Annotated in this window: 57 protein-coding genes and 1 pseudogene (2 of these 58 running past the window's edge); 29 read left to right on the top strand and 29 right to left on the bottom strand. The window is 68.7% G+C overall.

What is annotated here, in order from left to right:
- Positions 1-602, bottom strand: the 5' portion of a protein-coding gene (locus SALPAC2_RS0104780; protein WP_026184433.1) for a Gfo/Idh/MocA family oxidoreductase. It extends 403 nt beyond the left edge of the window; only the first 602 of its 1005 coding nucleotides appear in the window; its start codon is at positions 600-602; its stop codon lies off the left edge, out of view.
- Between the two features lie 82 nt (positions 603-684).
- On the opposite strand from SALPAC2_RS0104780, the gene SALPAC2_RS0104775 reads away from it, so the two are divergent.
- Positions 685-1143, top strand: a complete 459-nt coding sequence (locus SALPAC2_RS0104775) for an Rv0361 family membrane protein (RefSeq protein ID WP_018215504.1) — start codon at positions 685-687, stop codon at positions 1141-1143.
- Positions 1144-1188: 45 nt separating this feature from the next.
- Here SALPAC2_RS0104775 and SALPAC2_RS0104770 read toward each other — a convergent pair whose 3' ends face one another.
- The 4 genes from SALPAC2_RS0104770 to SALPAC2_RS0104755 all read right to left on the bottom strand — a co-directional run bounded on the left by SALPAC2_RS0104770 (position 1189) and on the right by SALPAC2_RS0104755 (position 4960).
- Entirely contained in the window at positions 1189-1887 is a 699-nt protein-coding gene (locus SALPAC2_RS0104770) for a thymidine kinase (protein WP_018215503.1), read from the bottom strand.
- Positions 1888-1942: 55 nt separating this feature from the next.
- Entirely contained in the window at positions 1943-3337 is a 1395-nt protein-coding gene (locus SALPAC2_RS0104765; RefSeq protein WP_018215502.1) for an MFS transporter, read from the bottom strand.
- Positions 3338-3357: 20 nt separating this feature from the next.
- Positions 3358-4128: a glycerophosphodiester phosphodiesterase family protein gene (locus SALPAC2_RS0104760; RefSeq protein ID WP_018215501.1), complete on the bottom strand. Its 771-nt coding sequence runs from the start codon at positions 4126-4128 to the stop codon at positions 3358-3360.
- A gap of 64 nt (positions 4129-4192) precedes the next feature.
- Positions 4193-4960 (bottom strand): lysophospholipid acyltransferase family protein, encoded by a 768-nt coding sequence (locus tag SALPAC2_RS0104755; RefSeq protein WP_018215500.1) that lies wholly within the window; start codon positions 4958-4960, stop codon positions 4193-4195.
- Positions 4961-5125: 165 nt separating this feature from the next.
- Between SALPAC2_RS0104755 and SALPAC2_RS0104750 the strand changes: the two genes are divergently transcribed.
- The gene (locus SALPAC2_RS0104750) at positions 5126-6538 is read left to right on the top strand and encodes a cytochrome ubiquinol oxidase subunit I (RefSeq protein WP_018215499.1); all 1413 of its coding nucleotides are present in this window, start codon (positions 5126-5128) and stop codon (positions 6536-6538) included.
- Between the two features lie 16 nt (positions 6539-6554).
- A complete protein-coding gene (gene cydB, locus SALPAC2_RS0104745) occupies positions 6555-7553 on the top strand; it encodes a cytochrome d ubiquinol oxidase subunit II (protein ID WP_018215498.1) in 999 nt (332 codons plus the stop codon).
- 65 nt (positions 7554-7618) lie between these two features.
- Here the strand turns inward: cydB and SALPAC2_RS0104740 are convergent, their stop codons facing one another.
- Complete coding sequence (locus SALPAC2_RS0104740; RefSeq protein ID WP_026184431.1) at positions 7619-8326, bottom strand: hypothetical protein; 708 nt, start codon at positions 8324-8326, stop codon at positions 7619-7621.
- Positions 8327-8459: 133 nt separating this feature from the next.
- Here SALPAC2_RS0104740 and SALPAC2_RS0104735 point away from each other — a divergent pair, with 133 nt between their 5' ends.
- From SALPAC2_RS0104735 to SALPAC2_RS0104720, 4 genes are all read left to right on the top strand, one after another.
- Positions 8460-9188: an SDR family NAD(P)-dependent oxidoreductase gene (locus SALPAC2_RS0104735; protein WP_018215496.1), complete on the top strand. Its 729-nt coding sequence runs from the start codon at positions 8460-8462 to the stop codon at positions 9186-9188.
- 76 nt (positions 9189-9264) lie between these two features.
- Positions 9265-11658 carry an ATP-binding cassette domain-containing protein gene (locus tag SALPAC2_RS0104730; RefSeq protein WP_018215495.1) on the top strand — a complete coding sequence of 798 codons (2394 nt, stop codon included), beginning with the start codon at positions 9265-9267 and terminating at the stop codon, positions 11656-11658.
- 417 nt (positions 11659-12075) lie between these two features.
- Positions 12076-12711: a hypothetical protein gene (locus SALPAC2_RS0104725; RefSeq protein ID WP_033661777.1), complete on the top strand. Its 636-nt coding sequence runs from the start codon at positions 12076-12078 to the stop codon at positions 12709-12711.
- 119 nt (positions 12712-12830) lie between these two features.
- Complete coding sequence (locus SALPAC2_RS0104720; RefSeq protein ID WP_026184430.1) at positions 12831-13823, top strand: tyrosine-type recombinase/integrase; 993 nt, start codon at positions 12831-12833, stop codon at positions 13821-13823.
- A gap of 45 nt (positions 13824-13868) precedes the next feature.
- Here SALPAC2_RS0104720 and SALPAC2_RS0104715 read toward each other — a convergent pair whose 3' ends face one another.
- Both SALPAC2_RS0104715 and SALPAC2_RS0104710 read right to left on the bottom strand, forming a co-directional pair.
- The gene (locus tag SALPAC2_RS0104715; RefSeq protein ID WP_018215492.1) at positions 13869-14507 is read right to left on the bottom strand and encodes an MIP/aquaporin family protein; all 639 of its coding nucleotides are present in this window, start codon (positions 14505-14507) and stop codon (positions 13869-13871) included.
- Between the two features lie 144 nt (positions 14508-14651).
- Positions 14652-15197, bottom strand: coding sequence for an XRE family transcriptional regulator (locus SALPAC2_RS0104710; protein WP_188115872.1), 546 nt, complete (start codon positions 15195-15197; stop codon positions 14652-14654).
- A 66-nt stretch (positions 15198-15263) separates the two neighbouring features.
- Between SALPAC2_RS0104710 and SALPAC2_RS0104705 the strand changes: the two genes are divergently transcribed.
- From SALPAC2_RS0104705 to SALPAC2_RS0104695, 3 genes are all read left to right on the top strand, one after another.
- Positions 15264-16424, top strand: coding sequence for a pyridoxal phosphate-dependent aminotransferase (locus SALPAC2_RS0104705; protein WP_018215490.1), 1161 nt, complete (start codon positions 15264-15266; stop codon positions 16422-16424).
- A gap of 131 nt (positions 16425-16555) precedes the next feature.
- Positions 16556-17128 carry a UTRA domain-containing protein gene (locus SALPAC2_RS0104700; RefSeq protein WP_026184428.1) on the top strand — a complete coding sequence of 191 codons (573 nt, stop codon included), beginning with the start codon at positions 16556-16558 and terminating at the stop codon, positions 17126-17128.
- The gene (locus tag SALPAC2_RS0104695; protein WP_026184427.1) at positions 17125-17844 is read left to right on the top strand and encodes a PP2C family protein-serine/threonine phosphatase; all 720 of its coding nucleotides are present in this window, start codon (positions 17125-17127) and stop codon (positions 17842-17844) included. The genes SALPAC2_RS0104700 and SALPAC2_RS0104695 overlap by 4 nt, the downstream gene beginning before the upstream one ends.
- Before the next feature lie 43 nt (positions 17845-17887).
- Here SALPAC2_RS0104695 and SALPAC2_RS0104690 read toward each other — a convergent pair whose 3' ends face one another.
- Positions 17888-18742: an SDR family NAD(P)-dependent oxidoreductase gene (locus SALPAC2_RS0104690; RefSeq protein WP_018215487.1), complete on the bottom strand. Its 855-nt coding sequence runs from the start codon at positions 18740-18742 to the stop codon at positions 17888-17890.
- A 124-nt stretch (positions 18743-18866) separates the two neighbouring features.
- On the opposite strand from SALPAC2_RS0104690, the gene SALPAC2_RS0104685 reads away from it, so the two are divergent.
- Complete coding sequence (locus SALPAC2_RS0104685; RefSeq protein WP_018215486.1) at positions 18867-19460, top strand: TetR/AcrR family transcriptional regulator; 594 nt, start codon at positions 18867-18869, stop codon at positions 19458-19460.
- Positions 19461-19593: 133 nt separating this feature from the next.
- A complete protein-coding gene (locus SALPAC2_RS0104680; RefSeq protein WP_018215485.1) occupies positions 19594-20502 on the top strand; it encodes an alpha/beta fold hydrolase in 909 nt (302 codons plus the stop codon).
- Between the two features lie 82 nt (positions 20503-20584).
- On the opposite strand, the gene SALPAC2_RS0104675 is transcribed toward SALPAC2_RS0104680, so the two are convergent.
- Positions 20585-21355, bottom strand: a complete 771-nt coding sequence (locus tag SALPAC2_RS0104675; RefSeq protein WP_018215484.1) for an aminoglycoside phosphotransferase family protein — start codon at positions 21353-21355, stop codon at positions 20585-20587.
- Positions 21356-21522: 167 nt separating this feature from the next.
- Between SALPAC2_RS0104675 and SALPAC2_RS0104670 the strand changes: the two genes are divergently transcribed.
- Positions 21523-21867 carry a DoxX family protein gene (locus SALPAC2_RS0104670; RefSeq protein WP_033661775.1) on the top strand — a complete coding sequence of 115 codons (345 nt, stop codon included), beginning with the start codon at positions 21523-21525 and terminating at the stop codon, positions 21865-21867.
- Positions 21868-21946: 79 nt separating this feature from the next.
- Here SALPAC2_RS0104670 and SALPAC2_RS0104665 read toward each other — a convergent pair whose 3' ends face one another.
- Positions 21947-23854, bottom strand: a complete 1908-nt coding sequence (locus tag SALPAC2_RS0104665; RefSeq protein WP_018215482.1) for a S9 family peptidase — start codon at positions 23852-23854, stop codon at positions 21947-21949.
- 221 nt (positions 23855-24075) lie between these two features.
- Between SALPAC2_RS0104665 and SALPAC2_RS0104660 the strand changes: the two genes are divergently transcribed.
- From SALPAC2_RS0104660 to SALPAC2_RS0104650, 3 genes are all read left to right on the top strand, one after another.
- Positions 24076-24756 carry an alpha/beta fold hydrolase gene (locus SALPAC2_RS0104660; RefSeq protein WP_018215481.1) on the top strand — a complete coding sequence of 227 codons (681 nt, stop codon included), beginning with the start codon at positions 24076-24078 and terminating at the stop codon, positions 24754-24756.
- Positions 24757-24784: 28 nt separating this feature from the next.
- The gene (locus SALPAC2_RS0104655; protein ID WP_018215480.1) at positions 24785-25330 is read left to right on the top strand and encodes a DUF7010 family protein; all 546 of its coding nucleotides are present in this window, start codon (positions 24785-24787) and stop codon (positions 25328-25330) included.
- An 83-nt stretch (positions 25331-25413) separates the two neighbouring features.
- Positions 25414-27105, top strand: a complete 1692-nt coding sequence (locus tag SALPAC2_RS0104650; RefSeq protein WP_018215479.1) for a DUF885 domain-containing protein — start codon at positions 25414-25416, stop codon at positions 27103-27105.
- A gap of 356 nt (positions 27106-27461) precedes the next feature.
- On the opposite strand, the gene SALPAC2_RS0104640 is transcribed toward SALPAC2_RS0104650, so the two are convergent.
- The 6 genes and pseudogenes from SALPAC2_RS0104640 to SALPAC2_RS26810 form a co-directional block, all read right to left on the bottom strand.
- The gene (locus SALPAC2_RS0104640; RefSeq protein WP_018215477.1) at positions 27462-28103 is read right to left on the bottom strand and encodes a response regulator; all 642 of its coding nucleotides are present in this window, start codon (positions 28101-28103) and stop codon (positions 27462-27464) included.
- Positions 28096-29340, bottom strand: coding sequence for a sensor histidine kinase (locus SALPAC2_RS0104635; RefSeq protein ID WP_109745369.1), 1245 nt, complete (start codon positions 29338-29340; stop codon positions 28096-28098). The genes SALPAC2_RS0104640 and SALPAC2_RS0104635 overlap by 8 nt, the downstream gene beginning before the upstream one ends.
- Before the next feature lie 2 nt (positions 29341-29342).
- Positions 29343-30038, bottom strand: a complete 696-nt coding sequence (locus SALPAC2_RS0104630) for an ABC transporter permease (RefSeq protein ID WP_018215475.1) — start codon at positions 30036-30038, stop codon at positions 29343-29345.
- A 31-nt stretch (positions 30039-30069) separates the two neighbouring features.
- Complete coding sequence (locus SALPAC2_RS0104625; protein WP_018215474.1) at positions 30070-30972, bottom strand: ABC transporter ATP-binding protein; 903 nt, start codon at positions 30970-30972, stop codon at positions 30070-30072.
- A 189-nt stretch (positions 30973-31161) separates the two neighbouring features.
- On the bottom strand, positions 31162-31500 hold the full coding sequence (locus tag SALPAC2_RS0104620) for a nucleoside triphosphate pyrophosphohydrolase (RefSeq protein ID WP_018215473.1): 339 nt from the start codon (positions 31498-31500) through the stop codon (positions 31162-31164).
- A gap of 75 nt (positions 31501-31575) precedes the next feature.
- A pseudogene (locus SALPAC2_RS26810) lies at positions 31576-31673 on the bottom strand (MerR family DNA-binding transcriptional regulator); the annotation flags it as partial.
- 93 nt (positions 31674-31766) lie between these two features.
- On the opposite strand from SALPAC2_RS26810, the gene SALPAC2_RS0104615 reads away from it, so the two are divergent.
- Positions 31767-33359, top strand: a complete 1593-nt coding sequence (locus SALPAC2_RS0104615) for a DUF6194 family protein (RefSeq protein ID WP_018215472.1) — start codon at positions 31767-31769, stop codon at positions 33357-33359.
- Positions 33360-33459: 100 nt separating this feature from the next.
- Here the strand turns inward: SALPAC2_RS0104615 and SALPAC2_RS0104610 are convergent, their stop codons facing one another.
- The 6 genes from SALPAC2_RS0104610 to SALPAC2_RS28440 form a co-directional block, all read right to left on the bottom strand.
- Complete coding sequence (locus SALPAC2_RS0104610; RefSeq protein WP_018215471.1) at positions 33460-33645, bottom strand: recombinase family protein; 186 nt, start codon at positions 33643-33645, stop codon at positions 33460-33462.
- A gap of 284 nt (positions 33646-33929) precedes the next feature.
- Positions 33930-34127 carry a hypothetical protein gene (locus tag SALPAC2_RS0104600; RefSeq protein ID WP_188115875.1) on the bottom strand — a complete coding sequence of 66 codons (198 nt, stop codon included), beginning with the start codon at positions 34125-34127 and terminating at the stop codon, positions 33930-33932.
- Between the two features lie 115 nt (positions 34128-34242).
- Positions 34243-34806, bottom strand: a complete 564-nt coding sequence (locus SALPAC2_RS0104595; RefSeq protein WP_018215468.1) for a DinB family protein — start codon at positions 34804-34806, stop codon at positions 34243-34245.
- A gap of 541 nt (positions 34807-35347) precedes the next feature.
- Positions 35348-35725, bottom strand: coding sequence for a VOC family protein (locus SALPAC2_RS0104585; protein WP_018215466.1), 378 nt, complete (start codon positions 35723-35725; stop codon positions 35348-35350).
- Positions 35726-35807: 82 nt separating this feature from the next.
- The gene (locus SALPAC2_RS0104580; protein ID WP_223874069.1) at positions 35808-36632 is read right to left on the bottom strand and encodes an SDR family NAD(P)-dependent oxidoreductase; all 825 of its coding nucleotides are present in this window, start codon (positions 36630-36632) and stop codon (positions 35808-35810) included.
- Between the two features lie 130 nt (positions 36633-36762).
- Entirely contained in the window at positions 36763-37095 is a 333-nt protein-coding gene (locus SALPAC2_RS28440; RefSeq protein WP_397540870.1) for a GNAT family N-acetyltransferase, read from the bottom strand.
- Positions 37096-37142: 47 nt separating this feature from the next.
- Between SALPAC2_RS28440 and SALPAC2_RS27200 the strand changes: the two genes are divergently transcribed.
- Positions 37143-37319 carry a hypothetical protein gene (locus SALPAC2_RS27200; protein WP_018215463.1) on the top strand — a complete coding sequence of 59 codons (177 nt, stop codon included), beginning with the start codon at positions 37143-37145 and terminating at the stop codon, positions 37317-37319.
- 60 nt (positions 37320-37379) lie between these two features.
- On the opposite strand, the gene SALPAC2_RS0104565 is transcribed toward SALPAC2_RS27200, so the two are convergent.
- The 3 genes from SALPAC2_RS0104565 to SALPAC2_RS0104555 all read right to left on the bottom strand — a co-directional run bounded on the left by SALPAC2_RS0104565 (position 37380) and on the right by SALPAC2_RS0104555 (position 39929).
- Entirely contained in the window at positions 37380-38084 is a 705-nt protein-coding gene (locus SALPAC2_RS0104565; RefSeq protein WP_018215462.1) for a M23 family metallopeptidase, read from the bottom strand.
- A 9-nt stretch (positions 38085-38093) separates the two neighbouring features.
- Positions 38094-38555 (bottom strand): transposase family protein, encoded by a 462-nt coding sequence (locus tag SALPAC2_RS24375; protein WP_050563163.1) that lies wholly within the window; start codon positions 38553-38555, stop codon positions 38094-38096.
- A 150-nt stretch (positions 38556-38705) separates the two neighbouring features.
- Positions 38706-39929, bottom strand: coding sequence for a cytochrome P450 family protein (locus SALPAC2_RS0104555; protein WP_018215460.1), 1224 nt, complete (start codon positions 39927-39929; stop codon positions 38706-38708).
- 186 nt (positions 39930-40115) lie between these two features.
- Here SALPAC2_RS0104555 and SALPAC2_RS0104550 point away from each other — a divergent pair, with 186 nt between their 5' ends.
- Both SALPAC2_RS0104550 and SALPAC2_RS0104545 read left to right on the top strand, forming a co-directional pair.
- The gene (locus tag SALPAC2_RS0104550; RefSeq protein ID WP_018215459.1) at positions 40116-40727 is read left to right on the top strand and encodes a GNAT family N-acetyltransferase; all 612 of its coding nucleotides are present in this window, start codon (positions 40116-40118) and stop codon (positions 40725-40727) included.
- Between the two features lie 64 nt (positions 40728-40791).
- Positions 40792-42054, top strand: a complete 1263-nt coding sequence (locus SALPAC2_RS0104545) for a M48 family metallopeptidase (protein WP_018215458.1) — start codon at positions 40792-40794, stop codon at positions 42052-42054.
- On the opposite strand, the gene SALPAC2_RS0104540 is transcribed toward SALPAC2_RS0104545, so the two are convergent.
- Positions 42028-42780, bottom strand: a complete 753-nt coding sequence (locus tag SALPAC2_RS0104540; protein WP_018215457.1) for a MerR family transcriptional regulator — start codon at positions 42778-42780, stop codon at positions 42028-42030. The genes SALPAC2_RS0104545 and SALPAC2_RS0104540 overlap by 27 nt on opposite strands.
- A gap of 83 nt (positions 42781-42863) precedes the next feature.
- Between SALPAC2_RS0104540 and SALPAC2_RS0104535 the strand changes: the two genes are divergently transcribed.
- Positions 42864-44447 (top strand): DUF6194 family protein, encoded by a 1584-nt coding sequence (locus SALPAC2_RS0104535; protein WP_026184424.1) that lies wholly within the window; start codon positions 42864-42866, stop codon positions 44445-44447.
- Here SALPAC2_RS0104535 and murJ read toward each other — a convergent pair.
- A complete protein-coding gene (gene murJ, locus SALPAC2_RS0104530; RefSeq protein WP_018215455.1) occupies positions 44424-45986 on the bottom strand; it encodes a murein biosynthesis integral membrane protein MurJ in 1563 nt (520 codons plus the stop codon). The genes SALPAC2_RS0104535 and murJ overlap by 24 nt on opposite strands.
- 126 nt (positions 45987-46112) lie before the next feature.
- Here murJ and SALPAC2_RS0104525 point away from each other — a divergent pair, with 126 nt between their 5' ends.
- Positions 46113-46802: an ElyC/SanA/YdcF family protein gene (locus SALPAC2_RS0104525; RefSeq protein ID WP_018215454.1), complete on the top strand. Its 690-nt coding sequence runs from the start codon at positions 46113-46115 to the stop codon at positions 46800-46802.
- A gap of 42 nt (positions 46803-46844) precedes the next feature.
- Here the strand turns inward: SALPAC2_RS0104525 and SALPAC2_RS0104520 are convergent, their stop codons facing one another.
- Positions 46845-47279, bottom strand: coding sequence for a MauE/DoxX family redox-associated membrane protein (locus SALPAC2_RS0104520; RefSeq protein WP_026184423.1), 435 nt, complete (start codon positions 47277-47279; stop codon positions 46845-46847).
- A 165-nt stretch (positions 47280-47444) separates the two neighbouring features.
- Here SALPAC2_RS0104520 and SALPAC2_RS0104515 point away from each other — a divergent pair, with 165 nt between their 5' ends.
- The 7 genes from SALPAC2_RS0104515 to SALPAC2_RS0104485 form a co-directional block, all read left to right on the top strand.
- Positions 47445-49259, top strand: a complete 1815-nt coding sequence (locus tag SALPAC2_RS0104515) for an alpha/beta hydrolase family protein (RefSeq protein ID WP_033661774.1) — start codon at positions 47445-47447, stop codon at positions 49257-49259.
- 5 nt (positions 49260-49264) lie between these two features.
- A complete protein-coding gene (locus SALPAC2_RS27465) occupies positions 49265-49423 on the top strand; it encodes a hypothetical protein (protein ID WP_018215451.1) in 159 nt (52 codons plus the stop codon).
- Between the two features lie 83 nt (positions 49424-49506).
- On the top strand, positions 49507-51411 hold the full coding sequence (locus SALPAC2_RS0104505) for a RiPP maturation radical SAM C-methyltransferase (protein ID WP_018215450.1): 1905 nt from the start codon (positions 49507-49509) through the stop codon (positions 51409-51411).
- A complete protein-coding gene (locus tag SALPAC2_RS0104500) occupies positions 51392-52069 on the top strand; it encodes a DUF5825 family protein (protein WP_018215449.1) in 678 nt (225 codons plus the stop codon). The genes SALPAC2_RS0104505 and SALPAC2_RS0104500 overlap by 20 nt, the downstream gene beginning before the upstream one ends.
- Before the next feature lie 51 nt (positions 52070-52120).
- Entirely contained in the window at positions 52121-53323 is a 1203-nt protein-coding gene (locus SALPAC2_RS0104495; protein WP_018215448.1) for a cytochrome P450 family protein, read from the top strand.
- Positions 53316-54620 carry an MFS transporter gene (locus SALPAC2_RS0104490; RefSeq protein ID WP_018215447.1) on the top strand — a complete coding sequence of 435 codons (1305 nt, stop codon included), beginning with the start codon at positions 53316-53318 and terminating at the stop codon, positions 54618-54620. The genes SALPAC2_RS0104495 and SALPAC2_RS0104490 overlap by 8 nt, the downstream gene beginning before the upstream one ends.
- A gap of 146 nt (positions 54621-54766) precedes the next feature.
- Positions 54767-55022, top strand: partial view of a TetR/AcrR family transcriptional regulator gene (locus SALPAC2_RS0104485; protein WP_026184421.1) — the 5' portion only. The gene runs 362 nt beyond the window's last position; 256 of the gene's 618 nt are visible here — the first part of the coding sequence; the start codon lies at positions 54767-54769; its stop codon lies beyond the right edge, outside the window.

The raw sequence follows: 55022 nt of genomic DNA, 5'->3' as shown, positions 1-55022 counted from the left end.
GCGAAGATCTGCGGCCCGGCGTCCGAGCCACACGCGTACACCTCGGCGACCTCCCGGCCGGTGATCCACCGCAGCAGGTCGAAGTCGTGGATCAGCGCGTCCCAGAAGATGCCACCCGAGGCCGACAGGTAGGTGGCCGGTGGAGGATCGGGCTCCGCGCCAATAGACCGAATGGTGTGCAACCGACCGAGTCGTCCGGACCGTACCAACGCCCGGCCGGCTTGAAAGCCCGCGTCGAACCGGCGCATCAGGCCGATCTGCAACGTCACGCCCTCGGCCTGCACCTCGTGCACGGTCTGTATCGACTCGGACAGGTCCGCCGCGACGGGCTTCTCGCAAAAAATGGGCAGACCCGCCCGGGCCGCCTGCCGGATCAACTCGGCGTGCGCGGCGGTGTTGGCGGCGATGACGACCGCCTCCGTCGAGGAGGTGAAGACCTCGTCAACCGAGTCCGCCGCGCTGGCATCGAGGCGGCGCGCCAACTCCTGGGCACGCTGCCGGTCGGCGTCGGCGACCACCAACGAGGTGACGTCGGCGTGGCGGCGAAGATTGGCGGCGTGGATGGCACCCATCCGGCCCACCCCGACAACGGCAATACGCATACCGTAATTATGGAAATACTTCCGCTGTGCGTCGCGGTATTCCGCACCATCGCCCGGCGGCAGGTCGCTACCGTCGCAGGGTGTGAACGCCGAGCCGCCGTGGATTCGGCCGTCGCAGCCGCGACGGCCGCTCCGGACCGGCCTGGTCGTCGCGGGCACGATGGTCCTGCTCTGCTGTGTTGGTGTCGCCGGGCTGGCCGCCTGGAACCTGCAGGCGGTGACCCGCGCCGCCGGGCCGGTACGGCTCACCGCCGACGGCTTCCTGCGACAGCTCACCACCGGGGACACCGCCGCCGCCTACGAGAAGCTCTGCGCCGACTCCCGCAGCCGCTGGAGCAAGATCGGCTTCAGTAGCTGGGTACGAACCCCGCCGACCGTAGCGACCTACGAGATCGTCGACGTCGCGGTCACCAGCCGCCGCGGTCGACCACAGGGCACCGTCACCGTACGGCTGACCCGCGACAGCGGCACCACCGAACAGCGGGATCTCTCCATCATCACCGAGGACGGCGGCTGGCGGGTCTGCGGCGACCCGTACTGACCCACCGGCCCGGGGAGGACCCACCGGCCCCCGGGACGAATCCGGTCAGCCGGACGTGGCCGGCCCCAACTCGCCGGCACGGTGGTGGCGCCGGCAGAGCACCTGGTAACGCACCTGGGCGGTCTCGGCCGTGTCGCCGACAACCACCTGCGCGCCCTCCCGCGCCACCCGACCGTTGACCACGCGGGCGTTGAGCAGCCCCTCCCGCCCACACCAGCAGAGCACCTCCACCTGGATCCGGGCCACCGAGTCCGCCAACTCGAACAGCCGCCGCGCCGCCGGGAACATCCGGGACCGGAAGTCGGTCGCCAGGCCGAACGCGTAGACGTCAACATCGTCGGCGTCAACCAACTCGGCCAGCTGCTCCACCTGCTCGACCTGGTAGAAACTGGCCTCGTCGCAGATCAGGTAGTCGACCCCGGCCCCCTCGGCCCGCCGGCTGCGGACCAGCGCGCGCAGGTCCAGTTCGGCAGTGACCTCCACCGCCTCGTGCGCCAGCCCGACGCGGGTGGTCACCCGCGGGCCCAACGACCGGTCGATGCGGGTGGTGACCAGGCCCCGCCGCCCCTGCCGGGCGTGGTTGTAGTTCATCTGCAACGCCATGGTGGACTTGCCGCAGTCCATCGGACCCCAGTAGAACCGCAGCGCCGCGGCGTGCAACGGCCGCCCCTGCGTGCCGGCGGACCCGGACGGCCCGGACGCGGGGGAGCGGTGGGTGGAATCGGCGGGGATGCGGTCGGTCACGGTCCGGCAGCCTAGCCCATCAACCCCGCGGCGACGGCGGCCGCAACCGACCGGCTCACAGCACCCGCGGCGGTCGGTTCCCCGCGGCCACGATCGCCCGACGCATCGGTACCGCCAGCAGCAGCACAAACCCGACCACGAAGAAGATCAGCAGCGAGACCAGGCCCACCCGGTAGGAGTTGGTCAGCTGGAACACCAGCCCGAAGGCGAGCGGACCAAGCCAGCTGGTACCCCGATCGCTGATCTCGTAGAAGCCGTAGTACTCACCCTCCTTACCGGCCGGGATGAGCTGGCTGAACAACGACCGGCTCAACGCCTGGCTACCACCGAGCACCAGCCCGATGGCCGCGCCGAGCGCCATGAACGGCAGCGGCGCCTCGGCGGGCAGCCGGAACGCGGCGATCACCACCGCGATCCACAGCACCAGGCTCAACAGGACGGTCTTCCACGCACCGATCCGCCGGGCGAGCGCGCCGAGCAGCAGCGCGCCACCGAAGGCCAGGAACTGCACCAACAAAATGGTGATGATCAGGGTGCTCTGCGTCAGCCGTAGCTCTTCGGTGCCGTACTGGGAGGACAGCGTGATCACCGTCGCGATGCCGTCGTTGTAGACCAGGAACGCCAGCAGGAAGAACAGCGTCAACGGATACGCCCGCAGCTGCCGCAGCGTACGCCCGAGCTGCCGGAAACCGTCGGTGAGCACGTTGCCGCCGCTGGTCAGCGCCGCGGCGGTGGGATGCTCGCGAAGCCAGCGCAGCGGCACCAGGGTGAACGCCGCCCACCACACCCCGGCCGAAACGATCGACCAGCGGGCCAGGTCCAGGGTGCGCTGCGGGTTGCCCTCCTCGGTGAACGCGGTGACCACGGCCAGGTTGAGCGCCAGCAACAGCCCCCCGCCGAGGTACCCCAGCGCCCATCCCCGGCTCGAGATCCCATCCCGGTCGTCCGGCCCGCCCAGCTGCGGCAGGAAGGAGTTGTACACCACGATCGCGGCACCGAAGGCGATGTTGGCGACCAGGAACAGCGCCCCGCCGAGCAGGTACCGCTCCCCGGTGACGAAGGCCATCGCGACAGTCGCACCGGCACCGACGTAGGCCGCGGCGGCGAGTAGCCGTTTCTTGTGCCGCGTCCGGTCGGCGACCGCGCCGACAACCGGCAACACGAAGACGGTGAGCAGCACCGACAGGGAAATCAGATACGGGTAGTACGACCCGACGGCGACCTTGATCCCCAACGGGTACACGTACCCGAGGCAGCTGTCCGCACCGAGCTCACAGCCGGCCGCCTGCTCCGCGACGGTGGTGAGGAACGGACCGAGGAACACGGTGATGACGGTGGTCTGGAACGCCGAGTTCGCCCAGTCGTAGAAGTACCAACCAGTGCGTTCCCGGCGGCTGCTGCGCGGGGTGGGGGGAGTGTCGTCAACGGCGGGGGCGGCGGTGGCGGACATGTCCGGGATCTATCCTCGAATCAGACGGCCCAGTGGCCGCGGCTGCGGTAGACGTCGCGCAGCACGCCCACGTGATCGGTCATGATGCCATCCACCCCAAGGTCCAGTAACTCGTGCATCTCGGCGGGTTCGTCAATGGTCCAGACATGCACCTGCAGCCCCAGGCGGTGACAGTAGGCCAGAAACCGGCGGTCGGTGACCCGCAGCCGCCCGTACCGCACCGGCACCTGCGCGGCGACCACCGACTCCGGCAGCCGCAGCCGCCGGCCGGCCAACGACGCCATCCGCAGTCGCGCCACCCCTCGTACGCCGAGACCGGTGGCTATCCGGCCCTGGGTCAGCGCCCGCATCCGGGCCAGCCGCGCGTCGCTGAAGGAGGCCAACAGCACCCGATCGCCGGCGCCGGCGCCCTCGACGGCGGCCACCGCCGGTTCGACGCCGGAGCCGGCCTTGACGTCGACGTTGAACCGAACCTGCGGCCAGGCGTGCAGCACCTCGTCCAGGCGGGGCACGACGGAGGCCCCACCGACGCGCACCGCCGCCAGATCGGCCCACCGCAGCTCGGCGATTCGCCCGGGGGAGCCGGTCACCCGGCGCAGCGTGGGGTCGTGGCAGACCACCGCGACGCCGTCGGCGGTGGCGTGCACATCGGTCTCGACGTACCGGTAGCCCAGGTCGATGGCGCGGGCGAACGCCGCGGCCGTGTTCTCGTCGCCCTCGGCGGCACCACCTCGGTGGGCGAATGCCAGTGGCGCTGGCGTGTCGAGGTAGGGGCAGGGGCCGATCAGCACGCCGAGAAGTATGCCGGCCAACACGGTCGTCAGGTAGTGGGCGACAGCCCGAAACTGGCGGGTGTCAGCTCCGACGGTGGGAGCGGCTGGTGTCGACCGGCCGCCCGGGGTCGACGTGGCGGGGCCGGTCGGGTTCGTCGGGCCGAAGCGGGGCCAGGGTGTCGGTGATCGCGTCGATGATCCGGTCGGTGGCGCGGCGGGCCACGCCGGGTGCTCCGGGCGTCAGGTCGGCGAGGTCGACCGGGGCGCCGAAGCGTACCCGGACCACCCGCCGGTGGGTGACGGTGCGGGCGAGCGCGCGTACCAGCCCTTTCGGGGCCCGGTAGGGGAGCACCTCGTGGGCGCCCCACTGCGCGACCGGGATCACGGGCACCCCGCAGCTCAGGGCGAGCCGGGCGACGCCGGTCTTGCCCCGCTCCGGCCAGAGCCCCGGATCCAGACCGATGCGGCCTTCCGGATAGACCAGGATGGCCGCGCCGCCGGCCAGGGCGTCGGCGGCCACCGTCATCGCCTCGGCCACGGTGCTGGCGCCCCGGTCGACCCGGATGTGCCCGGCGTGCCGCATGGCGGCACCCAACAGCGGGGTACGGAACAGCCCGCCGGTGGCCATGATCCGCGGCGCGATCCGCACCGAGTGGCAGGCGGCGGCGAGCACGATCGGGTCGAACGGGCTGATGTGGTTGGCGGCCAGCAGCAGGGGGCCGGAGCGCAGGTGCCCCGGAATCTCGTCGGCCACCTCCAGCCGGGCCAGGGCGCCGACCACGACGCGGGCGAACGGTTGTGCGGTACGCCAGAGCAGCGGCGCTCGCCGTTCGGGGTGACCAGTCTCCATCAGCGCTTCATGATCGCACGAGTACGCGCCCAGTGGGGCCGTCGACCCCCTTGATCGGGGCCATTGGTCCTGGGACCTCGGGCCCCCCGCCCCTGAGAATTCTTCTACGACCGGCTGTAGTATCTACTACGCTTCGTAGTAAGTCTGTAGATCTGGGGGTCACAGGTGGACGCGTTAGACGTCGCCCGTTGGCAGTTCGGTGTCACCACCGTCTACCACTTCCTGTTCGTGCCACTAACCATCGGCCTGTCCATCCTGGTCGCCATCCTGCAAACCCTCTGGCACCGAACCGGCGACGAGAAATACCTCAAACTCACCAAGTTCTACGGCAAACTCTTCCTGATCAACTTCGCGATGGGCGTAGTCACCGGCATCGTGCAGGAATTCCAGTTCGGCATGAACTGGAGCGACTACTCCCGCTTCGTCGGCGACATCTTCGGCGCCCCCCTGGCCATCGAAGCCCTGGTCGCCTTCTTCCTCGAATCCACCTTCATCGGACTCTGGATCTTCGGCTGGGACCGGCTACCCAAACGGCTACACCTGGCCACCATCTGGGCCGCCGCCATCGGCACCAACCTGTCGGCCTACTTCATCCTCGCCGCGAACTCATTCATGCAAAACCCCGTCGGCTACCGGATCAACCCCGACACCGGCCGCGCCGAACTGACCGACTTCGTCGCCGTCCTGACCAACAAGGTCGCCCTGATCACCTTCCCGCACACCATCGCGGGCGCCTTCCTCGTCGCCGGCTCCCTCCTCGTCGCCGTCGCCCTGTGGCACCTGATCCGCCGGCCCGACTCCCCGGACACCCCGGCCTACCGGTTCGCCGCCAAGTTCGGATCCTGGGTCACCCTGATCTCCGCCACCGCCGTCATGATCACCGGCGACATCCAGGGCAAGATCATGACCCAGGTGCAACCCATGAAGATGGCCGCCGCCGAAGGCCTCTACAACACCGAGAGCCCCGCCTCCTTCTCCGTACTCACCGTCGGCAGCCTCGACGGCAGCCGCGAACTCTTCGCCCTGAAGATCCCCTACCTGCTGTCCTACCTGAGCACCGGTGACCCCAACGGCACCGTGAACGGCATCAACGACCTCCAAGCCCAATACGCCGCCCAGTACGGCGCCGGCAGCTACACCCCGATCATCCCGATCACCTACTGGAGCTTCCGCCTCATGATCGGCTTCGGGCTGGCCGCCGCCGCGATCGCCCTCCTGGTGCTCTGGAGCCAACGCAAGGGCCGCACCCCCACCAGCCGCTGGCTACTCCGCGCCGGCCTGGTCATGCCCCTCCTACCCCTCGCCGCAAACTCCTTCGGCTGGATCTTCACCGAGATGGGCCGCCAGCCCTGGATCGTCTTCGGCGAAATGCTCACCCGCGACGGCGTCTCCCGCAGCGTGTCGATGGGTGAAGTCCTCACCTCGTTCGCCGCCTTCACCCTCATCTACGCCGCCCTCGCCGTCATCGAATGCAAACTCCTCATCCGCTACGCCAAGGCCGGCGTACCCGACCTGACCCCCGACCCCGACCCCGACGACACCGACGACGCCGAGCGCCCGCTCGCCTTCGCCTACTGATCTGCGGAGCCCCCACATGGAACTCACCACCATCTGGTTTCTCCTCGTCGCCGTGCTGTTCACCGGCTACTTCATCCTCGAGGGCTTCGACTTCGGCGTCGGCATGCTCCTACCGGTCCTCGGCCGCGACGACCGCGAACGCCGCGTCCTGATCAACACCATCGGCCCGGTCTGGGACGGCAACGAGGTCTGGCTACTCACCGCCGGCGGCGCCATGTTCGCCGCCTTCCCCGAGTGGTACGCCACCCTCTTCTCCGGCTTCTACCTCCCGCTACTACTCATCCTGCTCGCCCTGATCGCCCGCGGCGTCGCCTTCGAATACCGCAACAAGCGCCCCGAAGCATCCTGGAAACGCCGCTGGGACCACGCCATCTTCTTCGGATCCCTACTCCCCGCCATCCTCTGGGGAGTCGCATTCGCCAACATCCTGCGCGGCGTACCCCTCACCGCCGACCACGAATACGCCGGCGGGTTCTTCAACCTCCTCAACCCCTACGCCCTGCTCGGCGGCGCCACCACCGGCGCCCTGTTCCTCACTCACGGCGCCGTGTTCATCGCCCTCAAAACCGTCGGCGACATCCGGGACCGGGCCGCCGCCCTCGCCGTCCGCGTCGGCGTCGCCACCGCCGTACTCGCCGTCGCGTTCCTCACCTGGAGCCTGACCATCCGCGCCAACACGGCCGCCATCGCCCTCGCCGTCGCCGCCGCCGTGGCCCTGCTCGGCGGCCTCGCCGCCGCCTACGCCCGCCGGGAAGGCTGGGCCTTCATCGGCACCGCCGCCGCGATCGGCCTGGCCGTGGCAACACTGTTCACCGCCCTGTTCCCGAACGTGCTGCCGTCCACGCTGGACGTCGCCGGCACCCTCACCGCCACCAACGCCGCCTCCACCCCCTACACCCTGAAAATCATGACCTGGGTGGCGGTGATCTTCACCCCGATCGTGCTCGCCTACCAAGGCTGGACCTACTGGGTCTTCCGCAAGCGCATCGGCGTGGCCCACATCCCACAACACTGACCCCACTACAACGACGGTCGCCCGCCTCCCGAAATCTGGGAGGCGGGCGACCGTCGTTGTAGTGCTCAGCCCGCCTCCCGCAGCTCCGCCAGCCGCGCCTCCACCTCCGCCAACTCCGCACGCAGCTTCTCCGCCTGCTGCTCCGCCTCGGCCCGCTCCGCGGCGAGGATCTGCTCCACCGCCTCCTGCACCCCCGACACATCCACCAGCCCGACCATCCGCAGCGCCTCCGCCGGCTTCACCACATACGGCTTGGCGAGCACCTTCGCCCCCTGCTGCGCCGCCACCGTCCACTCACCCTCGCCGTACGCCAACGTCACCGTCAGCCCCGCCGGCCCCTTCGCCTTCGCCGCCTTCACCGGCTTCGCCCCCCGCCGCGCCGGCTTCGCCGACTCCGCCGGCCGGGCCGAGGAACCCTCCCCGGCCACCCGCGCCGCCGCCGGCGGCGTGTCCAACACGAACTCCGGCTCCGGCGACACCACCGGCTCTCCAACCCCCGGGTCCCCAGCCGGCCGCTCCGCCGACGGCACCCTCCGCCCCGCCCCCCGCGGCGCCACCGCCACATCAACGGGGGAGAAGGGCAACTCGTCCCGCCCGAACCGCACCACCACGAACTCGTCGGAAACCGCCGGGTCGGTCAACGCCACGACCTGACCGACCTGCCCCGCAATCTGCCCCGCCGACGCGGTAAACACCACCTTCGGCTTCCGGCCCGCGGCAACCGCCTCCCGGATACCCGCCACCTCCTCGGTGGACAAACCCTGCCCCGACATCACACCCCCTCCTCCGTACACCTGTCCGACAGCAGTACTTGATACCAGCCGCCCACCCACCCAAGGTGCGCCACCCCATCGCACCCCCGGGGTAGCCTCGCCACACACCCTCGTCAGACCAGGAGAGGCCCCAGTGAACCCCGTCACCGTCATCACCGGTGGTAGCCGCGGAATCGGCGCCGCCACCGCCCACCACCTCGCCCGCGCCGGCCACCACATCGCCTTCTCCTACCAACGCGACCACACCGCCGCCAACACCGTCCTCGCCGAGCTACGCGCCACCGGCGCCACCGCCATCGCCGTCCCCGCCGACACCCGCGACCCCGACCAACTCGCCAACCTGTTCGCCGCCGCCGCCGACCTCGGCGACCTGACCGGCCTGGTCAACAACGCCGGCGTCACCAGCCCCATCGGCCCCTTCGTCGACCTCGACCCCACCGACCTACGCCACGTCGTCGACGTCAACCTCATCGGCTACATCCTCGCCGCCCAACAGGCCGCCCGACGGATGCCCACCGGCGGCGCCATCGTCAACATCTCCTCCGCCGCCGCCACCCTCGGCTCACCCGGCGAATACGTCCACTACGCCGCCGTCAAAGCCGGCACCGACACCCTCACCCTCGGCCTAGCCAAAGAACTCGCCCCCCGCGGCATCCGCGTCAACGCCGTCGCCCCCGGCATCATCCGCACCGACATCCACATCCAATCCGGCCAGCCCGACCGAGCCAACCAGGCCGCCGCCCGCATCCCACTCGGACGCGCCGGCGAGCCCGACGAGGTCGCCGCCGCCATCGCCTGGCTCCTCGGACCCGAAGCCAGCTACACCACCGGCACCATCCTCCGCGTCGCCGGCGGCCTCTGACCCGCCACCAAACCCGACCGTCAGCAACCGGAGCCACACCCAGATCAAGCCCGCCACACTCAACCCAGGAGACCCGATGAGCACGGCCACCAGCCCGGCGCACCAGCCACCCGGGCCACACGTCGCCGACAGCCACGACCTGATCCGCGTACACGGCGCCCGCGAGAACAACCTCAAGGACATCAGCGTCGACATACCCAAACGCCGACTCACGGTCTTCACCGGCGTCTCCGGCTCCGGCAAAAGCTCCCTGGTCTTCGCCACCATCGCCGCCGAGTCCCAGCGGATGATCAACGAAACCTACAGCGCGTTCGTGCAGGGGTTCATGCCATCGCTGTCCCGACCCGAGGTCGACCTCCTCGAAGGCCTGACCACCGCCATCATCGTCGACCAAGAACGGATGGGCGCCAACCCACGCTCCACCGTCGGCACCGCCACCGACGCCAACGCCATGCTGCGCATCCTGTTCAGCCGGCTCGGCCAACCACACCTCGGCTCACCCAACGCGTACTCCTTCAACGTGCCCTCGGTGACCGCCAGCGGCGCGGTCACCCTCGAGCGCGGGGCGGCCCGCACGAAAACCGAAAAGGTCACCTTCACCCGAGTCGGCGGCATGTGCCCCCGCTGCGAGGGCATGGGTGCGGTCACCGACTTCAACCTGGCCGCCCTCTACGACGACACCCGCACCCTCAACGAAGGCGCGCTGACCATCCCCGGCTACAGCATGGAGGGCTGGTACGGCCGCATCCTGCGCTCCTGCGGTTTCTTCGACCCCGACAAGCCCATCGGCAAATACACCCAGCAGGAGCTACACGACCTCCTCCACCGGGAACCCACCAAAGTCAAGATCGACGGCATCAACCTGACCTACACCGGCCTGATCCCGAGCATCCAAAAATCCATGCTCGCCAAGGACGTCGACTCACTCCAACCACACCTGCGCGCCTTCGTGCAACGCGCCGTCACCTTCACCACCTGCCCCGAGTGCGACGGCACCCGACTGGGCATTGAAGCCCGATCCTCCAAGATCAATGGCAGGAGCATCGCCGACCTGTGCCGCATGCAGATCAGCGACCTAGCCAGCTGGCTGCGAGAGCTCGACGAACCGACCGTGGCCCCACTCCTGACCGGGATACGCCACCTCCTCGACTCCTTCACCGAGATCGGCCTCGGCTACCTCTCCCTCGACCGGCCCACCGGAACCCTGTCCGGGGGAGAGGCCCAACGCACCAAGATGATCCGCCACCTCGGCTCCGCACTCACCGACGTCACCTACGTCTTCGACGAACCCACCATCGGCCTGCACCCGCACGACATCCGCCGCATGAACGACCTGCTGCTACGCCTACGGGACAAGGGCAACACCGTCCTCGTCGTCGAACACAAACCAGAAACCATCGCCATCGCCGACCACATCGTCGACCTCGGCCCCGGTGCCGGCGCCACCGGCGGCACCGTCTGCTTCGAAGGCACCCTGGACGGCCTACGCCACAGCGCCACCACCACCGGCCGGCACCTTGACGACCGCGCCGCCCTGAAACCGTCGGTACGCACACCCACCGGCACCCTGCCAATCCGGGGCGCGACCACGCACAACCTCCGCAACGTCGACGTCGACCTCCCACTCGGGGTGCTCTGCGTCCTCACCGGCGTCGCCGGCTCCGGCAAGAGCTCCCTGATCCACGGATCCGTCGCCGGTCGCGACGGTGTGATCATGATTGACCAGGGCGCCATCCGCGGCTCCCGACGCAGCAACCCGGCCACCTACACCGGCCTACTCGACCCGATCCGCAAGGCGTTCGCCAAGGCCAACGGCGTCAAACCCGCCCTTTTTAGCGCCAACTCCGAGGGCGCCTGCCCAACCTGCAACGGTGCCGGCAGCATCTACACCGAACTGGGCGTCATGGCCTCCGTCGAGTCGACCTGCGAGGAGTGCCAGGGCAAACGCTTCCAGGCCGCGGTACTGGCGTACCCACTCGGCGGCCGAAACATCGCCGAAGTGCTCGCGATGCCGGTCGCCGAGGCCCGAGAGTTCTTCGGTGCGGGCGAGGCGCGCACCCCGGCCGCCCACCGGATACTCGATCGACTCGCCGACGTCGGGCTCGGCTATCTCAGCCTCGGCCAGCCTCTCACCACCCTCTCCGGCGGCGAACGACAGCGGCTGAAACTCGCCACCCAGATGGGCGACAAGGGCGAGATCTACATCCTGGACGAGCCGACCTCCGGTCTGCACCTCGCCGACGTCGAACAACTCCTCGGCCTACTCGACCGGCTGGTGGACGCCGGCCGGTCGGTCATCGTCATCGAGCACCACCAGGCGGTGATGGCCCACGCCGACTGGATCATCGACCTCGGACCCGGCGCCGGCCACGACGGCGGCGAGATCGTCTTCAACGGTACGCCGGCCGACCTGGTAGCCAGTCGGAGTACCCGTACCGGCGAGCATCTCGCCGCCTACGTCAGCCCCTGAGCGCACGGCGACAGTCAGTTCGTCAGGTGCGCCGGTGTTGGCGCACCTGACGTCGCTGTCGGCCTCAGCGCGCCGACCGTCGGACTAACATTCGATAATGCACATTATGTAAAGTAGGAAAGCTTGACGGCTCCCCTCCGACGACGCCAGCTACACCACCGGCACCATCCTCCGCGTCGCCGGTGGCCTCCGGGCCCCTCGCGGGGTCCGGTTTGGCCTAGTGCGCCTGACCCGCCGGGGTTCGTCAGAGCACACCGGCACTCGCCGGCAACCCCGGCTCCCGTGTGGCACACTTTCGTGATCACCGGGTGACTGGCCGCAAGCGGTCGGGGGTCGAAAATGGTCGCAGCCACACCAGCTTCGGGCATCGGGTACGCAGGCTGGCGGCACGGCGATTGGTGGAGTGCCGGTTTCCGGTTGCTCTTGCTTCTCGTGCTTGTTGCCGGCGCGGTCACCGTCGCGGCTTCGGCTCGCCCGGCTGAGCGGCTGGAGTCGGATTTGAACGCCGACCTCACCGTTGGTCGGGTCACCTACCTGGACTACGACCCCAGCGACCACAGGGTCCGCTGGGTGAACGGGTGGTGGCGGTGGAGCGCGACCACGTTGGTGTCAAAGGAAAACGACGAGCGACCGCCCGTCGTCGATCCGAAGCGCGACGCGGCACTTGAGTGGCTCGACGGGCAGGTCGACGCGTCCGGCCATCTCGTGCCAATCCGAGTCCGTGCCGGATACGAGCCAAGGTGGTGGCCCGCCGAGATTGTGTGGGATCCGCTACAAGCGGCGACGACGATCGCCTGGTTCGGGACATTCCTGATCATGCTCGGCAGCGCCAGCCATCGATACGCCAACCGGTGGGCATGGTTTTGGTTGTTCACCATCGGTCAGGCGGGCGTCCTGCTCTACCTGATAATGGAGCCGCAACCGCTCTGGCGGCCACGGTCGTGGCCGCCGCACACCGGTCGGGCGCCCGCCCGTGGCGGAACTGGCCTGATGGCGGCGATTCTCCTGTCGCTCACCGTGAGTCTGGCGGCGGCGGGCATCACCGCTGGTTGAGCGGTTTCAGCTGCCCATCCGCGCCGGCACTGTCGTCGCACCAGACGCTCCCACCCCCCTTCCGTCAGGGAACTCATCAGCCCCTGTCCAGAACATGAGTTTCATGCATAATGTTCCTTATGCAGGATAGGTCGGGTGAACCGGTAGTGCGGCTGATCGAGGAGTTCCTGACCGATCGCGCCACCCGCAAACCCTCTCCGCACACCGTGGCGGCGTACCGGCGGGACCTGCGCACCGTGGCGAGCATCGCCGCCGACGCGCTCGCCCCTCCCCTCCCCCTGGACGACCTGCCGTTGACGGCGCTCCACTCCCGCACACTGCGGTCGGCGTTCGCCCACTTTGCCGCTGCCCGCTCCGCCGCATCGGTGCATCGCGCCTGGTCCACCTGGAACAGCTTCTTCGTGTTCCTGGTGGCGGACGGGGTCGTGGCTGGCAACCCGATGCCAGCGGTCGGCCGCCCGAAAGCCCCCCTACCCCGGCCCAAGCCACTACGTGGAGCGGACACCCCGGAGCAGCTGTTGACCGCCGTGGCCCGGGTTGACGGCCGGCAGCGAGACCCCTGGCCGCAGCGGGACCTGGCGGTGCTGGCGCTGGCGTTGTGCGGTGGGCTGCGGCTGGCCGAGATGCTGGCACTTCGGGTGGCGTCCCTAGCCGGGCGGGTCGGCGAGCGGCGGCTTGATGTGGCCGGTAAGGGTGGGCGGCCGCGGGTGGTGCCAGTGGAGCCGGAGCTGGACCAGGTATTGGCGGACTACCTGGACAGTTGTCGGCGGCGATTTGGTGCCCGCAGTGTGCGTCCCGGTGCGCCGTTGCTGATGGATCGGCGGGGTGGGCCGCTGCGCCGGGGTGGGTTGCAGTATCTGGTGGACTCCTGCTTTCGGCGGGCCGGAATTGGTGACCGGGTGCCGCCGGGGGCGCGGCTGCACGCGTTGCGGCACACGTTCGCGACGCGGCTGGCGGAGGATGGTGCGAGCGCGGCGGAGATCATGCGGTTACTGGGGCATGTGTCGCTGGCGTCCTCGCAGGCGTACATCGAGGTGACGGCGGGTCAACAGCGGGCCGCGGTGCGCTCGAATCGCACCCATCGGGTGCTGGCGGAATTGTTGTCGACGTGATGCGGCGGCTGGCCCTGGCAGCGCCCGGGCCAGCCGCCGCCAGGGTCAGGCGGGTGCGCGGTCCTGCTCGCTGAGGGCGAGGAAAGCCATCGCCGCGAGCGTCGCTCCGATGGCTTGGGCGAGTAGGTGGATCCAGATTGCCGACCAGGCGAAGAGGCCGATGGCGGCGCCGCCGAAGGCGACTGCCGGGTTGAAAGCCGCGCCGGAGATTCCACCGACAGTGATCACTCCGACCAGGACGGTTGCCCCGATTGCGAGGCCGTAAAAGGAGTTGTCTGGGTGACTGCTGCTGGTGGCGACGTTGAGCACCACGTAGGCGAGGGCGAAGGTGAAGAGGGCTTCTACCGCCAGTGCCATCCAGATCTCGCGCCCGGCCGGTGACAGTGCTGTCGGCTTGGCGTTGTCGAGGATGAGTTGGCTGGTCACCGCGCCGGCGAGGCCGCCGAGGAGTTGGGCCAGGATGTATCCTCCGGCGTCGGCTCCTTTGATGCGGCCGCGGATGAGAACGGCCAGTGTTACGGCGGGGTTGAAGTGGGCGCCGGATATGTGCCCTCCGGCGTAGATCATGACCATGAGGATTCCGCCTATTGCCACTGGCGCCAGGGCGTTCATCGTGGTGACTGCCAGGCCGATCGTCAGGAGCAGGAAGTATGTTCCGATGAGTTCGGTCGCGTACCGACGCATTGCCGCCTCCCTTGTCGATCCCCTCGCCGACACTACTCGTATTGATTAATGCAAATCTTACGAAGTAGTGACATGATTGAGAGATATCGTTGGGTGTTGGTGTCGTGGTCGGAGCGCTGGCGGACGGCCGCGTGATCGGCGGGTTCAGGTTTCGGGGTGCAACATGAGCAGGACCGCCCGGTTGTGCCGTTCGTGGCCCTGGTACTGGTGCGGGCGGTTGGCGTCGAACCGGATGGAGTCGTGTTCGGCCAGGGTGGCGGGGGCGTCGGTGGGGCCGGTGGTGACGCTTCCGTGGGTGAGGATGAGGCACTCCTGCACGCCGGGTAGGTGGGCGGGCGAGTGTTGGATGGTCTGGGTCACGTCGATGTCGTAGACCTCCACGGTGCCGCGCAGTGGAATGCGGTGGAGTAGGCGGGCGCTGACCGCATCTCCGCTGACGCGGGGTTGTGGGTCGTCGGCACGTACGACGTCGGTGGTGGGAGTGGGTGCCTCCAGCAGTTCGCCGAGCGACACTCTCAGCGCCGTGGCCAGGGCCCACAGGGTGCTGAGGGTTGGGTTGCCGTGCCCCTGCTCGATGCCGTGCAGGGTGGTCTTGCTGAGGTCGCCGGCGGCGGCCAGGTCGGCCAGGGACATCCCTGCGGTGTTTCGCAGTCGGTGCACATTCGAGCCGACCGTACGCGCCAAATCCATGCGTACCAGCATAGTGTTACGTTCGTTCCAGGGAAGCGAACGGAGCGGGACGTTGAGGAGGGTCACATGACCGTCAGCCGCCTACGCGACATTCCGGGCATCGGCGTTGATCTGGTCGGCGATGCCGCGGACGCGGTAGCCGACCCGGACTTCCTTCGCCTGGAGAATCTGGACACCGACCTGAGACCACCGGCCGTGGCGGTCGCCGCGACCCGGGCCGCGATTGACGACGACGCGGCCAACAGCTACCTCCCCTTCCAGGGGCAGCGTTCCCTTCGCGCGGCCGCCGCAGCCCACGTGTCGCGCATCGTTGGCCGGCGATACGATCCTGACACCGAGTGCGTCAGCGTCGCTGGTGGACTGAACGGCATCCTGAACACGCTGCTGGCGACCGTGGAGCCAGGTCAGGAGGTGGTGCTGGTTGACCCCATCTACGCTGGCCTGGTCAATCGGGTCCGGCTGGCCGGTGGCGTGCCGCGCTTCGTGCCCGCTAAGCCCACGGCGGCCGGCTGGGTGGTGGACCCGGAGCGCCTCGCCAGCGCGGTAGGAGCCAACACCGCCGCGGTGCTGATGATGGGCCCGGCCATGCCTTCCGGGTTGGTCCTGAGCGCGGAACACTGGGCCGCGTTGTCTGCTGCCTGTGCGCGACACGATGCCTGGCTGATCTACGACGCGGCGATGGAGCGGATCCGCTTCGACGGCCTTCGCCCCAGCCATCCAGCCGCTCATGACGGCCTCGCCGGGCGCACCATCACCGTCGGTTCGGCATCGAAGGAACTGCGGCTCATCGGCTGGCGGGTCGGGTGGGTCGTGGCCCCGGCCGCGATTCTCGCCGACATCAAGCTCGTTGGCATGGCCAATGTGGTCTGCCAGGTGGGGCTGGCGCAGGGGGCGGTGGCGGCCGCGCTCGACGCACCTGACGCCGAGGCTGATGTCACCGCTGCCACCCAACGGTGGCAGCGGCGCTGCGAAATGGTCCTGCAGCAGCTTTCGGACTATCCGGTCGTTCGGCCACACGGTGGCTGGTCGCTGCTCGTGGATACCCGGCCCCTGGGGTTGACACCTGCCGCGCTGGCGGGGCTCTTGTTCGACCGGGCGAAGGTGGCGGCCACGGCGATGGATGGCTGGGGCCCCAGCGGGGCGCACTATCTGCGGATCGTGTTCGCCAACGAACCGGTCGACCGGCTTTCCGGCCTGGCTGACCGCTTCCGTCAGGCCATCGGATAGTCCGCGTTCGGTCGCCTCGGCCGGCTGCTGGGTGTAGAAGAGGTAGGGGACGGCCAGGTTTGGGGGTCGCGGAGCGGGGGGTCATCGTGCGGTACGGAACGGCCCGCCCACGCCGGCCCCGGGGGGATCTGGTGCAGCGGAACCTCGCTGCCACCGGCTACTGCTTCCCGCCGGTTACCCGTCCGGAGGTGTGGCGGGATCACATCGCGCCGGTGGCGGCGGTTGAGCCCCTCAACGATCGGCGCGTCGCCGAGCTGCTCAAGGTTGAGCCCGGTACCCGGGTGATGCGCCGGTTCGGGGTCACCGGCCCCGAGACGGAGCCGCCCTTCCAGGTCACTACCTCCTGGATCCACCCGCGGGCGGCGAACGGACCTGGGTGGGACTCCCCTGCCGCCGGGCCGGATGGTTGGCAACACCGGCTGGAGGCCGGCGGTCACTGGCCGATCACCTGGATGGAGATCCACCGCGCGCGGATGCCCAGTACGCGGGAGGCTGCCCTGTTGGAGATCGGGGTGAGCCTTCCGGTGCTGGAGATCATTCGGGTGGGTGTCTCTGGCGGCGACGGTGAGCCGGTCGAGGTGACCGAGTGCGTGGTCGCCAGTGACCGGGTGGAGACCATCCATCTGCTGCATCGTGGTTGGTCGGCGCGGGAGCCGTGGCCTGAATTGATCAATGCGCGCCCGGAGGGTGACCCGCAACGGTGAGCCTGCGCTTTGACGTTGCGGGGAGCTGTCACGTGGGGCTCGGTCGACGACGCAACGAGGACGCCATTCACGTGGGGCGCTGTCTGTTCGCGGTCGCCGATGGTCTCGGCAACCATGGTGCCGGCGATGTCGCCAGCACCACCGTGATCGAGGCAGTGCGGCGCTACGACCGGGACGTGGACCCGGTGGCGCTGCCGGTGGTGCTGGGAGAGGCGGTGCACGCGGCGAACAGTGCGTTGCGGCACCGGGTTGCCGCCGCACCGAGCCTTGCGGGCCTGGGTACCACCCTGGTCGCCCTGCTCAGTGCCGGTTCGGCGGCCGCCCTGGCCAATGTCGGTGACTCTCGGGCCTATCTCCTGTCGGCGACGGGCCCGCAGCGGGATCGCACAATCCAGGTCACCGAGGATCACCTGTACCGGAACCTGGTCGCCGGCGCCGCCGACGTGCCCCATCTTTCCGACAAGCTGACGCGTTTCCTGGATGGCCATCCTGATGGCCGGTCCCCCGACATCAGCGTGTTGGCGCTGGCTTCCGGGGATCGGATCCTGCTCTGTTCGGACGGGCTCAGCTCCTACGTGTCGCCTGAGCACCTGCACGCGACCCTGGCGGCCGCAGCAACTCCGCGGCAGGCGGTGGAGCGGTTGACTGCTTCTGCGCTCACGCACGGTGGCCCCGACGTGTCGGCGGTCGTCCTGCACGTCCGGGACGACAGCTAGCCGCGCCGGGGCAGGTGTGGGAGGTCGCTGGTGTGGGCGGTCGCTATCGAACGCCTTCGGGTGCTGGGACGGGATGCTCGGCGGCCCGGCTGACCTGTTCCCAACTGGCCCAGGTGTCCATCCGGCGGCGGGAGAGGTCGAAGGCCAGATCGTAGACCGTGCCGCCGAGCAGCAGCCGCAGCGGTGGTTCGTCGCTGTCGACGAGGGTGAGCAGGGCTTCGGCGGCGAGGTGGGGCTCGCTGTCGACCGACCCGTGCGCCCACTGCGCCTGCACCTGGGCGCGGAGCGGGTCGTAGGCATCCAGCTCCGTGGTGGTGGTCATGTCCTGGTAGAGGTTGGTCCAGTAACCGCCGGGCTGCATGATGCTGACCTTGATGTTGAAGGCTGCGGCCTCCAGCGCAAGGGCTTCGCTCATGCCTTCGAGCGCGAATTTGCTCGCGCTGTACAGACCGGTGCTGGGGAAGCCGCCGAGGGCGGCGATGCTGGAGATCTGCACGATGTGGCCGGCCCGCTGGGTGCGTAGCTGTGGCAGGACCGCCTGGGAGACCCAGAGCGCGCCGAAGAGGTTCACGTCGAACTGGGCCCGGGCCTGCTCCTCGGTGAATTCCTCGATCATGCCCAGGGACAGGGTGCCGGCGTTGTTGACGACGATGTCGAGGCGCCCGAAGTGTTCGATCGCGGTGGCTACGGCGGCGAAGACCGCCGTACGGTCGGTCACGTCAAGCGGCAGCGCAAGCAGCCGTTCACTGTGCCGCTCATCGAAGTCTTCGGCGGCGATGGTCCGGGCGGCGGCGACGACCCGGTCCCCTCGTTCGAGCGCGGCCATGGTGAAGGCACGGCCCAGGCCGCGGCTGGCGCCGGTGATGAACCAGGTGCGGGCAGCGGTGTCGTCGCGCATGGGCTTCTCCTGCCTCCAACGAGTGACGCATAAGACGAGACGTACCGTCTCGGATGGCAAGCTTACGCACGGTGATCCCCTTCTGCAAGACGATACGATCCGTCTCGCTAGCTATGATGACGGGATGGCACCCAACCCCATCCGTCGACGGGAGAGCTCCCGGCGAGCCATTCTCACGGCCGCGTTCGACCTGCTGCAGGAGGTCGGTTACGCCAAGCTCACCATCGAGGGCATCGCCGTGCGCGCCGGAGTGGGAAAGCAAACCATCTATCGCTGGTGGCCCTCCAAGGGCGTCGTCATCTTCGACGCATTCCTCATGCGCAACGAGGGCAGTGCGGGTGAGCCGGTGCTCCTTCCTGACACCGGCGACCTGCACGCAGACCTGACCGCGGTCCTGCGCGCCACTGTCACGGAGCTCAACGACCCGCGCTACGACCAGCCACTGCGCGCGCTGGCCACCGAGATCACGCACGACCCCGAACTGGCCGCCGCCTACGCCGAACGCCTAGACAAGCCGATGCGGCACGCCAAACGAACTCGGCTGCGCAGCGCCCAGCAGGCCGGCCAACTCGCCGCGGACCTCGATCTCGACGTGGCGGTGGACATCATCTGGGGGCCGGTGCTCAACCGCTGGCTACAACGAAGCGGCCCCCTCACCACCGAGTACGCCGACAGCGTCGTCACCACCGCCCTCAATGGCCTTCACCCCCGCCCTTGAACGACCGGATTGGGCGGACGGCCGGCGGTTGGTCAGTCTGGCGCCGCCACCAGTCCATTATCTCATGGACATCAATTTCAACTACAATGGGTAGCGGCTTTTGGCTGTCCTGGTAACCGCTACGGTGCCCGGCATGCTTACTGCTGAGGAGAAGTTCGTTCATTCCGGGCAGGTCCGGCTGTGGACCGAGCGGTTCGGTCACCCTGCTGACCCCACTGTTCTGCTGGTCATGGGTACCGCCACCCCGGCCATCGGCTGGACCGACGACTTCGTGGATGCCCTCGTGCACAGCGGCCGACAGGTGATCCGGTTCGATCACCGTGACACCGGTCGTTCCGACTGCGTCGACTTCACCCGGTATCCGTACGCGTTGGCCGACCTGGCCGGCGACACGGTGGCCGTTCTGGACGGCCACGGCGTCGCGGCCGCACATGTCGTCGGAACATCGCTGGGCGCGGCGATCGGGCAGTGGCTCGCCGTACATCAGCCGGCCCGAGTCCGTACGTTGACGGCGATGGCCGCTTCACCCATGGGGAACAATCCCGGCCCGGCGTGGGCGCGGGCACTGGCCGGTCAGCCGGCTGCGGCGGACGAGCTCCCGCCCCCGACGGCAGAATTCCTCAGCCACCTGACCGTAGCGGCGAAGCCTCCTCGTGGCACTGCCCAGCAGCGCATGGAGGCGGACCTGCACATGTGGCGGGTGCTCAACGGTAGTGTCCTGCCCTTCGATGAGCTGGCCGCGCGGCGGTTCGTCGAAGAGTGCTATTCCCGTGCCACCAACGTCGCTGCCGCCTCGAACCACGATCTGGCCGGACGGCGCTGGGCCGATGACCGGCGGGCCGCGCTGTCCCGCATCACCGCGGCGACTCTGGTCCTGCACGGCAGCGATGATCCGCTCTTCCCCCAGGCCCACGGGGTGGCCCTCGCGGCGCAGATTCCGGGGGCGCAGCTGGAGATCGTGCCGGGGATGGGCCACCACCCGTTCTTCGCACCAGGACTCACCGAGCGCATCGCGGACCTGGTCATCCGTCACACGAGCTGACGCCACGCCGAACTCGCGCTGTGGGCCGCCGCCGGCACTCGACACCGCCACCGAGGGCCGGCAGCCCATCCCGAAGGCAGCTTCAGTCCACGTCGAACGCGGCCCGCAGGGTGTCGCGGTGGGCGCGTACGTAGCTGATGTCCGCCGCGTAGAGGTCGGTGTGCCCGTTCGCGATGTGCTGCTGGAACGCCTCGTGGCCCCGGCTTGCCTGCTCGCGCATGACGTCGATGAGCGCCTGCAGCCGGTCCGGAACGACGTCGATGACCTCGGCGCCGACCTGCGGCCCGTACGCGCGGCAGAAGTCGGCGACTCGACGCCCCTGTTCCGTCGGGTTGCCGAAGCTCTCCGGGTTGCTCGGTGCCTGTAGCGGCGCGAACCGGTAGGCGGCGTAGGCGATGTCCCAGACCCGCGGTCCGGGGTGAGCCGCGTCGAAGTCAATGAAGCCCACGGCAGCGCCGTCCCGAACCACACAGTTGTACGGGGCGGCGTCGCCGTGGCACATAACCTCGGCCGGCTGCCGGGCTGGGAGCAGCCAGAGGTCGTCGGGGCGCGGACGGAACGAGGCGCTCGCGTCGTGCAGGCCCCGGAGCAGTTCGGCGGCGGTGGTGAGAAGCGTCCGCGTACGCAGGTGCGGCGGAAGTGTCTCGGGAACCTCGCCGTCGATGAAGGTGAGTACCTCGTTGTTGTCGCTGTCGAAGCCACGTGGCTCCGGCGCGCCGTGGAAGCCGTGGTCGCGTAGATGCCGCAGGAGCCGATGGATGGCCGGCGCCGCCGGTGACGCCGGCCGGTGGACGACGTTACCGCGGCGGCGTACCACGTTCACTCCGCCGCGGAAGTCCTGTCGAATCGTCATATGCTGCTCGCAATCAGCGGGATCAGGCCGGGCTTTGGTCCGGTCATACCATGACGTGGGTAATACCAATGTGGATGCCTGTCGTCGCGCCCCTCGGCGGCGCCTTAACCCGGTTCCGTCTCTGTTACGGTCGGCAGATCATCCGCCACTACCCAAAGGGAAGATCGTTGATCGTCGTCCTAACCCTGCTTCTCGCCGCGGTGATCCTGGCCGTGGCCGCACCGAAGGTCGCCGGCCAGGCCCAGATGCGGGAGCGGATGGCCCGCCTGGGGGTCTCCCCCGCCCGCACCCGGACGATCGGCGACCTTGAGGTCCTCGCGGTCGCCGGCCTGCTGCTGGGCCTGCTCTGGTGGCCGATCGCCGTCGCTGCCGCGGTCGGTTTGACCCTGCTGCTGATCGGGGCAGCGGGCTACCATGCCCGCGCGAAGGACCCGATCCCGGTCGTCCTGGTCCCCGTGGTGTTCGCGCTCGCCACCGCCGCGCTGGCCGTCCTGCACATCCTGAACGCCTGATCTCCGAAACGCCGCCAGTGCCGCCCGAGTCCGTACAGCTCGCCCTGCCCCGACCCGGACGGTACTCGCGGCGCGCACGTCACCGTTGCGGGCAGAGCCAGTGGTCGAACCAGGCGCGCGTGCGGTGTAGGACGTCGAGTTGGTGGGCGCGCTCGCGGATGGCGTGGCCCTCCCTCGGATAGATCACGAACTCGTGCTCAACGCCGAAGTGGCGTAGCGCCCGGTGCAGATACACGGCCTGGCCGAGCGGGACGTTGGTGTCCTCGGCGCCGTGCATTATCAGCACCGGGGTGCGGATGCGGCTGGCGAAGGAGATTGGGCTGACCGCGTCATGTGGGTGTGGTCCGATGCCGGACCAGCCGGTGCTGCCGCCGAGCGTGGCCTCGAACTGGCCGTTCTCCCCGGTCGCGGCGAGCATGCCCCAGTCGGTGACGCCGGCGCCGACCAGTGCGGCACGGAACCGGTCGGTCTGGCCGACGGCCCAGGCGGACATGAAGCCGCCGTGGCTCGTACCGGCGATGCCCAGCCGATCGGGGTCGGCGATGCCCTGGTCGACGAGCAGGTCGATGCCGGTCAAAATGTCGGTCCACTCCTCGCGGCCGACCCGGCCCGCCACGCGGGCGGCGAACTCGTGGCCGTGGCCCTGCCCACCACGCGGGTTCGGCAGGAACACCGCGTAGCCGGCGGTGGCCAACCATTGGCCGCTGGGGAACCAGAACAACTGGCAGCGGTCGGCGTGCCGGTCATACGGCCCCCCGTGCACGATCGTGACCAGCGGGAACGGCCCGTCGGCCGTGGTCTTTCCCACCGGGAGCACGAGCAGGCCGTCCAGGGCGAGACCGTCGGCGGCGTGGTAAGTCAGTGGTTGCTGCGTGCCCAGCGGGATCCCGGCCAACTCCGGACGGGTGTCGGTGACTTTCCGCAGCGGTCCGGCCGGTGACCCGAAGTAGACGTTGGTGAGTTGATACCGGCTGCCGGTCAACGCGGCGACCTCCGCGCCGGTGCGGGTGGCGGTGAGGCCATCGAGACGTCCCCGGTGCTGGGACAGGGATGTGAGTTCGTTGGGGTCGAGCCGGGCCAGGGTGGTGTTCAGGCCGTCGGCGAACACCACCAGTGCGGCGGCGTCGGTTTGGCACAGTTCGGTGGGGCACATCGACAGCCCGGCGGTGCGGTTCCGCACGACTCGAGTGCCCAGGGCAAGGTCGAACACGGCGCGACCGGCCTGTAGGCCCGGTGGGGTGAGGGCGAGGTATCCGAGGTGCCAACCGTCCTCCGCCGGCCACCAGGCCAGCGAGCGCGCGTCGGCGGCGACCGGCCCAAGGTCCTCCGCGATCCCGGTGCGGTAGTCGAACAGGTGCAGCCGGGCGGTGCTGGGACCGTAGTCGTTGTCGGCACTGGCCTGCGTGAGTACGGCGAGCGGGCCGCCGTCCGGTCGTTGTCGCAGTTCGACGACGTGCCGATCGCCGAACACGTTCGGCGTGGTGGCCTGGCCCGTGTCTAGGTCGAGCAGTCGCAGCCTGGTCTGTGGCTCCCGCGCCCCGACGACGATAGCGTCGTCGCGGTCCCGGGCGCGGCGCTCGTCCTCCTCGGTGGGTTCATCCTGCGCGAGCAGGGCGACCTGGTTGGGGTCGGCGAGGGGCAGATGATCGGTGATACCGGCCCGCCAACCGGTCAACCCGGTCACGGTGCCGTCAGCGAGAGTGAGCCGGTACAACTGCGGGACGCCGCGCTCGGCGCGGTCGGACAGAAAGAACAGCGTGCCCGCGTCCGTGGACCAGCGTGGCTGGGACTCCGTCGCGGTGTCCGCGGTCACCCGGCGTGCCGCACCGCTACCGTCGAGCTCGACCAGCCACAACTCGGTGTCGAGGTGGTCGCCGATTCGGCTGGTGGGAGCCAGCACGTAGCACATCGTACGGCCGTTCGGGGCGAGCGCCGGGGTCTGTGGGGCGCGACCATCCACCACGAGTTCAGCGGTCAGAGCTGTCATGCGAGTATCTTGCCGTCTGGGCCGTAGCGGGCCAGCACGCGGCGTAGACGGGCAAGGTTGAACGCCGCCCCGGCGAGGTCCTTGGTCGACTCCAGCTTAGATAGAGCCCCCAGCCGATACCGGCGGCCCCGTGCGATGATGCGACGGTTGTCCCCCGACCAATAGCCCCCACGAGCGCGCGCTGCTCTCACTACAGTGGGCGGATGATCGATTCGATAGATGTGGGTGAGGTCAGCGTCAGCTACCAGCTGGCCGGGAATCCGGCCGGGCAACCCGTGGTGCTCCTGCACGGCCTGGGTGACAGTGGGCAGGACTGGATACCCGTACTGGCGGAGCTGGCTACCACCTTCCAGGTGTTCGTGCTGGATCTGCGGGGGCACGGGAACAGTAGCCGGCCTGGTACATACTCGTTCGAGTTGATGCGCGACGACGTACTCGGCTTCCTGGATGCGGTGGGGTTGACGCGCGTCGCGTTGGTCGGACATTCCATGGGGGCGGTGGTGGCGGTGTTGGTCGCGCAGGCAGCGCCGGACCGGGTTACGCAGCTGGTGTTGGAGGACGCGACCGTGCCCCGGCCCGGAGATCTGTACCGGCCGCCGCTGGTCGCACCGGATGAGCCGATACCGTGTGACATTGCGGTGGTCAACGCGATCCGGGCGCAACTGACCGATCCGGATCCGGCCTGGTGGGAGGGGACGGAGACGGTCAGGCAACCGACGCTGATAGTTGACGGGGCCAGCAGCGACGACCGGCAGGCGTTGCTGGTGGCAGCAGCGGCACGGATGCTTAACGCCAGGGTGGTCACGATCACCGCCGGCCATTACGTGCACCGGGACCAGCCGGCCAGGTTCCTGGAGGCGGTCGTGCCGTTCCTGCGGCACCACAGCACAACCTCACTCTGACGACCGACGGGCCCGGAGGCATTCAGCCATGGATGTCGAGGAGTACACGCGAGCGCTGGCCGCGGCGAACCGATACGGGTGGGCGTTCCTGGCCGCGTACGGGAGCACCTGGCTCGTCGCCGCGATGGCGTGGGCGAAGGCCGGTGCGCGAACCGCCGCCATCGTCACGCTCTTCCAGGGCATGGTCGCGCTGCCGGTGGCCCTGGCGTTGACACTCCTGACCCCCGGCCCACCCCCACCCCACGATGCCGCCCTCGAATCGCTCTCGGTGACAGTGGCCACTAGTCAGCTGCTCGGCCTCCCGGTCGTCATCTTCCTGGTCCTGAGTAGGCGGTACACCTTGGTGCCGCTGGGCCTGGTCATCCTGCTGGTCGTGCACTTCGCGCCCTATTCGTGGCTCTACGGAACCCCGCTCTACCTCGTGCTGGGGGCTACGATCGCGCTGGCCGCCGCGCTCGTCAGCCACCGCGCCGAGCGCGAAGGCGGCCCCGGCCCGATCGTCGGCGCGCACCGAACATGCCTGTCGACCGGGCTTCTCATGCTGAGCGGGGCCGCGGTCGCGCTGGCCCTCTGATTCAGCGGGCGGGACTGACCGGTTCGGGCGGACGCCGGCTACCACCGGATCCGTGGTCCAGCTGCTACGAAAGAATTGCCGCCATGATCGAGGAGTTCGCGGATCGGCTGCTGTCTGAGATGTCTGGCCTTGATCCCTGCACGGCGGTCATCGAGGCGGGCGAGCAGGATGTCGACCGGCTCACCGACTACGGCCCGGAGGGGCACCAGGCCCGCGCCGACCTCGCAGCCCGCGCCCTGCGCGAGCTCCAGACCTTGGGTTCCGGCCTGCCGACTGCGGCCCCGCTGCACGCCCACCTCGCCGAACGGCTGCAAACGCGGGTCGCCCTTCACGATGCCGGGGAGGACCTGCGCGAACTGCACGCGGCGGCCACCGGTCCGCTCCAGCTCATCCGCCAGGCCGTCGAGGCCGCGGTTCCCGGCCACGGCACCGAGGGGGCGGCCTTCGAGGAGGGTTGGGCTCGGGTCGGCGCGCGCCTGGCCGCGATCCCCGCCGCCCTGGACGGGTACACCCGCAGCCTCCTACTCGCCGCGGAGCGCGGCAACCTGCCGGCGCGGCGTCAGGTGGAGCTCGTCATTCAACGCTGCGGCAGCTGGATCGACCACGATATTGCCCTGATTGACCGCTACGGCGGAGGGCCTCAGCGGGCGTCATTGCAGGCCGCAGCGACGGGCGCGCGGGCGGCGTACCAGAAGCTGGCCGAGATGCTGACCGCGGACCTGGCACCGCGCGCTGTTGCCGAGGAGGCGTTCGGTCAGCAGCGGTACGCGCTCTGGGTGCGTACCTTCCTCGCAGCCCAGCCCGACCTGCGTGAGCTGTACGACTGGGGCTGGGACGAGTTCCGAACGGTAGAGGCAGAGCTGATCGCGGAAGCGAAGACCCTGGGTGGGAGTATGCCTGAGGTGCTTGCCGAGCTCGCCAGCCCCAACGCGCCCGGCACGCTGCACAGCAGGGAGGCGTTCGGCGCGTGGCTGCAGGAGCTGTTGGAGGCGGCCATGGAGGGGCTGGACGGCGTGCACTTCGACATTCCAGCCCCGCTGCGTCGCATCGAGTCGCGGTTGACCACGTCGTCCGGCGTCGCCTATATCGGGCCGTCGCGGGACCTGGCGCGGCCTGGCCGGGTCTGGTGGTCCCTACCGGAGGGCGCGACGACTTTCCCGACCTGGATCGCCTACAGCACCGCCTATCACGAGGGCGTTCCCGGCCATCATCTTCACCTCGGCTCCGAGGTGTTACGGGGTGGTCTCGGGCAACGGCTGAACCTGCTTGGTGGCCTCTCCGCTAGTCAGGAGGGCTGGGCCCTCTACGCGGAGCGGTTCATGGACGAGCTCGGGCTCTACGAACAACCGGGTGCCCGGCTGGGACATTTGTTCATGCAGCTCCTGCGAGCGGCCCGGGTGGTGCTCGACATCGGCCTGCACCTGCGGCTGCCGACGCCGTTCGGTGATCGAGCGGTGTGGACGCCGGATGCCGCGCTGGCGCTGCTGCGCGACCACTGTCACCAGGGGCCGTACGCGTTGGCCGAGCTCGGACGATACCTAGGCCGGCCCGGTCAGGCGCTGGCCTACAAGGCGGGCGAGCGGGTGTGGCTGGCTGGCCGTTCGTCCTTTCCCGGCGACCGGCGCGCATTCCACCGGCACGCGCTGGAGCTGGGTTCGCTGGGCCTGGACCAGCTGACCACCGCCCTCCAGCAGGTTGACCACGTGCGATCGGGCCGGCCATCATCGGTAGGCACTGAGACCGGGCCCGCAAGCCGCACCGCACCCCGGAAGTGACCGTAGCCCTCCGGGCGCTGCGCGGTCCCGGGCTACGCGGTCCAGCCACCTGAAGTGGTCCTACCGGAATGAGGCTGACGGTTCCGCGCAAGGTAACACTTCGCGCGACAAGTTGGTGAAACGGAGAGTATGCATGCCCTGGTACGTCACCGTCGCACTTGTCAGCATGCTGATCTCCATTGCGACACTGCTGTCATACACCCAGCGCGAAAGACGTACACCGCGTCTCGTCGGGGTCGCGGCGGTGGCGCTGCCCCTCGCTTATGTGGGTGCTCTCGCCGCCTGGGCGATCACGGAGGGTTAGCTTCCTTGGTTGGTGGCAGCTGTGGCCTGGGCACCGGCCGTTGGGGCTGAGCTCAGCCCCTGTCCACAGTGAGGAGGCCCCGGCGGAACGCCTCGCCGACCGCTGCGGCACGGTCGTTGACGTCGAGCTTGGCGTAGACGTGCAGCAGGTGGCTCTTCACAGTTGCTTCGCTGATGAACAGCTTCCTGGCAGCTTCACGGTTGGTGGTGCCCTCCGCGATGAGGGTCAGGACTTCCAGCTCTCGAGCGCTGAGCGCGTTGACCGGGGTGCGCACCTGACCGAGTAGCCGGGTGGCGACGGACGGGGACAGCACCGCCTCGCCGCGCGCGGCCGCGTGGATCGCGTGCACGAGTTCATCGCGGCCGGTGTCCTTGAGTAGGTAGCCCGTGGCGCCGGCCTCGATGGCGGGCAGCACGTCACGGTCGGTGTCGTACGTGGTCAAGACGAGGATGCGGGCCGTTACGCCCACCCTGTTCAGCTCCAGGATCGCGGCTACGCCATCCATTCCGGGCATCCGCAGGTCCATGAGGATCACGTCCGGACCCAACGCGCGGGCAAGGTCCACGGCCTGCGCGCCGTTGGCGGCCTCGCCAAGTACCTCGAACTGCGGGTCGCCGTCCAACATCCCGCGGATGCCACCCCGGACGATGGGATGATCATCAACGATGAGTAGCCGGATCGGCGGTTCAATCACGGGCCACCGCCGGGACACTGGCCGAGATCGCTGTGCCGGCGCCCAGCGCCGACTCAATCTCCAGGGTGCCCGCGAGGCGGTCCACCCGCCTGCGCATCGAGGTGAGGCCGAAACCACCACCGTCGCGGACCTGCGTCGGGTCGAATCCGGCACCATCGTCACGCACATCCAGCATGGTGACATCCTCCATGTACGAGAGGGTGAGTGAGACCCGGGACGCGTCGGCATGTTTGGCCGCATTGGCCAACGCCTCCTGCGCGGTACGCAGCAGCGTCTCCTCGATCTCCGGATGCATCCGCCGGACCGTACCAGTGACGGTGAACGTGGCGGCCATCTCGTTGTGCTCCCCCCACTCGGTGATGACTGCCCGCAGCGCCTGGTCCAGCGGCGCCGCCGCCAGATGTCCGGGGCCGACCGCATGCACAGATCGACGGGCCTCGGCGAGGCTGTCGCGGGCCAGCAGGACGGCGATGTCCACGTGTCGCTGCCAGTCCTCGGCCCGCCGCGCCGCCTGTAGCTGAGTGATGATGCCGGTCAGGCCCTGGCCGAGCGTGTCGTGAATCTCGGCGGCCATCCGCTGCCGCTCGTCCAGGACGCCCGCCTCACGAGCCTGGACCAGCAGTTGGGCCTGTAGGCCGGCGTTCTCTCGCATGGTGTCTTGGAGCTGTTTGACCATGCGGGTGCGCTCGGCGCTGCGTTCCCGGGTGATGTCACCAATGAAACTGAACATCGCGACCCCACCCACGATCGCCGCGGTGAAGAACAGGAACGTGAGGACGCTGGCCGGGGTGGCCTCGGGCGGCCCGCCGCTGTAGGTCAGGACGCTGATCGCCGCAGTAGCGCTCACCCCGACGAAGCGCCAACGGCCTCGTAGGTAACACCACGAGTGTAGGTAGCCGACGAAGCCGAAGAACGGCGCGAACCAGGTCCCCTGTGTGCACAGCAGGCCGATCAACGCCACCAGCCCGGCGACGTACGCGGGGCCACGCGGCACCAGCCACAGCCAGCCGGCCGCGGCCGCGGCCAACGCGAGCATCGGCCATGGCCGTTCCCCTGTCACCAGGCACAGAGCGACGGCGACCGCCAGCAGCACGTAGGGCGCCACGGCCAGCTGTCGTTCCTGCAGCCGCTCCCACCGTTCCAGCCGCTCCGGCCGCTCCCACCGTTCCGGCCGTTCCAGCCGTTCCGGCCGTTCCAGCCGTTCCAGCCGTTCCAGCCGTTCCAGCCGTTCCCTCATGGTCACTCCCAACGAAAGAACCTGGCCGCCGCGGCGCTGATCGCCACAGCATAGGCAGCGAGGACCGCGAGCAGGACCGGGCTGGGCGTGGTGTCCGTCCACAGCTGGTGCATGCTCTGTCGAAAGGCGCCAAGCGGTGTGTATTCGCCGACGCGGGCGAGTAGTTTCGGCATTTGGTCGGTGGGTTGCATGAGCCCGGCGAGGTAGGCCATCGGGAAGTACAGCAACACACCGAGGCCGTTGGCGGTCCGGCCGCTGCGGGCGAGTGCGGCGATGAGCAGGCCGACGGCGAACATGGCCCCGGTGCCGAGCAGGAACGTCACCGCGATTTGCCCCACGGCGGTGGGCAGGTCAGCGTTGAGGACGGTACCGGCGATCGCGATCAGTAGCGCACCCGTGGTCAGCGTCAGGACCAGCTGCAGAATGACCTGGACGGCGAGCAGGTTCGCGGGCCGGACCGGCGTGGTGGACATCCGACGTAGGATGCCTCGCTCGCGGTAGGTGGCCAGGGTCGTCGGCAGTAGGTACAGCCCCACCAGTCCCACGGCGATCGCCAACGCCATCGGTAGGAGAACGGTGTCGCCGGGCTCGATGGAACTGCCGAACGCCAGCAGGATGAACAGCGGAATCAGCAGCGTGAAGATCGCCCCAGGCTCCCTGGCCAGCAGCTTCACTTCGACGACGGCAAGCTTGCCCATAATCGCCTTCCTTTGTCGGTTCGAAACAGGGCTAGTCGAAGGGCTGGCCGGTCAGGGCGATGAACGCGTCGTCGAGGGTGCGCCTGTCGATGCGCAGGTCGCTGACCAGTACGTGGTCACGGGCGAGTTGGGCGGTGACGGCGGTGGCGAAGTCACCCCGACCGGTCACGACGATGTAGTCCCCGTTCCTGGTCACCCGGACCACCCCGGGCAGGCCGGCCACGTCGGCCAGGTCACCGGCGATGAGCGTGAACCGCATCTCGTACTCGGCGTCGATCTCGGCCACAATGCCGGACGGGGTGTCCAGTGTGACGATGCGGCCCTGGTCGAAGATAGCGGCACGGTCGCACAGCTCCTCGACCTCGTCCATGTAGTGGCTGACCAGAACGACGGTCACACCGGTCGCGCGAATCTGCTTGATCAGGGACCAGGTGGCGCGGCGGGCCTGCGGGTCCAGGCCGGTGGTCAGCTCGTCCAGGAACACCACCCGTGGGTCGCCCACCAACGCCAACGCGATAAACAGCCGCTGCCGCTGCCCTCCGGACAGCTTGCCGAACCGGGCATCGCGTTTGTCTTCCAGCCCCCATTGCTGCAGTAGTTCCCGCCAGTCACAGGGTTTCGCGTAGAACGAGGCGTACAGGTCCAGCGCCTCCCACACCTTCAGGTTGTCCGGTAGCTGCGTGTCCTGGAGTTGGACGCCGGTCTGCTCGCACAGTGTGCCCCGGTTCTCGATCGGGTCCAGACCGAGCACCCGGATCGACCCACCGTCGGGCCGGCGCAGACCCTCCACACACTCCACAGCGGTGGTCTTGCCGGCACCGTTCGGGCCGAGAATGCCGAAGATCTCGCCCTCCTCGACACTGAACGACACCCCGTCCAGCACCATCAGATCCGCGTACCGCTTGCGAAGATCCCTGACTTCGATGACTGCCACGCACCAAGGATCTGCGCCCGGCGCCGCGTCCGAATCGGTCCGCCGGCCACATCAGCCCCTGGATTCTGATGATCCAAAATCCGCCACCTGGTTGATGACTTCCCGTGGGTTGAGCTGAGCCGAAGGGTGGGTTCACCGGGAACCGTCAGCGCTGGTTCGCCGGAGACTCGGGCAGCCGAGTTTCGCCCGTCAGGGGATGAGTACCTCGTCGAGCCAGAGGCGTTGGGTGAACCCGCCGCGCTCGGCGCGCTTGCTGGCAGCCGCCTCCTCTACCTCCAGCTCGGTGAAGCCAGACGCGATCGTCAGGGCGGCGAGTACTTCGCGCACGTCGGCAAGTTCACCAAGTCGCGCGTCCGGCTCGGCGGTTGCGACCTCCTCCGCCTCCTCGTGCAACTTCGCGATCAGCGCAGGAAGTAGGTCCGGGTCGTCCAGTACCCGGACCCTTGGGATCTGACCATCGGCGGTGATGATTTCCGGAATGCGATCACGCACGAGCTTGCCGTAAACGATCTTCTGTTGGTGGGGCATCCCGTCATCATCCCGTTCGGCGGTTCGGCCGCCGTCGTGTGGTCCACTGACATGATCTCAACAAGAGTGCGTAGCCCGGTAGCCGGTCGCGGTCCGGGCGGCGGGCGAGATCACCCCGACCTGTTCGTAGTTGCGGACCGCTTGCGGCGACAGTCCATGCGTGCCAGATCCACTGGCCGATACCCGGGTTTGAGGCTTCAACCGGCGGTTCCCCTGGTGATTTACGGAAAAGGTTCACAGGGTGGTTCAACGATACGGTTAAGGTCATGGTTTTCGACACCGAGTTGACGTCCTTGCTCGCCACCCGCCGGCCACACCTACTCGCGATCGGTGAGCCGTACCACGGCGAACCGGCGTTCCCGCGTCTGCGTAACCGGATCCTGGAAACACTCGCCGGACACGGCTTCCGGTCGATCGCGATCGAGTCGGACCGCGCCGCCGGCCTCGCCGTCGACGACTACGTGCAGGGCCGCTGCGACGACGTGGACTTGGACACCGGCATTAGCCACGGCTGGGGCGCCCACCCGGCGACCCGCGAATTGGTCGACTGGCTGCGCGCGCACAACACAACGCTGCCGCCCGAGCAGCGCATCACCTTCCACGGCTTCGACGCGCCCACCGAGATCACCGCAGCCCCCAGCCCCGGCCCGCTATTGCACGAGCTGTACGACTACCTCGACGTGCCGGCACCCGACCTGGACCGCCTGGTCGGTGACGAGAACCGCTGGACCGACCAGGAAATCATGTTCGACGCGACCCGATCTCCCGGACGCTCACCACGGGCCAACGCACTACGCGGCCTGGCCGAAGACCTCCGCACCCAGTTGCACGTCGACGCACCCCGTCTGATCGCCGAGACCGGCACGTACGCGTTCCACCGTGCCAGGGTGCTCGCCACCACCGTGATCGGCCTGCTCACCTACCATGCCGCCATCGCCGAACCCGGCACCCAGTCACAGCGGATCGGTCGCCTGCTCGCCGTTCGTGACGCGCTGATGGCGCAGAATCTGCTCGACATCCTCGCCCTCGAACGCGACCGCGGGCCGCTCCTCGTTTGGGCCCACAACGCCCACCTGCAACGGACCCCGTCTCAATGGGACGCCCATTGGGACGGCCAGGACCTGGCCGCCCAGTGGAATGGTGCCGGTTCGATCGTGTCGCCGCTGCTCGGGGACAAGTACCTGTATGTAGCCGGCAGCCTCGGGGCCAGCGGTCCGGCCGGCCTCGGACAACCGCAGCCCGGCACCTACGAGGACCGGCTCGGAGCACAGACCGGGATCTTCTCGCCCCCGGCCGGTGACGATCTGCGCGAACGCGTGGTGGAACTACCCGGGCACTTCCCACTGGACAAGGCAACGATCGAGACCTGCGACGCGATCCTGCACATCGGCTCCGAACCCGGCGCGGCCGACGCCGCGCGGATCGCCGGCCTTCCCGGGGTGACCGAGACTCGGATCCAGGCAGACTCCGACATGCCGCCCTACACCTGGGGCGACCGGTTCTTCTTCGCCGGCGAGGACCGGAAACGTCCGTTCGCCACGGTCGTCGGGCACGACGTGCCTGGCTTCGACGAGCAGTCCCGCCTGTACGAGCCGGAGCGGTACCGGCTCAACATCGAAGTGGGCCGCGACGAGTTCCGAAGCCTGTTCGGCTACGGCCCGGAGGAATTCGCCGTGCACAGTAACGAGATCAACTTCGCGCAGATCGACCGATTGATGCCCCATCCCGCCTATGCCGTGCAGGGCTGGGCGAGCGTGGTCAACCCAGGCCCGGCCACCGCGGACGAGGTAGAACGACTGCTCACACAAGCACGGACCCGCAGTGCTGAACGCGAACATCGCAGGAGCCAGCGCTCATAAGTCCAGGCGTCAGATCCCCACGACGAAGTCCGATCGTTTTTGAGGGTCCACCGGGACACGCCGAGCTTGCCGGCGACAGCGGCCTGAGTCTGACCAGCGCTTAACAGGATCCGCGCGTCGGTGACCTGCTCAGCGCCTGCGGCCTACCCCCGACCCGGCCGCGGGCGCGGGCGGCGTCGAGAACTTCGCGGGTGCCCTTGACGATCTGCTGGCGCTGAAACTTGGCGATGGCGCCGAACACGGTGAAGATCAGTTCCCCGGAGATGTCATCACTGGTGTCGAGCACGACGCCGTCGGAGTACGAAAGTGGTGGCCGTGAGCGTGCAGGTCATCGTCGATGCTGGCCAGCAGTTCTCGGGTATCGCGGCCCAGCCGGGTCAGGTCGAGCACGACGGAGGTAGATCCGGCCGCAGCCAGGCGGCCTTGGGCGCGTCGATCTGCCGAGCGGGTTCCTGGGCGTCGGTCGACACCCAGGCCAGCCCTGTCTCGTCTCGTTTGAGTTGGCGGTGTTGAGTGGGGTTGACCTGTGGTTCGCCATTCGTGTTCGGTGTGGTCACTGGTCATCGTCTCTCACTTGAAGTGGCGGATTTCGGGGAACGGGGTTCGGGTGAACCCCGCGTGGCGTTCGTAGAACTCGGTGCGGGTCTTCGCGTGCTTGTGGCGGATCTCGTTGATCCACCGCTGGATCGGGTTGGGGACCGACTCGTAGTCGGCCCCGACATACACGGCCTCGTAATCGGCGAGCGCCACCCGCCCCTGGCTGATCATCGGAACATCATCCGCCATATCAACTGAGACGAATACACAGGGCCGCCAAGTCTCGTGAGACACATGTGTTTGTGTCCACGTAGGTTTCCGAAGTTCGATCGCCGGTTACCGCAAGTCATACTCGGTGCGGTGTGGCTCCGTCCTGCCAGCGGTAGAGGTCGCGCAGCAGGGAAATCTCGGCGCCGTGATGGATCAGCTCCCTGTTGACGTGCAGGACCCTGTTCTCCATGGGAAACCGCTCGGGACCCACCGTGGGCGGATGGTCCAGGTCAGCGTCCGAGAGCTCGAGGACCCCCGCGTTCCATCTCCCATACATCTCATCGAGCTGTTTCAGCGCCTCGTCAGCGGTCCCCGCGTAGGCGAATGTCTCGGAGTCGACTTCCTGGCCGCCGAAGTACCACCCGACCCGATAGCCAAGGCACGAGACGATGATGTGCGCCAGCCGCCAGGCAATCGTGGTCACCGGGGCCGGCACCGGGGCAGGGGACGCGAAGTCCACCGTCCATTCCCCCGAACCTGCCGACATCGGAGCGGCCGACGTGCCATGCGGGCGGATGCTCCAGCAGCCGCGCACCGGCTCCCAGAAGTACTCCTCGTCAGTAAGACCGTCCAGCCGCGGCCGCAGGTTCTTGCGCCAGTACCAGTCCAACTGCTCCGCGAGCCGCTCGCTTCTTGCCATTGCCGCACACTACAGACCCGTCGAGCAGACGGCGTCCGCCAGATCCGGTGAGACTCCGCCACCTGTACCGACAGGTCGCCTGAGACTCCGCCAGCTCAGCAGAGAACTGACAAGGCCCTCGCGGACGCCCCTGACTGTGAGGCCGCCCTAATTATCGAATTTCTATTACCGATAATCCGACAATCCTTGGGACCGAACAAAACGGACAAAATCCCGATGCATCATAATGACTGTTATGGTGTACCGGGGTCCACGGTCGCTGCCGCATGGTCGAGTGCTGGTGCCTCGGGGGGGGCCAATGTGGTCAATCTGGCTGGCGTACGTCAGCTATGCCCCGGCTTCTTCGCCCAGCGGCGCGATGGCTCGGCGGTGGTGATCGGCGTCCGCGCCGATGACAGCCGACCAACTCGCCATGCTTACCCGATATGTGCCCTCACGTCGCACTACGCCATGCTCGGGCTGACGGTGCTGTCGGGACCGACGCGGGTGTACTCCAGCCACCAGTCGGGAGAGTCGATTCGCTGGTCGTCGTTCGGCAGCATCAGGTGGATCGGCTTGGCAGGAGGCAGAACGGGTGTCCGGCAGGGTCGGCATAGACCCGCCAGCCCCGGTCGCGGTCCAGCAAGGTCCCGCCGAGCGTCAGCACCTGCCGCTCCGCCGTACCGAGGTCGACAACTCGAAAGTCGAAGTGGAACTGCTGCGGATGGTCCGGAGCGGGCCAACGCGGCCGCTGATAGGTAGCGACCCGTTGGAAGGCGAGGACGAACCCGGTGGGGGTGTGCAGGGTGGCCCAGTCGTCGCCTGTGTTCCACCGTGGATCGATCTGGTTGACCTCCCCACCGAGCAGCCCCTGGTAGAACTCGGCCAGCCCGGGCGGATCCGGACAGTCCAGAACTACACACTCCAGCTCGGCGATCATTGATCGCACCTCGCTTCCCGGATCACGGTCGACATCCTCCCGCCGTCCGGCCGGCGGCTGTACGGCACACAGCTGATCCGGCTCAACCGGTGGCGTGGCTCGCCCACGCCAGCACGGCTTCCGGTGAGGCATCGCAGCCGAGGTCGGCTTGCCGCATCACGGTGACTTGGTAAATTTTCCATTCACCACCGGCGGCCCGGAGGACATGTCCCGTGAAGGGACACTCGCGGGAGACAAGCACGGCGACTCCTGGAGCCACCGACGCGGGCAGGAGTTCGTGCGGTTGCACGGCACGACGGAAGATGCGGGTGGCAGCCACCGGGCAGATCGCGTTAACCAGGATCCCGTGTGCTCGGCCTTCGCCGGCGAGTGCGTTCATAAGACCAAACTGGGACGCCTTGCTGACGCTGTAAGCGGCCACGTCAGCGCCGTCGATGGTGCGAAGTCCGAAGTCCGAGGTGGTCAGTACGATTCTGCCGTAGCGCTGAGTCCGCATCAGCGGCCACACCGCTGAGCAGAGCCACCATGCCGCGTCGGCGTTGATCACCATGGTCGTGTCGTACTCGTCCGCAGTTGCTTCGCCGATGCCGTGGTAACGAACAATGCCGGCATTATGAACCAACGCATCGATACGTCCGTGCTCGGCGAGGACTTCGGCGATCAGTTCCGCACAGCCGTGACGCGTCGCCAGGTTTTGCACGTGCACGGACGCGCGCCCTCCACCGTCGGTTATCTCACCGGCGACAGCATGGGCGGGAGCAGGATCGTTGCCGCTACCGTCGCGATCGACTCCCCCATCGTGTACGGCGACGTGCGCGCCTCTGGCGGCCAGCAGCCGAGCGTAGGACTTGCCCAGGCCACGTCCCGCGCCGGTAACAAGGACCACTTGTCCTGCAAGGTCAATCACGCACCCAGCATGCCAGGAGCACCAGTCGTCCGGATGCCCCGACAATCAGTACGAGACAGCACCCGCTGACCCGGTGAGATCAGCATGCCGACCCTGGACCGCAACGGCCTCACCCGGCCCCGTTCCCTGATCAGCCCTGACCGCCATCGCCACGTAGGTCGCGTAAGCACGGGTCGCGGTATGCCACACCTCCGATGGGTGAGAGTCGAATCGTGGTGAACAGGGTGGTCCCGTGGACCGCGTCCACTTCCTTCCGCTCGGTCTCGGTGAACCCGACCTTCGCCAGCACCCGACGCGAAGCGGTGTTCCAATCCCAGACCGCGGCCCATAGACGTTCGGACGATCTTGCCCGGTCTAGAACCGCCAACGCGGCCTCGGTCGCGTATCCCTGACGCCAGACTCGGCGCAGCAGCTCGAACGCTAGTTCCGGTTCCCCTTTTGACCATTGTCCGCTGTCGACCAGCCCGCAGTAGCCGATGATGTCATCAGTGAACCGATCATGGCGTCCGGGTGGACCGGGACGCGACCGACCTGAGCGGCGCAGACTTCGTCGCCGGGACCGGCAGCGTGCATGTCGAGGGCACCCTCACCCTCGACTTCGTGCCAGTGCGTTGCGTGGCAGATCTGGACGTGGCCACGCTGAGTGGCACCGGCCGGCTGGTGGTGCTGGAGGAAGCCGCCGCCTGAAGCATGCGTTGCGCCCCACTGCCCGCCGGTTGGGGCGCAACGCCGTGCCGCGACGCGGTGTCAACCGGCCAGGGGCTGCACCATCGACTCCTCGCCGGGAACGCCGGCGCGGTCCTCGAAGTGGGCCGAACCGCGCCGGCGTTCCCGGAAGTCGCTGAATGCCATCGGCAGCCCGCGAGCCACCGAGATGTCGGGGCTGTCCATGATCTGGATGTGCACGTGGGGCTGGGTCGAGTTGCCGGAGTTACCGCACTCCGCGATCTGCTCCCCGGACCGCACCGTGTCGCCGATCGCCGGGCGGATCGTCTGCGACCGCAGGTGTGCCAGTGCTACGAACGCCCGGTTGCCGGGCAGGGCGATCGTCACGTAGTTGCCGGCCACGGCCCCCGGGCCTGCCCGCAGGCGCTGCGCCTGGCCCAGCATGTAGGGCACCAGGGCGAGGGGGGAGCGGCGGCCGGCGTGATCGGCCTCGCCGTCGTGAACGTCGACCACGACGCCGTCGGCCGGGGCCAGCAGCGGCTGGCCGAACGCGTAGTAGCGGTCCGGCGCCTCGGTGGCCAGGAGCGTGCGCCAGTCGCGGACCGGGGCGGCGCGGCGGCGCTCATCGGTGCCGACGAAATCGATCGCGTAGCGGGTGCCCAGCAGGTCTGTCCCGTGACTGGGGACGCGGCGGGCCGGGCTGTTACGCGCCAGCCACAGGCCGGTGAACGGCAGGGAGATGACGGTCTCGCCTGTCTCGCGCCGCGCGGAGAAATCCTTGCCCATGGATCGAGTTTATGGCGGCGGCCTCGAGTGTGGAGTTGGAGGAGATCCGGCAGCTGAAGCGGAAGGTCGCTGAGCGAACCAGGCGTCGATCACCTCACCCTTGACTGACAGGGTGGTCTCGGCCAGCCGGTCGCAGTCGAACAGTTTGCCGTCCAGGATGACGTGGGACCAGCCATCGGCGGCGGTCTGGCGCAGGGCGGTATGCAGGTCGATCGCCTGGGCGGCGAGAACCGTGATGCCCTCGTCGCGGTAGCGGTACGCGGTGGCCCGGGAGATGCCGAACCCGGCTGCAAGCAGAGTCAGGTCCTCGGCCTTGCGGAACCACACCAGCACCAGCAGTGCCTGGTAGAAGCAGGTCAGGGCGCGGGTGCCGCGGCGCGTTCCCTTGGCTCGGCGTTGCGCGGCGAGTAGCCGGCCGAGATACTGCACGAGTTCCCTCGGGACGTCGACCGTGGCACGATAGGTAATCACGTGGAGCCCTCTCGGCCATCCGCCACCGTGGCAGCAGCCGCCGAGGCTTTCCGACAGCTGGCCGAGATGTGCCGGCCCGAACGCGCAGATGAGCTCTGGGTCACATAGCAAGTCGAAGACATCATCGAGCGCGCCGACACTGCGGGTCACTCAGCCGTAGGTTCCACCCGAGCCACAACCGTCCGACAGGAACACCGGTAAGGCGACCAGTCCGCGTAGTCGGAACGATTCCCGCCACCGGATGTCCTGGGCAGGCACGGCCAGCCGGATCCCGGGAAAGCGGTCGAGCAGGCTGGTGATGGCCACGGTCGTCTGGAGGCGGGCGAGTGGTGCACCCAGGCAGTAGTGAATGCCGTGCCCGAAGGACAGGTGCGGGCACCGCATGCCGGTCGTACCGAGTGTGTCGGGTTCAGTGAACTGCGCGGGGTCGCGGTTCGCGCTGGCCAGACAGAGCCAGATGCGATCGCCGGCGGGGATCAGCTGGCCGGCGATGGTGACGGGTTCACGGGCGAACCGTCGTACGGCCAGCGGGAAGGAAGGGTTCCACCGCAGGACGCCGTCGACGAGTTCGTCGACCGCCAGCGACCCGGTGCGTACCGCCTCGGCTAGCTCCGCGTTGGTGAGTAGCGCGTGGGCGACGTTTCCGATGAGCGCGGCGGTGTTGTCGTAACCGGCGAACATCAGCAGGAAGAGCATCGCGACGAGTTCGTCGTCGCTGAGCCGGTCGCCGTCCGCATGGGGGGCGAGGAGACCCGTCAGCAGGTCATCGCCGGGCCGCGCTCTCTTGTGTGCCAACTGTTCGATCAGGAACCGCCGCATGCTGGCCATGGCAGATCGGGACTGGGCGGGCTGATTGGCGTCGGCGGAGAGCAGGGTGTTCGTCCACGTCCGAAAGTCGACGCTGGTCTGGGTGGGCAGGCCGAGGAGCTCCTGCATGACCTGCAGGGGCAACGGTGACGCGAGGGAGCCGATCAGCTCCGCATGGTCGTTGCCAGCCAGACCGTCCAGCAGCGTGCTGACGATCCGCTCCACCGCGGGGCGCAGGTCGGCGACGCGGCGAGGGGTGAAGGCGGCGGCGGCGAAACGTCGGAGCCGAGTGTGGTCGGGCGGGTCGCGGTTGAGGAGATGCGCGTCCAGCTCGGGAGGCAGCGAAGAACCGTGCTCACCATCGGTGCTGCTGAGGCGTTTGTCGACCGACAGGCGCGGGTCGGTGAATGCCGCTCGTACGTCGTCGTAGCGGGTGACCAGCCACGCGGGAGCGCCATCTGGCGTTCGGATGTGATGTACCGGAGCCTCGTCCCGCAGCGCGTTGTACCGCCGGTGCGGGTCGCGAAGCAGGAGCTGGTCGAAGACGGGAGCCGGTGGTGACGTCATGCCAACTCCTGGACCAACAGGTGGAACGTGGCAGCGGCGACGATCGGGGTATCGGTGCAGCAGACCCTGGCTTCGTCGAGTATAGGAGCCTTCGTAGTGCCTGGTTGGGGGCGGCACCGGGCCGAGAGTCGCCGGGATGCAGACGTGGTGAAAATCGATTGAGGTGGCCCGCTCGACCGCGGCATTATGCCGCTCGTGACCCAGGCAACTTTGTGGACCGCGCGAATCCAACTCGTGCCGTTGAGCGACGATCACCTGGCGGGTGAGGTCCAGCTCGACGCGGATCCGGAAGTCATGCGCTACCTGGGCCGGCCGCGGCAGCGGGCGGAAGTGGCGCAGGTGCATCGGCAGCGAATCGCCGCCGCGTCGAAGGTTCCCGGGCTCGGTTTCTGGGCCGGGCTGGTGGCGGGCTCGTTTGTCGGATGGTGGGTTTTAGAGCCGCCGGAAAGCGCGGATCAGGGGCCGGTTGAGGGGCAGGCGGAGTTGGGCTACCGGCTACTGCGCCGGTACTGGCGTCAAGGTCTGGCCAGCGAGGGTGCCCGTGAACTGATCCGGCACGGCTTCGCCGACCTGGGCCTGCGCCGCATCTTCGCCGAGACGATGGCGGTGAACCTGCCCTCCCGCGCGACCATGGCCGCGGTCGGGCTGGACTACGTACGCACCTTCCACCAGCACTTCGACGACCCGCTGCCCGGCAGCGAGCACGGTGAGGTTGAGTACGCGGCCACCCGCCAGGATTGGCTGGCCAACCGACGAGCCGTCGTACCAAAGCCTGCATCCGGGAAGGACGGAACCTGACCGCCAACAGATCGGCCGAACGGGCGGTACCCGGTGTCAGCGTTGGTCGGCAGAATCAGCGCTCATGATCGATACCAGGGCTGTCGGTGACACCTGCCCGAAATGCGGTACAGCCACAGTCGCTCCGCGCGAGGCCCTGCCGTGGTGCCCGGTCTGCGAGTGGAACCTCGAAGCGTACGACGTGGAGCGCATCGGCCCGTTCTTCGGCTGGCGCTGGCTGGACCGACGGATCCATGACATCGGGTACCGGATGACCCGTCGCCAGTTCGACCGGCTACTCGGGCGATCGCTGGGCAGTAGTGGCGTCGGCGCAGCCGCCGTCGTCACCGCCACCGCATCCTGCTTGTTGTTCCTCGGCGTGGTGGCCCTCGCTGTCACCGGGATCTGGCTGCTCCTCGCCTTCTCCTTTCCGAGCCCGTCGCTGCTGCTGGCGGTTCCCCTGCTCGCCCTCGCCGTCGGACTACGGCCCCGCTTCGGGCGGCTCGACCCCGACGCCGACGTCCTCCGCCGAGACCGCGCACCCGAGCTTTTCGCCCTGGTTGACGAGGTGGCGCAGGCGGTTGGGGCGCCGGCTCCCGACATGATTGCCGTCAACGCCGATTTCAACGCGTACGCGGCAACGATAGGCATCCGCCGTCGGGTGCTGTGCCTCGGACTGCCGTACTGGGGGTCCCTCGCACCGCAGGAACGCGTCGCCCTGCTCGGTCACGAACTCGGCCACTTCGTCAACGGCGACCCGCGGCGGATGCTGCTCACCCAGCCGGCGTTCACCACCCTCGGCTCCGCGGCGGACCTTCTCCGCCCGGCGCCGTCGACCGCCCCCGGCCTCATCGAGTGGATCGGGGCGGCCCTTGGGCGGGTCATCCAATACCCGTTGTCCCGTCTGTTGTTCGTGCTGCATGTGGCACTCGTGTGCGTGGCGCTACGGGACAGTCAACGGGCCGAGTACCTGGCTGACGAGATGTCCGCGAAGGTCGCGGGAACCGCCGCTGCGACGAGCCTGCTGGACGTCGCGCTACGGGTCGAGTCAATGTCGCTCGCCGTACGCCGGGAGTCCAGGGCGGGGCACGGTCCCCAACGGTGGCAGGCGGCGGTCGCCGAGTCGCGGGCGGCCGGTACCGACCAGCTGCCGCTGTTGCGGCAGCTGTCGGGCCGCGAGGAGGCGTCGCTGTTCTCCTCTCATCCGCCCACCGGTCTGCGCCACCTGATGCTCGAGGGCGTTGAGCGGCACGACCCGGCGGTGGAGCTCACCCAGCAGCGTTCATCTCGCATCGACGACGAGCTGACCAAGGAGTACGAGTCAGCCCGCCGGGTGCTGGCCTGGTGAGTCCAGAGCTGAGGTGGCGGTGTCACCGCGAGCGAGCTCAAGGTAGGAGAGGTAGTCCGCGAGGCGAGCGGATCCGGTGAGCATCGCCCGGCCGCGGGCGGCGATCCGCTCCCGCCACTGTTCGATCGACGCCGCCAGTGGGCCGGCCCCACCGGCGGCGCGCACCTGCTCAATCACCGCGGCGATGTGGTGCAGCAGGTAGCCCCCGCGTCGCAGGAGGTGGGCGAGCTCGGCGTCGCGTACGTCCTCGGGTGAGTAGACCCGCGCGGTCCGGGACCGAGCTGGGGCCAGGATGCCCGCCCGCTCCCATTTACGCAGCGTCGCTGGGGTGACACTGAGCCGGCGGGCGAGAACACCGACGGAGACCGGCACGGCCGGACCAGGCGCGGCCGAGGTGGCTCCGGACGCCAGCACGACGGCCGCCGCGGCGACCTGGTCCAGGGTTTCCCGGTCGCGGTGCAGCAGTACGTGGGCGGCATCGACGACGGTCAGGGCGGAGGGGAGGTCGTCCTGGAGGACCGACCTCATGATTTCCCCGGCCGGTTGGAAGCCGTAGCCCCGAACAAGCGCGACGTAGGCGGTCAGCGCGCCGGCATGGTTGTCGGTGTAGCTGCGGTAGCCGCTCGGCGTCCGCGAAGCCGGCGGGATCACCCCGGCCGCCTCGTAGTTGCGGACCGCTTGCGCGGAGAGCCCGTGCACCCGGGCCAGGTCAACCGGACGGTACACCGCCCTTTGAGACTTCAACAGCCAATCTCCCGTTCAACGATGGCCACAGTTTAAACCGAAGGTTCAACGATACGGTTAAGGTCATGGCTTTCGATATGGAGTTGCAGGCCCTTGTCCGCGCCCACCGGCCGCGGCTGCTCGCGATCGGCGAGCCCTACCACGGGGAGCCGGCCTTCCCCCACCTACGCAATCGGATCCTCGAAACCCTCGTCGGGCAGGGCTTCCGGTCCATCGCCATCGAATCGGACCGGGCCGCCGGGCTCGCCGTCAACGACTATGTGCAGGGCCGCCGCGACGAGGTGGACCTGAGCACCGGCATCAGCCACGGCTGGGGCACCCACCCGGCCAGCCGCGAACTGGTCGACTGGCTGCGCGCCCACAACGAGAAGCTGCCGCCCGACGAGCGCGTCACCTTCCACGGCTTCGACGCCCCAACCGAGATCACCGGCGCGCCCAATCCCGGGCCGATGCTGCGTGAACTGCGCGACTACCTCGGCGAAACCGTCTCCGACCTGGACGGCCTCGTCGGCGCTGAGGAGCGCTGGACCGCTCCCGAAATCATGTACGACGCGACGCGATCTCCCGGCCGGTCACGGGAGGCGACGACGCTACGCGGGATCGCCGAGGACTTCCGCACACAGCTGTACGCCGACGCGCCTCGCCTGATCCGGGAGACATCGCTGGAGTCCTGGAACCGCGCCACGGTCCTCGCCGGCGTGGTTGTCGGCCTGCTCACCTACCACGGCGCGATGGCCGTACCGGGCACCCAGTCGCAACGCATCCGTCGCCTGCTCGCCGTCCGGGATGCGCTGATGGCGCAAAGTCTGCTGGACATCCTCACCCGCGAACGGGACCGGGGGCCGGTCCTGGTCTCCGCCCACAACTCCCACCTGCAACGGCACCCGAGCCGGTGGGACAGCCACTGGGAGGGCCAGGACCTGGCCTTCCAGTGGAACGGCGCCGGCTCGATCGTGTCTGCCTCGCTCGGCAGAAGGTACGTGTACGTGGCCGGCAGTCTCGGGGCGAGCGGGCCGCTCGGTCTCGGGCCGCCGGAGCCCGGCACCTACGAGCACCAGCTCGGCGCCGAGACCGGGATCTTTCCGCCGCCCACGGGCGACGAGCTACGTGAACGCACGGCCGACCTGCTCGGGCTGTCGTCTTTGGAAGCGGCGACGGTCGGGACCTGCGATGCGATCCTGCACATCGGCTCCGAGCCGGGCGCGGCCGACGCGGCCCGGATCGCCGGCCTGACGGGGGTGACCGAGACCCGGATCCTGCCGGGCTCCGAGCAGCCGCCTCACACCTGGGGCGACCGGTTCTTCTTCACCGGCGCGGATCGGGTGCGACCGTTCGCCACGATCGTCGGGAACGACACCCCGGGTACCGACGAGCGGTCCCGCCTGTCCGAGCCCGGGCGGTACCGGCTGGACATCGAGGTGGGGTGCGCCGAGTTCCGGAACCTGTTCGGCTATCGCCCGGAGGAGTTCGCCGCACACCGCGACGGGCTCGACTTCGCGGAGCCGGACCGCCTGCTGCCCCATCCGGTCTACGCCGCCCGGGGTTGGGTCAGCGTGGTCAATCCGGGCCCGGCCACCGTGGCGGACGTGACCCGGCTGGTGGCGCAGGCTCGCTTCCGCAGCGGATCAGCAGAATCTGCTGCCGGCTAGGGCGGTTGTCACGAGTTGCCGCAGCTCGGTGAGGTGCACCAGGCGGGCCACCGCAACGTAGACGGCGCAGCCGATGATGCCCGCCGTGGTCACGGTGATCAGCGCCCCGCTGCTCGGGGAGTCGAGCAGCGGGGCGAGGGCGTAGACCGTGAGGCCAGCACAGCTGCCGGAGAGGACACCGGCGACCGCCACCCGGGCATGCGTACGCAGTAGCCGGTGTCCGTCGATCCGGCCCAGTCGGCGGCGCAGGAGAAGGGCGGCGGCGGTGAGGCCGACCGTGTAGGCGACCGCGTACGCGAGGGGAACCCCGACCACGGCGTTGGTGCGGGGTAGTAGCCACGACGCGGCGACACATCCGGCCACGCCGACGGCGGTGACCCCGACGGTGATGACCGCGGGGGTCCTGGTGTCCTGCAGCGCGTAGAACCCGCGTTGCAGGATCATGAAGCCGGTGAACGGCACCAGGGCCACCCCGAAGGCAGCCACCACCGTCCCCAGCAGGGCGATCGCCGCCGGTGAACTGCGGCCGTGGGCGAACAACAGCGTGGCGATCTGTGGGCCGAGTACCGTCAGGGTCACCGCGATCGGGGCGACGGCAACGACGGCCAGCCGTACCGCCTGGGACAGGTCCTCGACGATGTGGGCGTGCTGGCGGCCGGCGGCGTGGCGACTGAGCCGGGGCAGCATGGCGGTCATCACCGACATGACGATGACCCCGAACGGCATCTGGAACACCGCGAGCGCGGTCTGGAAGGCGCTGACCCCGCCCGGTTCGCTGATCGAGGCGACCCGGGTGGCTACCGCGAGCAGGATCTGCGCGGCGACGACCGACACGAGGACCCAGCCGCCGAGCCGGCCGATTCGGCGGATCCCGACACCCCGTGGGTTGAGCCGGGGCCGAAAGGTGAAGCCGCTGCGGGCCAGCGCCCACACCACCAGAGTCATCTGGGCGAAGACGCCCGCGGTGGTGCCCACGGCGAGCAACAGCAGCTGCCCGGCGGGCATCGACGTGATGCTGGTGGTGCCGCCGATCGCCAGGTAGGTCAGCCCGACAGCGATCACGATCAGGCTGTTGACAACCGGCGCCCACGCCGGCGCGGCGAACCGTCCCCGGGTGTTTAGCACAGCACCGGCGGTGGCGCTGAGTCCGTAGAACAGAATCTGGGGCAGGAAGAACCGGCTGAGCAGCACCGCCAGGTCGTGTTGCTCAGTGGAAAATCCCGGCGTGTAGATGGCGACCAGCCATGGAGCCAAGATCATCGCCATCAGGGTGACGGCCCCGAGCCCGTAGACCAGCAGAGACAGCAGCCGTTGGGCGTAGCGCACCCCGGCATCGGGTTCGGTCAGTGCGGCACGCACCAGCAGTGGCACCACCACGCTGGCCATCGCACCTCCGAGGACAAGCTCGTAGACGGCGTTGGGCAGGGTGTTCGCCACGTTGTAGCTGTCCAGCAGACGACTTCCCATTCCCAGCGCGGAGGCCAGCACCACCAGCCGGACGAAGCCGACGGCCCGGGATACCAACGTCGCCACCGCCATTGCCCGACCCGCGCTGCTAAGCGAAGATCCTTCTGCCATGGCGACCTTCCTAGCGCACAGGCGCCCGGGCCCTGGAACCCAGCCCCGGCCCCCGGAGCCCTGCCCAGCCCTCGATTGGAGGCCCAGATGAGCACCGAGTCGGCGATTGCCCGGTTTGTACAGGACGAAGAATTGGATGGCTTCTCGGCCGGTCAACTCCTCGAGGTGACCAAGGCCACCACGCTGATCCTGTCCATACCTCCGGCGGCTACCAGCCACGTCGACGCCGTCGCAGTGGCGACCGGCCAGGGGGAAGAGTGGCGCTTCACCCACGCGATCCGGGCTTGGGAGGCAGATCCCCGCCTCCGCCACCTGCTGGTCACGAGCGGGAACCCGGCGGAGAAGACCTACACCGAGGTCACACTCGACTACCTACGTGGTCTCGGCCTCCGCCGCCGGGAAGGGCTCCAGCTACAGCGCGACCCGTCGCCCAACACCGGCCGGCAGGCCTCCTGGATCGCGGACCAGGTGCAGGAGAGTGCCATCACCAGCATCGCACTCACCACCTCCCCCTACCATTTGCCGCGGTTCTATCTCACCGTCCTCAAGGAGTTGGAAAGACGTGGCATCCGCATACCCGTCGTCCCGGCTCCCGCGGCCGTCGCCCCACAGGCGCCGATCCCGGAGACCGGCGCCACCTCCGAGGACCTGATTCCCGGCGAGGTGAAACGCATCCTCACCTACCAGGACAGGGGCTGGCTCGCCACGCCGCAGGAACTGCGGCGGTACCTCTCCTGGTGGTGGAGCAACCATGGGTCTGGCTGGCTTCTCCCCTGAGCCGTTCGGGCGGCGGCCCCGACTTCGCCGCGCCGCCTTCTCTCAGCCTGTCGCGCCGGCTGCTGCCGACCGAGCCCGAGCCCTGCGGGTGGCGCGCAGCAACAGCCCGGCGTAGAGCAGCAGCAGGGCGTCCTGAAGCAGCACGAACCAGCCGAGTCCCTGGGGCAGGAAGCGCCCGAAGCAACCACAGTTGTTGACCGCCAGCCCACGTACGAACGCCGGCGCCGCCAGACCGGCCCAGGCCGCCGCCACTCCCGTGTAGATCCAGACCGGGGTCAGCGCGTACGACCGCGGTCGGGTCAGTAGCCAGAGCCCACCGGCCAGCTCCGCCACAATCAGCACCGCGGCCAGCCATGGCAACGCCGCCGCCGGCGCGATCTTGTACGCGGCGAGGATGTCCGGCATCACGGGCCACGAAACAAGCTGGCCTGCTCCCATCGCCGTGAGGATGGCACCCAGGACAGCACGAAGCCACATGAGCCGACGCTAACGGCAAGCCCAGCTCCAGTACCTAAAATAAGACAATTAACGACTTTTCTGGCTTGAGAAACTATTCCGAAACCCCGACAGCCAACGGCGACCGTCTATTTACCGAAAGCAATTGATCAATTACGATCCGGTAGGTGCCTGGCCTGGATCGGGGTGACTGTGCACATTCCCTACGCGCCTGCTTTCGCTGCCCAGCAGCCTGAAAAGTCCGTCGAGGTCTACGTCGACAACGGTCTGACCCAGATCCTGACCTGGGACCGACGCACCGATCAGCGGCAGGTCCGCACCACGGCCCCGAACGGCGTGGCCGCCTACGACATCGAACCCGACGGCCGGCACCTCTGGTGGTTCGACGCGGACCCGTCGGGGATCGGGCTCTGGCGACGGCAACCGTTCCGGCCGACCCCTACCGACCCGACGACACCACCCGCCGCCCTCACCGGCCTGCCGCCCGGCCGGCAGGCCGGGATCGCCTTCGACGCTTCCGGCGGCCGGGTCGCGGTCGGCATCGGCACCAAAACCGAGACCCGATGCTACGTGGGCAGACCCGGCGGCGCCGGGCAGCTGGTGGCCGCCGCGGCGGGCTACGCGACACTGGTCGATCTGACCGCTGACGGAGATACGGTCGCACTGGCCGGGCGGGCCGACAGCGACACGGCGATCAGTGTCATTCGCCTCAGTGACGGTCGGCTCGACATCGTAGCCGGCAGCGACCATCGGCGAATCTGGGCGCTCGAGTTCCGCCCCGGCGACCGGTCCCACCCGCAGCTGCTGGTCATCGTCGAGACACCAGCGGGGTATCGGGTCGGCACCTGGCAGCGTGATCGGGGTATCGCACTGGCAGCAGCCCTCTCCTACGACACCGAGGTCACCGCCCACTGGTACGGCACGGACGGGCAGGTGCTCATCCAGCACGACCACGCCGGCCGCAGCCGGCTACTGCTGGCCGACCTGACCAGCGGTGAACCCGCGACCATCGCCACCCCACCCGGCACCATCCTGGATCTGACGTGCGCGCCAGACGGTGACATCCACTACGTCTGGACCGGCGCCTCGGTGCCGCCCCAGCGCCGGGTCGCCGAACTCGGCGCAGCGGCCCGGGAGGCACCGCGGGCGGCTGGCCCGGCGCAGCCGACCGGAACAGCCCGGCGTAGCGAACTGTGGACCACCCAGCCCTACGGTCGGATCCACAGTTTCCTGGCCACCCCGCCCGGTGCCGGGCCATGGCCGACCCTGTTCCTGGTCCATGGTGGGCCGTCCCTGCACGACCGCGACGCCTACGACCCTCGGGTTGAACTGCTGGTGCGCGCCGGGTACGCGGTGGTGCGTACCAACTACCGGGGGTCGACCGGGTACGGGCCGCAGTGGCAACGAGGATACGGCCACCGGGTCGGGCTGGCCCAGCTGGACGACCTCACCTCGGTACGGCGAGACCTGCTCCACCGCGGCATCGCCACACCAGGCCGGGTCGGCCTGTGCGGATACTCGTGGGGCGGGTACCTGGTTCTTCTCGCGATGGGAGTCACCCCGGACGCTTGGTCGGTCGGCCTCGCCGTCGCCCCCATCGCCGACTACCCGGCTGCCTACCGCGGCACCACGATTGCGCTGCGCGAGGTGGACGACGAGCTCTTCGGCGGCGGGCCCGACGACGTACCGCAGCGATACCGAGCGGCCAATCCGATGACCTACCTGGACCAGGTACGTGGCCCCCTGTTCATCGCTGCTGCCAGCGACGACGACCGCTGCCCGCCGGGCCAGGTGCGGCGCTACGTCGCTGCACTGCGCCACCGCCGGGTGCCGCACCAACTGCACTGGATGTCCGGCGGCCATCTCGGCAACGCCGACAGCCAGACCCGGGCGTTCGACGAGTTACTCCGGTACGCCGGTCAGGCACTAGGACCGGACCGAACCCGGGCGGCCACAGCGGACGGCCGCCCGTACCAGCCAACCAGCCAGGGAGGGAGGTGAATCGCATGAAGCGACGCAGCGTACGGCATGACCCGATCGCCACCAACGAGCGGGAGCGCGGGGCGGTCGTGGTGAAGATGTTCCTCGACATGGACCGGGCGGTTGCGGCCGAACGGAGCGGCGGGACCGATCCAGCGGCCGACAAGGTGGCGGTCAGCGAGTAATCACCAGTGGTGACCGCGAGTTCGACGGCTTCGTTCCGGAGCAGCCCGCTCCGGAACGAAGCCCACCAACGGAAGGATCCGCGATGAAGGTCGTCCTGGTCAGCATGCCGTGGGGTTCGATCGATGTTCCGTCACTGGCGCTGGGCATCCTGCGTACGGCAGCCAGCCGGGGTGGCCACGAAGTCGAGGTCCGCTACGCGAACCTCGACTTCGTGGACTGGGCGGCCCGGGTCACCAACCTCACGCTGGCCGACTATCAGTACTTCTCGGAGTCTTCCTACTTCCTCGGCGCCGGCGACTGGGTCTTCTCCGGCCTGCTCGACGACGCAGACCGGTCATTCGACTCCTACGCCCGGCTGCTGGCCGGCAACGGCACCGCCGATGCCGAGATCGCACGGACCGGGTCGCTGCACCGGGTGGTGCCCGAGTTCATCCGCGGGCTCGCGACCGAACTGGCGGCGACGACGCCCGACGTCGTCGGTTTCACCACCACTTTCCAGCAGAACACCGCCAGCCTGGCCGTCGCCCGGCTGCTGAAGCAACTACGGCCGCAGGCCCAGATCGTGTTCGGTGGCGCCAACTGCGACGGGCCGCAGGGGGCGGCGCTGCACCGCAACTTTCCCTATGTCGACTACGTCGTGCGGGGTGAGGGCGAGGTCGCCTTCCCGCACCTACTGGACGCGCTCGATCCGCTGACCACCGCACCTGACCGGACGAAGCTGGCGGGAATCGCCGGCCTGTGCTGGCGGGACGGGGACGGGGCGGGACAGGCCAACCCGATGTCGTCCACTCCCCTGCCGCCAACCCACATCGTCGCGCCCGACTACACCGGCTACCTGGAGCGACTGGACGCGTCGGTGGCGGCGGACTGGGTAGCGCCCAAACTGGTCGTCGAAGGCTCCCGCGGTTGCTGGTGGGGCGAGAAGCACCACTGCACGTTCTGCGGGCTCAACGGTTCGTTCATGCAGTTTCGGAGCAAGAGCCCGGCCCGGTTCCTCGACGAGCTCCTCGACCTGGCACGCCGCCACCAACTGCTCGACTTCATCGTCGTGGACAACATCCTGGACATGACCTACTTCGACACGGTGCTGCGGTGGCTGGCAGAATCGGAGTACGATCTGCGCCTCCACTTCGAAGTCAAGGCCAACCTGCGTCGGCATCACTTCCAGCAGCTGAGCGACGGCGGTGCCGTGCAGGTCCAGCCCGGGGTGGAAAGCCTTAGCAGCAACGTGCTGCGGCTGATGGACAAGGGCGTCACCGGCTGCCAGAACGTACGGGCCTTGCGCGACGCGCAGAGCGCCGGGGTGACGGCGAGCTGGAACTACCTGTATGGGTTCCCCGGTGAGACGGCACGGGACTACACCACCGTCGTCGCGCAGCTGCCGGCCCTGCACCATCTGGAGCCGCCGATCAGCTCCACCCGGATCGCCATCGAGCGGTACAGCCCCTACTTCGACCGCCCGGAGCTGGGGTTCGCCACCCTACGGCCGGCCCCCCAGTACACCGAGATCTACCGGCTGCCCGAGACCGAGCTCGCCGACCTGGCGTACGTCTTCACGTCGGCGCCGAAGGGCATCGACGGAGCCCAGGCCGCCGAGCTCGAGGCGGCACTCGGCACCTGGCAGGCGCAGTATCCGGTCAGCCGGCTCACGTACCAGGAGCTTGCTGACCGGATCGTGTTGGTCAGCCGACGCGCCGGCTACGACTGGACCGTGCTGGAGCTGACCACGCCGGCCGAGGTCGAGCTGTTTCGGCTCCTGGGCCAGCCCCGTACCGTCGCGACCCTCGTCGCGAAGGTGCCCGGCGGTGCGGCGGCCGTCGAGCCGCTGCTGTCCCGGTGGACGGCGCTGGGTCTGCTGTTTCACGACGGCGGTTACCAGGTGCACCTCGCCGTGGAGTCCCACAACCAGGTACTAACCCGGATCGACCACCGTCGAGCTGTTGCCCGGCGGCATGAGGAGGAATCGCGTGCCACCGTCGTCGCCTGAGCTCGCCGAGCTGACCGAGTGGAGCGCAACCGGGGTCGAGCTCGAGTTGTCCCGCGACTACGAGCCCACCACGGTCCGGGTCCCGGGGATGTCGCTCGGTACCCGACGGATCACCGGCGCGTGGGAACCCGTCGTCGCCGAGTTCTACCGCCTCGGCGTCCGGCAGGTCCGGCTCGCCGACCCGGTCGACCTGTGTCCGGACGCGGGCGTCGTCGCCGCCCGCACCCTGGTCTTAATCCGGGAGCTCACCGCCTACGCGATCTCGGTGGAGTGGGTCGCCCGTTGCCACGACGGCTGCGCGGGTCGAGGCCTGTTCAACCATCTGTATCCGCCGGCTCGAGTGGACGGAGTCGGCGACGACGCGGCGGTACGGGGCTGGCAGACGTCGTTCTTCCTGGGGATGTGCGTGTCCCGGCGGGGCCCGGGGTTCACCGAGGTACGCGACCGGCGGCTCGGCACCCTGGAGATGTACACCATCGACGAACCAGCGCACCTGACGGCGATCACCGAGTTGACGGAGGGGGTCCCGGCCGGGCAGCTACCCGTTCCGGTGCGCCAGGAGCTGACCGAGGCACGGCTGGTCGCCGAGCAGTCCGGGTATCTGTGGTGGCTGCCGACCTGGGCGTACCGGTGGCCGTCTCCTGCCCTGAGCGTGTAGGTAGGCCCTTTCTCCCACCAACCGCCAACCGCTCCGACCGCGAGGAGAGCCGTGGAGACCGTGACCGGCACGTCGGCCCCGCCACCGGTGCCGTATATCGCCGATCCGTACCCGACGTTGGCCCGCATCCGCGCCAACGGCCCGGTGTCGATCCTGCACAGCGACGAGGGCCTCCCGATGTGGGTCATTGCCCGCTACCAGGATGTGCGGGCGGCGCTGGCCGACCCACGATTCGGGCAGGACTCCCGCCGCGCCCAGGCCCTGGCCGACAACCGGGTCGCTGGGGTTACCCTCGGCGGTGACATCGTCCACATGCTCAATAGCGACCCACCGGACCACACCCGGTTACGGCGCCACGTTCAGGGCGCGTTCACCGCTCGACGGGTGGCGGCGATGCGGCCGCTGGTGGAACGGATCACCACCTCGTTGCTGGACGGGCTCGCCGGTCGAACGACGGTGGACCTGGTGCAGGACTTCGCCTTCCCGCTACCGATGTTGGTCATCTGTGAACTGCTTGGCTTCCCAGCCGAGGAGCGAAACGTCTACCGTTCCTGGTCAACAGCGATCCTGACGCACGACGACGACCCTACTGCCTTCGCCACGGCGCTGCGGGAAATGACCGACTACATCGCGGTTCAGCTACGAATACGACAGACCCGGCCCGGCGACGACCTCTTGACGGAGTTGCTGGCCGCGCGTGACGCGGGCCAGCTCACCGACGACGAAATCATCGGCATGGTCTTCTTGCTCCTGATTGGTGGGCACGAGACGACCGTCAACCTGCTCGGCACCGCCACCCTCGCCCTGATGCGCAACCCCGACCAGCACCGATGGCTGCTGGCGAACCAGCCCGCGCTGCCGGAGGCGATAGACGAGTTCCTCCGCTACGAGTCCCCGGTCGCCATGGCAACGCTACGGTTCACCACCACGCCGGTCGCTGTTGACGATGTCGTGATTCCCGCCGGTGAGCTGGTGTTGGTGTCGCTCGGTGGCGCCAACCGGGACCCCGACCGTTTCCCGGACGCCGACCGTCTGATCCTCAACCGGCACGACACCGGACATCTCGCCTTCGGCCACGGCCTGCACCGTTGCCTCGGCGCGCTTCTCGGCAAACTCGAAGGTGAGGTGGCTCTGGGTGCCTTGCTGAGGCGGTACCCGAGGCTGGCACTCGCCGCCGAGGTGCGTCAACTCCGATGGCGAGACACGATCATGTTGCGTGGACTGGAGTCACTTCCGGTGTCCCTCCATGGTTGAGGCTACGACGGCGGCCACCTCCACCACTCGCCGGTTCCGGCCGCAGCTCAGCTTCGCTCCCCTGCGCACCCGCGGCTACCGGCTGCTGTTCGCGGCCGAGTTGATCTCTGTCTTTGGTGATGCCTTCCACGCGGTGGCGCTTCCGTTTCTGGTCTATCAGCTCGGCGGCGGCGCGCGCGATCTCGGCCTACTGGTGGCCGGCTACGGGCTGTGCCGGTTGGTGACGACACCGCTGGGCGGGATTTTCTCCGACCGGATCGGCCCGTGGCCGGTGATGCTGATCTCTGACCTGCTTCGGGTTCTCTTCACCGCCGGCATCGTCGTGGTTGCCGTGACCGGGGCTGGCGGCCTGTTCGCCGTTGCGGTGCTGGTGGCCGGCACCGGGCTGGGCGCCGGCCTGTTCCAGCCCGCTGCCTACGCGATCACCCCGCGGCTGCTGCCCGCCGAGCAGTTGCAAGCCGGCAACGGGCTACACAGCACTGCTACCTTCGCGGCCGGAATGATCGGTCCGGGTGCGGCCGGACTCGTGGTGATCGCCCTCTCGCCAGCGGTGGCGTTCGGTGTGGATGCCGTGACCTTCGCCGTTTCGGCGGCCTGCCTGGCGATGATCGGCGGCGTGGGGCGCGTTGCGGTGATGCCGGTGGCAGCCGCTACCGGTGGCGGTACGTCACCGCCGCCGCCAGCGGCCGACGGGACGCCGCCGCTGGCGGGTGCCGAGATCGGGTTCTGGCGACTGCTTCGTGAGTCGGCGCTGTTGCGTACCGTCCTGCTGGTCACCGCGATCGCCAACCTCACCGTCGGCGGAATGGTCCGGGTCGGTTTACCGTCGCTGAACAACGACGACTTCGCCGCTGGCGCGGGTGGGCTGGGCGGTCTGCTCGCCGCCTTCACGGCCGGCTCGCTGGTGGGTGGACTCTGCTCCGCTGGTTTGACGGGGCTGCCCAGACGCGGATCGACGGCGATGCTCTCGGGCCTGGTGTTGGGTGGGGCTGTCGCGTTGGTGCCCTTCGCCGGCTATCTCGGCGCCGTCGTCGCACTCTCGGTGGCCGGCCTCGCCAGCACCGTCACAAACGTACTGGTGATCACGATCGTGCAGCAGAGCACCGCACCGCACCTGCTCGGCCGGGTGATGAGCGCGATCGTCTTCGCTGCGTTGAGTCTGTTTCCGCTCTCCACGATCGCCGCTGGTCTGGTGATCGAGGCCTTTGGCAGCACGGCGATTTTCCTTGGCACGGCGGCAGCACTGGTGGCGGCGTTCGGCTACGGCTTCGCCCGCCGCGAACTACGGCAACGGTGACGGTGGGTCGGCCCTGACCAGCGGACGTGGGCCCTGGGCAGCGGCGGGTTTTGCCCGGGGCCCAGTCACCTGCTTTAATGAACGAACAATCATTTACTAATGTTGGAGTAGGTCGGTGTCGCTGGTGCCGGCGGTCGGGGGAGCTGCTGGTGGGACGTCCGCGCGGAGTTGACGATACGGTGATCCTGCGTGCGACGACGCAGGTCATGGGTCAGGTGGGTCCGGCGGGTCTCACGTTGGCCGCCGTGGCACGCGCGGTCGGACTGGCCCCGGCGACCCTGGCGCAACGCTTCGGCTCCAAACATGGCCTGCTCCTCGCCCTCGCCGACCAGGCGGAGAAGGACATCAGCGAGCTGGTTGGGCAGGTGCGTCGCACGCACGACTCGGCGCTCGGGGCCCTGA

The organism is Salinispora vitiensis (assembly GCF_000378825.1).
GTDB classification, from domain to species: domain Bacteria; phylum Actinomycetota; class Actinomycetes; order Mycobacteriales; family Micromonosporaceae; genus Micromonospora; species Micromonospora vitiensis.
Note: the sequence above shows the minus strand (reverse complement) of the source record. Positions and strands in the feature narration are given on the sequence as shown.

Excerpts from the sequence above, each read along its gene's own strand:
- SALPAC2_RS0104720 (WP_026184430.1), top strand. The coding sequence starts at position 12,831 with ATGCAGGATAGGTCGGGTGAACCGGTAGTGCGGCTGATCGAGGAGTTC.
- SALPAC2_RS0104755 (WP_018215500.1), bottom strand. The coding sequence starts at position 4,960 with ATGGAGACTGGTCACCCCGAACGGCGAGCGCCGCTGCTCTGGCGTACC.
- SALPAC2_RS0104505 (WP_018215450.1), top strand. The coding sequence starts at position 49,507 with ATGAAGGTCGTCCTGGTCAGCATGCCGTGGGGTTCGATCGATGTTCCG.
- SALPAC2_RS0104740 (WP_026184431.1), bottom strand. The coding sequence starts at position 8,326 with ATGTCGGGGCAGGGTTTGTCCACCGAGGAGGTGGCGGGTATCCGGGAG.
- SALPAC2_RS0104730 (WP_018215495.1), top strand. The coding sequence starts at position 9,265 with ATGAGCACGGCCACCAGCCCGGCGCACCAGCCACCCGGGCCACACGTC.
- SALPAC2_RS27465 (WP_018215451.1), top strand. The coding sequence starts at position 49,265 with ATGAAGCGACGCAGCGTACGGCATGACCCGATCGCCACCAACGAGCGG.
- SALPAC2_RS0104705 (WP_018215490.1), top strand. The coding sequence starts at position 15,264 with ATGACCGTCAGCCGCCTACGCGACATTCCGGGCATCGGCGTTGATCTG.
- SALPAC2_RS0104535 (WP_026184424.1), top strand. The coding sequence starts at position 42,864 with ATGGCTTTCGATATGGAGTTGCAGGCCCTTGTCCGCGCCCACCGGCCG.
- SALPAC2_RS0104520 (WP_026184423.1), bottom strand. The coding sequence starts at position 47,279 with ATGTGGCTTCGTGCTGTCCTGGGTGCCATCCTCACGGCGATGGGAGCA.
- SALPAC2_RS0104710 (WP_188115872.1), bottom strand. The coding sequence starts at position 15,197 with ATGGATTTGGCGCGTACGGTCGGCTCGAATGTGCACCGACTGCGAAAC.
- SALPAC2_RS0104550 (WP_018215459.1), top strand. The coding sequence starts at position 40,116 with ATGCCGCTCGTGACCCAGGCAACTTTGTGGACCGCGCGAATCCAACTC.
- SALPAC2_RS0104615 (WP_018215472.1), top strand. The coding sequence starts at position 31,767 with ATGGTTTTCGACACCGAGTTGACGTCCTTGCTCGCCACCCGCCGGCCA.
- SALPAC2_RS0104765 (WP_018215502.1), bottom strand. The coding sequence starts at position 3,337 with ATGTCCGCCACCGCCGCCCCCGCCGTTGACGACACTCCCCCCACCCCG.
- murJ (WP_018215455.1), bottom strand. The coding sequence starts at position 45,986 with ATGGCGGTGGCGACGTTGGTATCCCGGGCCGTCGGCTTCGTCCGGCTG.
- SALPAC2_RS0104620 (WP_018215473.1), bottom strand. The coding sequence starts at position 31,500 with ATGCCCCACCAACAGAAGATCGTTTACGGCAAGCTCGTGCGTGATCGC.
- SALPAC2_RS0104545 (WP_018215458.1), top strand. The coding sequence starts at position 40,792 with ATGATCGATACCAGGGCTGTCGGTGACACCTGCCCGAAATGCGGTACA.
- SALPAC2_RS0104630 (WP_018215475.1), bottom strand. The coding sequence starts at position 30,038 with ATGGGCAAGCTTGCCGTCGTCGAAGTGAAGCTGCTGGCCAGGGAGCCT.
- SALPAC2_RS0104665 (WP_018215482.1), bottom strand. The coding sequence starts at position 23,854 with ATGACAGCTCTGACCGCTGAACTCGTGGTGGATGGTCGCGCCCCACAG.
- SALPAC2_RS0104585 (WP_018215466.1), bottom strand. The coding sequence starts at position 35,725 with ATGATCGCCGAGCTGGAGTGTGTAGTTCTGGACTGTCCGGATCCGCCC.
- SALPAC2_RS0104680 (WP_018215485.1), top strand. The coding sequence starts at position 19,594 with ATGCTTACTGCTGAGGAGAAGTTCGTTCATTCCGGGCAGGTCCGGCTG.
- SALPAC2_RS0104685 (WP_018215486.1), top strand. The coding sequence starts at position 18,867 with ATGGCACCCAACCCCATCCGTCGACGGGAGAGCTCCCGGCGAGCCATT.
- SALPAC2_RS0104650 (WP_018215479.1), top strand. The coding sequence starts at position 25,414 with ATGATCGAGGAGTTCGCGGATCGGCTGCTGTCTGAGATGTCTGGCCTT.
- SALPAC2_RS0104490 (WP_018215447.1), top strand. The coding sequence starts at position 53,316 with ATGGTTGAGGCTACGACGGCGGCCACCTCCACCACTCGCCGGTTCCGG.
- cydB (WP_018215498.1), top strand. The coding sequence starts at position 6,555 with ATGGAACTCACCACCATCTGGTTTCTCCTCGTCGCCGTGCTGTTCACC.
- SALPAC2_RS0104595 (WP_018215468.1), bottom strand. The coding sequence starts at position 34,806 with ATGGCAAGAAGCGAGCGGCTCGCGGAGCAGTTGGACTGGTACTGGCGC.
- SALPAC2_RS0104600 (WP_188115875.1), bottom strand. The coding sequence starts at position 34,127 with ATGATCAGCCAGGGGCGGGTGGCGCTCGCCGATTACGAGGCCGTGTAT.
- SALPAC2_RS0104555 (WP_018215460.1), bottom strand. The coding sequence starts at position 39,929 with ATGACGTCACCACCGGCTCCCGTCTTCGACCAGCTCCTGCTTCGCGAC.
- SALPAC2_RS0104565 (WP_018215462.1), bottom strand. The coding sequence starts at position 38,084 with ATGGGCAAGGATTTCTCCGCGCGGCGCGAGACAGGCGAGACCGTCATC.
- SALPAC2_RS0104690 (WP_018215487.1), bottom strand. The coding sequence starts at position 18,742 with ATGCGCGACGACACCGCTGCCCGCACCTGGTTCATCACCGGCGCCAGC.
- SALPAC2_RS0104675 (WP_018215484.1), bottom strand. The coding sequence starts at position 21,355 with ATGACGATTCGACAGGACTTCCGCGGCGGAGTGAACGTGGTACGCCGC.
- SALPAC2_RS0104525 (WP_018215454.1), top strand. The coding sequence starts at position 46,113 with ATGAGCACCGAGTCGGCGATTGCCCGGTTTGTACAGGACGAAGAATTG.
- SALPAC2_RS0104715 (WP_018215492.1), bottom strand. The coding sequence starts at position 14,507 with ATGCGTCGGTACGCGACCGAACTCATCGGAACATACTTCCTGCTCCTG.
- SALPAC2_RS0104655 (WP_018215480.1), top strand. The coding sequence starts at position 24,785 with ATGGATGTCGAGGAGTACACGCGAGCGCTGGCCGCGGCGAACCGATAC.
- SALPAC2_RS0104635 (WP_109745369.1), bottom strand. The coding sequence starts at position 29,340 with ATGAGGGAACGGCTGGAACGGCTGGAACGGCTGGAACGGCTGGAACGG.